The 57245-nt window shown below is 72.6% G+C and carries 49 protein-coding genes and 1 pseudogene (1 of these 50 running past the window's edge); 29 read left to right on the top strand and 21 right to left on the bottom strand.

Features of this window, described 5'->3' with window-relative positions:
* Both ACWF79_RS27115 and ACWF79_RS27110 read right to left on the bottom strand, forming a co-directional pair.
* Positions 1-1969 carry the 5' portion of an ABC transporter permease subunit gene (locus ACWF79_RS27115; protein ID WP_453730773.1) on the bottom strand. It extends 656 nt beyond the left edge of the window, so 1969 of the gene's 2625 nt are visible here — the first part of the coding sequence; it begins with the start codon at positions 1967-1969; its stop codon lies off the left edge, out of view.
* Entirely contained in the window at positions 1957-2370 is a 414-nt protein-coding gene (locus ACWF79_RS27110; protein WP_453730772.1) for a hypothetical protein, read from the bottom strand. The genes ACWF79_RS27115 and ACWF79_RS27110 overlap by 13 nt, the downstream gene beginning before the upstream one ends.
* A gap of 150 nt (positions 2371-2520) precedes the next feature.
* Here ACWF79_RS27110 and ACWF79_RS27105 point away from each other — a divergent pair, with 150 nt between their 5' ends.
* From ACWF79_RS27105 to ACWF79_RS27090, 4 genes are all read left to right on the top strand, one after another.
* Entirely contained in the window at positions 2521-3024 is a 504-nt protein-coding gene (locus ACWF79_RS27105) for a hypothetical protein (RefSeq protein WP_453730771.1), read from the top strand.
* Positions 3002-4291: an ABC transporter substrate-binding protein gene (locus tag ACWF79_RS27100; protein WP_453730770.1), complete on the top strand. Its 1290-nt coding sequence runs from the start codon at positions 3002-3004 to the stop codon at positions 4289-4291. The genes ACWF79_RS27105 and ACWF79_RS27100 overlap by 23 nt, the downstream gene beginning before the upstream one ends.
* A 172-nt stretch (positions 4292-4463) precedes the next feature.
* Positions 4464-5741 (top strand): glycosyltransferase family 4 protein, encoded by a 1278-nt coding sequence (locus tag ACWF79_RS27095; protein ID WP_453730769.1) that lies wholly within the window; start codon positions 4464-4466, stop codon positions 5739-5741.
* 68 nt (positions 5742-5809) lie between these two features.
* A complete protein-coding gene (locus ACWF79_RS27090) occupies positions 5810-6778 on the top strand; it encodes a helix-turn-helix transcriptional regulator (protein ID WP_453730768.1) in 969 nt (322 codons plus the stop codon).
* On the opposite strand, the gene ctaD is transcribed toward ACWF79_RS27090, so the two are convergent.
* On the bottom strand, positions 6735-8429 hold the full coding sequence (ctaD, locus tag ACWF79_RS27085) for an aa3-type cytochrome oxidase subunit I (protein ID WP_453730767.1): 1695 nt from the start codon (positions 8427-8429) through the stop codon (positions 6735-6737). The two genes, ACWF79_RS27090 and ctaD, sit on opposite strands and share 44 nt — an antisense overlap.
* Before the next feature lie 330 nt (positions 8430-8759).
* Between ctaD and ACWF79_RS27080 the strand changes: the two genes are divergently transcribed.
* On the top strand, positions 8760-8963 hold the full coding sequence (locus tag ACWF79_RS27080; RefSeq protein ID WP_453730766.1) for a proteinase inhibitor I78: 204 nt from the start codon (positions 8760-8762) through the stop codon (positions 8961-8963).
* Between the two features lie 80 nt (positions 8964-9043).
* Here ACWF79_RS27080 and ACWF79_RS27075 read toward each other — a convergent pair whose 3' ends face one another.
* Positions 9044-10075 carry a phosphatase PAP2 family protein gene (locus ACWF79_RS27075; RefSeq protein WP_453730765.1) on the bottom strand — a complete coding sequence of 344 codons (1032 nt, stop codon included), beginning with the start codon at positions 10073-10075 and terminating at the stop codon, positions 9044-9046.
* Between the two features lie 407 nt (positions 10076-10482).
* On the opposite strand from ACWF79_RS27075, the gene ACWF79_RS27070 reads away from it, so the two are divergent.
* A complete protein-coding gene (locus ACWF79_RS27070) occupies positions 10483-12135 on the top strand; it encodes an MFS transporter (protein WP_453730764.1) in 1653 nt (550 codons plus the stop codon).
* Positions 12136-12207: 72 nt separating this feature from the next.
* Here the strand turns inward: ACWF79_RS27070 and ACWF79_RS27065 are convergent, their stop codons facing one another.
* Positions 12208-12642 (bottom strand): cell division protein SepF, encoded by a 435-nt coding sequence (locus ACWF79_RS27065; protein ID WP_453730763.1) that lies wholly within the window; start codon positions 12640-12642, stop codon positions 12208-12210.
* A gap of 323 nt (positions 12643-12965) precedes the next feature.
* Between ACWF79_RS27065 and ACWF79_RS27060 the strand changes: the two genes are divergently transcribed.
* From ACWF79_RS27060 to ACWF79_RS27045, 4 genes are all read left to right on the top strand, one after another.
* Entirely contained in the window at positions 12966-14177 is a 1212-nt protein-coding gene (locus ACWF79_RS27060; protein WP_453730762.1) for a DUF5685 family protein, read from the top strand.
* A 118-nt stretch (positions 14178-14295) separates the two neighbouring features.
* Positions 14296-15102 (top strand): DUF1684 domain-containing protein, encoded by an 807-nt coding sequence (locus ACWF79_RS27055; protein WP_453730761.1) that lies wholly within the window; start codon positions 14296-14298, stop codon positions 15100-15102.
* Between the two features lie 208 nt (positions 15103-15310).
* Complete coding sequence (locus ACWF79_RS27050) at positions 15311-16165, top strand: S1 family peptidase (RefSeq protein WP_453730780.1); 855 nt, start codon at positions 15311-15313, stop codon at positions 16163-16165.
* Positions 16166-16335: 170 nt separating this feature from the next.
* Complete coding sequence (locus ACWF79_RS27045) at positions 16336-17226, top strand: S1 family peptidase (RefSeq protein ID WP_453730760.1); 891 nt, start codon at positions 16336-16338, stop codon at positions 17224-17226.
* Between the two features lie 140 nt (positions 17227-17366).
* Here the strand turns inward: ACWF79_RS27045 and ACWF79_RS27040 are convergent, their stop codons facing one another.
* A complete protein-coding gene (locus ACWF79_RS27040) occupies positions 17367-18413 on the bottom strand; it encodes a DUF3533 domain-containing protein (RefSeq protein ID WP_453730759.1) in 1047 nt (348 codons plus the stop codon).
* Positions 18414-18620: 207 nt separating this feature from the next.
* Between ACWF79_RS27040 and ACWF79_RS27035 the strand changes: the two genes are divergently transcribed.
* The 3 genes from ACWF79_RS27035 (at position 18621) to ACWF79_RS27025 (ending at position 24117) form a co-directional block, all read left to right on the top strand.
* On the top strand, positions 18621-22073 hold the full coding sequence (locus ACWF79_RS27035) for a DNA polymerase III subunit alpha (protein WP_453730758.1): 3453 nt from the start codon (positions 18621-18623) through the stop codon (positions 22071-22073).
* Complete coding sequence (locus tag ACWF79_RS27030; RefSeq protein ID WP_453730757.1) at positions 22070-23065, top strand: DNA polymerase Y family protein; 996 nt, start codon at positions 22070-22072, stop codon at positions 23063-23065. The genes ACWF79_RS27035 and ACWF79_RS27030 overlap by 4 nt, the downstream gene beginning before the upstream one ends.
* A 179-nt stretch (positions 23066-23244) precedes the next feature.
* A complete protein-coding gene (locus tag ACWF79_RS27025) occupies positions 23245-24117 on the top strand; it encodes an esterase/lipase family protein (protein ID WP_453730756.1) in 873 nt (290 codons plus the stop codon).
* A gap of 44 nt (positions 24118-24161) precedes the next feature.
* Here the strand turns inward: ACWF79_RS27025 and ACWF79_RS27020 are convergent, their stop codons facing one another.
* Positions 24162-25178 carry a lytic polysaccharide monooxygenase auxiliary activity family 9 protein gene (locus ACWF79_RS27020; RefSeq protein WP_453730755.1) on the bottom strand — a complete coding sequence of 339 codons (1017 nt, stop codon included), beginning with the start codon at positions 25176-25178 and terminating at the stop codon, positions 24162-24164.
* 339 nt (positions 25179-25517) lie between these two features.
* Positions 25518-26186 (bottom strand): response regulator, encoded by a 669-nt coding sequence (locus tag ACWF79_RS27015; protein WP_453730754.1) that lies wholly within the window; start codon positions 26184-26186, stop codon positions 25518-25520.
* A gap of 121 nt (positions 26187-26307) precedes the next feature.
* On the opposite strand from ACWF79_RS27015, the gene ACWF79_RS27010 reads away from it, so the two are divergent.
* The 5 genes from ACWF79_RS27010 to ACWF79_RS26990 all read left to right on the top strand — a co-directional run bounded on the left by ACWF79_RS27010 (position 26308) and on the right by ACWF79_RS26990 (position 30268).
* Positions 26308-27291, top strand: a complete 984-nt coding sequence (locus ACWF79_RS27010) for a Bug family tripartite tricarboxylate transporter substrate binding protein (RefSeq protein WP_453730753.1) — start codon at positions 26308-26310, stop codon at positions 27289-27291.
* The gene (locus tag ACWF79_RS27005; protein ID WP_453730752.1) at positions 27288-27803 is read left to right on the top strand and encodes a tripartite tricarboxylate transporter TctB family protein; all 516 of its coding nucleotides are present in this window, start codon (positions 27288-27290) and stop codon (positions 27801-27803) included. The genes ACWF79_RS27010 and ACWF79_RS27005 overlap by 4 nt, the downstream gene beginning before the upstream one ends.
* Positions 27804-27806: 3 nt before the next feature.
* Positions 27807-29303: a tripartite tricarboxylate transporter permease gene (locus ACWF79_RS27000; RefSeq protein WP_453730751.1), complete on the top strand. Its 1497-nt coding sequence runs from the start codon at positions 27807-27809 to the stop codon at positions 29301-29303.
* Complete coding sequence (locus tag ACWF79_RS26995; RefSeq protein WP_453730750.1) at positions 29300-29743, top strand: GNAT family N-acetyltransferase; 444 nt, start codon at positions 29300-29302, stop codon at positions 29741-29743. The genes ACWF79_RS27000 and ACWF79_RS26995 overlap by 4 nt, the downstream gene beginning before the upstream one ends.
* Positions 29744-29848: 105 nt before the next feature.
* Positions 29849-30268: a DUF6299 family protein gene (locus ACWF79_RS26990; protein WP_453730749.1), complete on the top strand. Its 420-nt coding sequence runs from the start codon at positions 29849-29851 to the stop codon at positions 30266-30268.
* Here the strand turns inward: ACWF79_RS26990 and ACWF79_RS26985 are convergent.
* Both ACWF79_RS26985 and ACWF79_RS26980 read right to left on the bottom strand, forming a co-directional pair.
* On the bottom strand, positions 30255-30812 hold the full coding sequence (locus ACWF79_RS26985) for a DUF402 domain-containing protein (protein ID WP_453730748.1): 558 nt from the start codon (positions 30810-30812) through the stop codon (positions 30255-30257). The genes ACWF79_RS26990 and ACWF79_RS26985 overlap by 14 nt on opposite strands.
* Positions 30793-31710: an N-acetyltransferase family protein gene (locus ACWF79_RS26980; protein WP_453730747.1), complete on the bottom strand. Its 918-nt coding sequence runs from the start codon at positions 31708-31710 to the stop codon at positions 30793-30795. Before ACWF79_RS26980 ends, ACWF79_RS26985 begins: the two co-directional genes overlap by 20 nt.
* A gap of 73 nt (positions 31711-31783) precedes the next feature.
* On the opposite strand from ACWF79_RS26980, the gene ACWF79_RS26975 reads away from it, so the two are divergent.
* A complete protein-coding gene (locus ACWF79_RS26975) occupies positions 31784-32158 on the top strand; it encodes a GntR family transcriptional regulator (RefSeq protein WP_453730746.1) in 375 nt (124 codons plus the stop codon).
* A 125-nt stretch (positions 32159-32283) separates the two neighbouring features.
* Here ACWF79_RS26975 and ACWF79_RS26970 read toward each other — a convergent pair whose 3' ends face one another.
* The 4 genes and pseudogenes from ACWF79_RS26970 to ACWF79_RS26955 all read right to left on the bottom strand — a co-directional run bounded on the left by ACWF79_RS26970 (position 32284) and on the right by ACWF79_RS26955 (position 36349).
* Positions 32284-33486, bottom strand: a complete 1203-nt coding sequence (locus tag ACWF79_RS26970; RefSeq protein WP_453730745.1) for a DUF5925 domain-containing protein — start codon at positions 33484-33486, stop codon at positions 32284-32286.
* Between the two features lie 86 nt (positions 33487-33572).
* Entirely contained in the window at positions 33573-34346 is a 774-nt protein-coding gene (locus ACWF79_RS26965; RefSeq protein WP_453730779.1) for a polysaccharide deacetylase family protein, read from the bottom strand.
* Positions 34347-34543: 197 nt separating this feature from the next.
* A pseudogene (locus ACWF79_RS26960) lies at positions 34544-35489 on the bottom strand (glycosyltransferase family 2 protein); the annotation flags it as partial.
* A 29-nt stretch (positions 35490-35518) separates the two neighbouring features.
* A complete protein-coding gene (locus ACWF79_RS26955) occupies positions 35519-36349 on the bottom strand; it encodes a glycosyltransferase family 2 protein (protein ID WP_453730744.1) in 831 nt (276 codons plus the stop codon).
* Positions 36350-36968: 619 nt separating this feature from the next.
* Here ACWF79_RS26955 and ACWF79_RS26950 point away from each other — a divergent pair.
* Positions 36969-37775 (top strand): SGNH/GDSL hydrolase family protein, encoded by an 807-nt coding sequence (locus ACWF79_RS26950; RefSeq protein ID WP_453730743.1) that lies wholly within the window; start codon positions 36969-36971, stop codon positions 37773-37775.
* Here the strand turns inward: ACWF79_RS26950 and ACWF79_RS26945 are convergent.
* Entirely contained in the window at positions 37759-39360 is a 1602-nt protein-coding gene (locus ACWF79_RS26945) for a serine/threonine-protein kinase (protein ID WP_453730742.1), read from the bottom strand. The two genes, ACWF79_RS26950 and ACWF79_RS26945, sit on opposite strands and share 17 nt — an antisense overlap.
* Positions 39361-39707: 347 nt before the next feature.
* On the opposite strand from ACWF79_RS26945, the gene ACWF79_RS26940 reads away from it, so the two are divergent.
* Positions 39708-39971, top strand: coding sequence for a hypothetical protein (locus tag ACWF79_RS26940; RefSeq protein WP_453730741.1), 264 nt, complete (start codon positions 39708-39710; stop codon positions 39969-39971).
* A 122-nt stretch (positions 39972-40093) separates the two neighbouring features.
* On the opposite strand, the gene ACWF79_RS26935 is transcribed toward ACWF79_RS26940, so the two are convergent.
* From ACWF79_RS26935 to ACWF79_RS26925, 3 genes are all read right to left on the bottom strand, one after another.
* Positions 40094-41290 (bottom strand): CaiB/BaiF CoA transferase family protein, encoded by a 1197-nt coding sequence (locus tag ACWF79_RS26935; protein WP_453730740.1) that lies wholly within the window; start codon positions 41288-41290, stop codon positions 40094-40096.
* A 69-nt stretch (positions 41291-41359) separates the two neighbouring features.
* A complete protein-coding gene (locus tag ACWF79_RS26930) occupies positions 41360-42136 on the bottom strand; it encodes an ABC transporter permease (RefSeq protein ID WP_453730739.1) in 777 nt (258 codons plus the stop codon).
* The gene (locus ACWF79_RS26925) at positions 42133-43071 is read right to left on the bottom strand and encodes an ATP-binding cassette domain-containing protein (RefSeq protein ID WP_453730738.1); all 939 of its coding nucleotides are present in this window, start codon (positions 43069-43071) and stop codon (positions 42133-42135) included. Before ACWF79_RS26925 ends, ACWF79_RS26930 begins: the two co-directional genes overlap by 4 nt.
* A gap of 63 nt (positions 43072-43134) precedes the next feature.
* On the opposite strand from ACWF79_RS26925, the gene ACWF79_RS26920 reads away from it, so the two are divergent.
* Positions 43135-43878 carry a TetR/AcrR family transcriptional regulator gene (locus tag ACWF79_RS26920; protein ID WP_453730737.1) on the top strand — a complete coding sequence of 248 codons (744 nt, stop codon included), beginning with the start codon at positions 43135-43137 and terminating at the stop codon, positions 43876-43878.
* Here ACWF79_RS26920 and ACWF79_RS26915 read toward each other — a convergent pair.
* Genes ACWF79_RS26915 through hmgA form a run of 3 tightly spaced genes read right to left on the bottom strand, consistent with a single transcriptional unit; the run spans position 43860 to position 47238 of the window.
* Positions 43860-45080, bottom strand: a complete 1221-nt coding sequence (locus tag ACWF79_RS26915) for a type ISP restriction/modification enzyme (protein ID WP_453730778.1) — start codon at positions 45078-45080, stop codon at positions 43860-43862. The genes ACWF79_RS26920 and ACWF79_RS26915 overlap by 19 nt on opposite strands.
* 50 nt (positions 45081-45130) lie before the next feature.
* The gene (locus tag ACWF79_RS26910; protein ID WP_453730736.1) at positions 45131-45883 is read right to left on the bottom strand and encodes a GntR family transcriptional regulator; all 753 of its coding nucleotides are present in this window, start codon (positions 45881-45883) and stop codon (positions 45131-45133) included.
* Between the two features lie 29 nt (positions 45884-45912).
* The gene (gene hmgA, locus ACWF79_RS26905) at positions 45913-47238 is read right to left on the bottom strand and encodes a homogentisate 1,2-dioxygenase (RefSeq protein WP_453730735.1); all 1326 of its coding nucleotides are present in this window, start codon (positions 47236-47238) and stop codon (positions 45913-45915) included.
* 142 nt (positions 47239-47380) lie between these two features.
* On the opposite strand from hmgA, the gene ACWF79_RS26900 reads away from it, so the two are divergent.
* The 7 genes from ACWF79_RS26900 (at position 47381) to ACWF79_RS26870 (ending at position 57095) form a co-directional block, all read left to right on the top strand.
* A complete protein-coding gene (locus ACWF79_RS26900; protein WP_453730734.1) occupies positions 47381-49489 on the top strand; it encodes a right-handed parallel beta-helix repeat-containing protein in 2109 nt (702 codons plus the stop codon).
* Entirely contained in the window at positions 49486-50358 is an 873-nt protein-coding gene (locus ACWF79_RS26895) for a hypothetical protein (RefSeq protein ID WP_453730733.1), read from the top strand. The genes ACWF79_RS26900 and ACWF79_RS26895 overlap by 4 nt, the downstream gene beginning before the upstream one ends.
* The gene (locus ACWF79_RS26890; protein ID WP_453730732.1) at positions 50355-51650 is read left to right on the top strand and encodes a hypothetical protein; all 1296 of its coding nucleotides are present in this window, start codon (positions 50355-50357) and stop codon (positions 51648-51650) included. The genes ACWF79_RS26895 and ACWF79_RS26890 overlap by 4 nt, the downstream gene beginning before the upstream one ends.
* 24 nt (positions 51651-51674) lie before the next feature.
* Positions 51675-52403 (top strand): TetR family transcriptional regulator, encoded by a 729-nt coding sequence (locus tag ACWF79_RS26885; RefSeq protein ID WP_453730731.1) that lies wholly within the window; start codon positions 51675-51677, stop codon positions 52401-52403.
* Between the two features lie 81 nt (positions 52404-52484).
* Positions 52485-54692 carry a molybdopterin oxidoreductase family protein gene (locus ACWF79_RS26880; RefSeq protein ID WP_453730730.1) on the top strand — a complete coding sequence of 736 codons (2208 nt, stop codon included), beginning with the start codon at positions 52485-52487 and terminating at the stop codon, positions 54690-54692.
* 160 nt (positions 54693-54852) lie between these two features.
* Positions 54853-56277 carry a CitMHS family transporter gene (locus ACWF79_RS26875; RefSeq protein WP_453730729.1) on the top strand — a complete coding sequence of 475 codons (1425 nt, stop codon included), beginning with the start codon at positions 54853-54855 and terminating at the stop codon, positions 56275-56277.
* A gap of 164 nt (positions 56278-56441) precedes the next feature.
* Entirely contained in the window at positions 56442-57095 is a 654-nt protein-coding gene (locus ACWF79_RS26870) for a hypothetical protein (RefSeq protein WP_453730728.1), read from the top strand.
* The last annotated feature ends 150 nt before the right edge of the window (positions 57096-57245 follow it).

The following is a 57245-nucleotide window of genomic DNA, read 5'->3' as shown; positions in this document are numbered from 1 at the left end:
CGGGTGCGGGTGCGGGTGCGCGTGTGGGGGCCGGTGCCGGTCGGTGGGGGTGCGCCCGGCCTCCGGCCGGGCTGGTGTCCCGACCCTCCCCCGGAGCTTCGCCTGGGGGTACCCCCCTCTCGCTTCGCTCGCCCGTGCGACGAATGAATCCGACTACGGGTCCACCTGCGGGTGGGGCGGCGCCGTCGGCGACTGCGGTGGCGTCTCCGCGGCGGCGCGGGAGCCATGACGTCAAAGGCGGGAGGCGGCCCGTCAGGGTGGCCAGGATGCCGATCGTGGCTGCTGCCACGCCGCCCCTCGTACCCGCGTCCAGGCCGACCAGTAGGGCCGCGGCCGCCAGGGGGGAGAGGAGGCTGTCGGCGCCGAGGACGATGATCGCGGCGAACCAGAGGAGGCCGTGGAGCGGGTCGTAGGCCTCCGGGTCGAAGGCGCGCAGGCCCATGCCCAGGAGCCCGCCGCCCAGGGCCGCCAGGGCCGCGCCCAGGACGAAGGCCAGGACCTTGAGCAGGCTCACCCGTACCCCGGTCGCCTCCGCGCCCGCCTCGTGGTCGCGGAGCGCGGCGAGCGCCCGGCCCGTCCGGCCCCGGCGCAGGGCGGCGACCAGGAAGAGGCAGCCGGCCAGGACCACGAGCTCCAGGGCGTAGTAGCGGCGGTCGTCCGCGAAGCCCGCCGGGCGGCCGAGTTCCAGGCCCGCGGTCGCGTACGGCTGCGCGAAGACGAACCGGCTCACCGCCACCCCCACCGCCAGCGTCACGAGTGCCAGGGCGAGGCCGTGCCGTCGGATCGCCGGCCAACCCGTGATCAGGCCCAGGGGCGCCACCAGGAGGACCGCCAGCGCGAGCGCCGCCAGCTCCGGGACGCCGCCCGCCGCGAGCAGCGCCGTGAACAGCGCCCCCAGACCCGCGTAGGCCGCCTGGCCGAGCGCGATCTGGCCGCCGCGGCCCGTCACCACCACCAACGACAGGAGCACGATCGCGAGCGCCGGCACCTGGACGGAGGTGTGCAGGTCCGTGCCCGCGAAGCCCAGGGGGAGCAGGAAGAGTACGGCGACCGTGAGCCAGACACCCGAGGGAGTCCTCGGGGCGACCGTCGGTGGCGGCAGCGCGTCCCGGCCCCGGCCCCCGACCCCCGGCACCACCAGTGCCGCCACCAGGAGCGCCACCACGAACAGGTTCGCCCCCAGCGCCTGGACCAGCGGACCCGCCCAGCCCTCGGGGTGCAGGCGGGTCAACTGCGCCTGCGCCACGCCCAGGGCCAGGGCCGTCACGACCGCGACCGGCAGGCTCCGCATCCGGGCCACCACCGCGACCGCGATCACCTCGACGACCAGGAGGGGCATCCCGTACGGGTCCAGACGTACGTAGGGCGCCAACAGCACCCCCGTCAGGCCCGCCGTGCACGCGCCGAACGCCCAGCCCGCCGCCGCCACCTGGTCCGCGTCGATCCCGCCCAGCATCGCCAGCGGCCGGTTGTCCACCACCGCCCGCAGCTCCCGCCCGAACCGGGTCCACCGGGTCACCGCGCCCACCGCCACGGCCAGCAGGACCACCGCCGCGAGCTGCGTCCACGGATCGTCGCCCAGCAGCACCGGGGCGTCCGCCCGCGCCCCGGTGCCCCACAGCAGCGCCGCCCCGCCGACCAGCAGCACGAAGACCCCGATGGAGGCCACCAGGGTCTGCGCCGGGTTGGAGCCGAGGAGCGCGAGCGGCCGGAACACCGCCCGGTCGAGGACCAGACCGATCCCGGGCGCGACCACGAGCAGCGTCACCAGGGCGCCCACGGGGAGCGGCCAGCGCCACTCGACCACCAACTGGCGCAGGACGTACGCGCAGACCATCGCGATGGCGCCGTGTGCCAGATTGAGCACCCCGGTGGCCCGGTAGGTGACGATCAGTCCGATGCCGGTGAGCGCGGCGGCGCTGCCGACCGCGAGGCCGGCAAGGGTGAGGTCGTACGTCAGCGAGGCCACGGCTCACACACCGGACAGGGGTCGAGCTCCGCCTCCCCGGCCGGTTCGGCGTCCGCCCGGCCCGCCACCAGCGGGCAGTCGGGGCGGTGGGCCAGTGTGCCGCCCGGCACACGGACCGGGGGGTCGGTGGAGGAGGGCGGGGGAGCGGGCTCCTCCCAGGCCTCGGTCCGGGTGGCCTCCGGGCCGCGCTCCGCCGGGGTCCCGTTCCTCGCCGCGCAGGCCACCAGGACCGCCCCCGCCACGATCAGCGCCGCCCCCGGCACCGTGCAGGAGGCCAGGTAGGGCAGCTGGCGCTCGGCGAAGCGTTCGCCGGAGATCCCGTACCAGCCCAGGACGCAGAGCACCGCTCCTCCGGCGACCGCCGCGAGGCCGCCCCACAGCAGGACCCGGGATGTCGGCACGGGACCTCCCTCGACTCTGCCCCCGACATCCTTTTCGCCCGTGATCGCGCCTCTCTTACGGATTGTCTCTTCCTTGCGCTATGCCCGGAACCGGCTCACCCTGGAATCATCAGGCCGCCCGGCCCCGACGGACACCCGGTGGTGAGCCATATGGTTCTCAAGCGACGTGGTCGACGTTCCCCCCTCGCGGCCCTCGCCGCCGCCTCGGTCCTCGTGCTCGGGCCCGTCCTCGCGGGCTGCGGCGACGACGACGCCGGCGACCCGCTCCCGACGGGTACGCGCCCCGCCGCAACCGAGCCCGCCGACCCCGCCGCCGCCCGGGCCGAGATCACGAAGAACTGGACGGCCTTCTTCGACCCGAAGACCCCGATGGAGGAGCGGGCGAAGCTGCTGGAGAACGGCGAGCAGATGCGGCCGGCACTTGAGGCGCTCCTGCAGAACCAGGCCGCCTCGGCGGCCACGGCGAAGGTCACGCAGATCGAGTTCACCTCGCCGAACGACGCGAACGTGACCTACGACCTGCTGGTCAGCGGAGCCACCGCCGTGCCCGCGTCCAAGGGCACGTCCGTCCTCCAGGAGGACGTCTGGAAGGTCTCCACGAAGACCCTCTGCGGCCTCGCGCAGCTCAGCGGTGCGACCGTTCCGGGGTGTTGAGGCCGCCGCGGCGCTGCTCCTCGCCGCGCTGCTCGCCCTGGCCACGGCGTGCGGCAGCCGGCTCCCGGAGCGCGCGTTCGAGACGCGGCCCACCGCCACTGTCCCCTCCGGCGGTGAGCCGCTCCGCGTCGGCATCATCTCCAGCGCCACCAGCCCCGTCGGCGGCGACGCCCTCACCGGCCCGAGCGAAGGAGCCCGCGCCTGGTTCGACGCCCTCAACGAGCGGGGCGGGATCAACGGCCGCCGGGTCGAGGTCGTCACCTGCGACGACGGCGGCAGCGGCGTCGGCAACAACGCGTGCGTGCACCAGCTGATCGACGAACGGAAGGTGTTCGCGCTGGTCGCCACCACCGCCCTCGACTACGCCGGGGCCCCGCTGGTCTCCCAGGCCGGTGTCCCCGACATCGGGGGCCAGCCGCTCACTCCCGCGTACGAGACCTATCCGCATCTGTACGGGATCTACGGCAGCCTCGCCCCGCGCACCGGAGAGGCGCCCGGCTGGGACGGCGTCCTGTACGGCGGGACCGAGGTCTACCGCTGGTTCAAGCGCGAGCACTCCGCCCGTACCGCGGCCGTCGTCGCCTACAACCAGGCCGCGTCGACGGCGTACGCCCGGCTGATCTCCGAGGGGTTGCGGGCCGAGGGGTACCGGGTCGTCGACGAGCAGGTCGACTTCGCCCTGCCCAACTTCCGCGCCGTCGCGGCCGATCTGCGGGCGCAGGGCGCCGACCTCGTCTTCGACGCCCTGGACACCCACGGCAACGCCCGGCTCTGCGAGGCGATGGAGGCGCTCGGGGTGAAGGTCACCGCCAAGGTGACCAACGTGCAGAACTGGTCCTCGACCGTGCCGCGCGACTACGCCGACTCCCCGTCCTGCCGGGCCTCGCTCTTCGTCACCGGCTCCAGTCGCAACCACGCGGACACCGGGCACCCGGCGGTCCGTGAGTTCCGGGCGGCGATGGGCGACCGGCCGCCGACGCAGTGGCAGTTGGAGGGCTGGGCGGCCGCCATGTGGTTCACCGACGCGGCGCTCTCCTGCGGGGACCGGCTCACGCGCGCGTGCGTCGAGGAGTACGTCAACCGGGACGAGCCGTACACCGCGCGCGGGCTGCTGCTGCCCGTCCGCTTCGAGAAGCTCCCCGAGCCGCCGAAGACCCGGGAGACCTGCCTCTCCGTGGCCCGCTGGCAGGACGGCCGGGGCTGGGTCACGCAGGGCGACATGAACACCGACTGCGCCACCGTCCCCCAACTCGGCTACCGGCCCTGAGGAGAACGGCCGTGAGGAGACCGAGTGTCAGGAGACCGAGTGTCAGGAGACCGAGTGTCAGAAGACCGAGCGTCAGGACACCGGCCGTCAGGACACCGGCCGTCTGCCGGGGAGGCCGAGCCAGTACAGTCGCCCTTCACCGACCAATTGACCAGGGGGAACCGGCAGCCCGATGCGCATCTCCTTTCTGCTCCACAACGCGTACCACATCGGTGGGACGATCCGGACGACGTTCACCCTCGCCCAGGTGCTGGCCGAGCGGCACGAGGTGGAGATCGTCTCCGTCTTCCGGCACCGCGACCAGCCGGTGCTCGGCGTCCCCTCCGGTGTGACCCTGCGTCACCTCGTGGACCTGCGCAAGGACAGCCCCGACTACGACGGCGAACACCCGGACATCTCCCGCCCCGCCCGCGTCTTCCCGCGCGGCGACGGCCGCTGGAAGCAGTACAGCGCGCTCACCGACGCCCGGATCGGCGCGCACCTGGCGTCCGTCGAGGCCGACGTGGTGGTCTCCACCCGGCCCGGACTGGGCGTCCACCTCGCCCGGCAGACCCGGCGCGGCCCGGTCCTCGTCGGCCAGGAGCACCTGACCCTGGACGGCCACACCTACCGGCTGCGGCGCGAGCTCGCCCACCGGTACGCGGTCCTGGACGCCGTCACCACGGTCACCGAGGCCGACGCCCGCTCGTACCGGACCCGGCTGCGGCTGCCGGGCGTGCGGATCGACGCGGTGCCCAACAGCGTCCCCGCGCCCGCCCTTCCGCCCGCCGACCCCGCCTCGAAGATCGTCGTCGCGGCGGGTCGGCTGACCCCGATCAAGCGGTACGACGTGCTGGTGGAGGCCTTCGCCACGGTGGTCGCGGCCCACCCGGACTGGAAGCTGCGGATCTACGGCGAGGGCGACCAGGGCGGCAACACCAGGCCGGCGCTCACGCGGCAGATCGAGCGGCTCGGCCTCGGGGAGAACGTCTTCCTCATGGGCATGGCCAGCCCGATGGAGCCGGAGTGGGCCAAGGGCTCCATCGCCGCCGTCACCTCGCGGCGCGAGTCCTTCGGCATGACCCTCGTCGAGGCGATGCGGTGCGGCCTTCCGGTCGTCTCCACCGACTGCCCGTACGGCCCGCGCGAGATCGTCGAGGACGGCGTCGACGGCCGTCTGGTGCCCGTGGACGACGTCTCGGCCGTGGCCCGGGCCCTGCTCGAACTCATCGAGGACGACGAGCTGCGCGCCAAGACCGCCCGGGCCGCGCTCACCGCCTCCGAACGCTTCGACCCGGCCCGGATCGCCGCCCGCCACGAGGAGATCTGGAGCGAACTCGTCGCCCGGGGCACGAGCGGCCGCACCCACGGCCGGCTGAACGAGGCCCGGCACCGGGCGGTCGGCACCCTGGTCGACGCCGCGTACGAGCTGAAGCGCCGGATCGGGATCCTCGTCCGCCGCTTCCGCTGACCGCCGCCCTCCCGCGGGGCGGTGGTCGAGGACCGTATCTGTCCGCGAGGGCTGGCAGACTCGGCGCCATGCTGGAAACGTCCGCACGGCTGCTGCGCCTTCTCTCGCTGCTCCAGGCCCATCGTGAATGGTCCGGCGCCGACCTCGCCGACCGGCTCGGGGTGACCACCCGGACCGTACGACGGGACGTCGACCGACTGCGCGAACTCGGCTATCCGGTCAACGCCAGCCCTGGCACGGGCGGCGGCTACCAGCTCGGCGCCGGCGCCGAGCTGCCGCCGCTGCTGCTCGACGACGACGAGGCCGTCGCCGTCGCGGTCGGGCTGCGGACGGCCGCCGGGCAGGGCGTCGAGGGCGTCGGAGAGGCCTCCGTACGCGCCCTGGCCAAGCTGGAGCAGGTCCTGCCGGGCCGGCTGCAACGCCGGGTGAGCACCCTCAACGCCTTCACCGTGCCGATGCTGCGCACCCCGGCGACCCAGGTCGACCCGGCCGTCCTGACCGAACTGGCCAACGCCTGCCGGGACAGCGAGCGGCTCCGTTTCGAGTACCGCGACCACGGCGGCACGGCCACCCGCCGCACGGTCGAGCCGCACCGCCTCGTCTGCACCGAACGCCGCTGGTACCTGGTCGCCTGGGACGCGGACCGGGCCGACTGGCGGACGTTCCGGGCCGACCGGATCGACCCGAAACCGCCCCACGGCCCCCGCTTCCCGCCCCGCGAGCCGCCCGCCGAGGACCTCGCCGCCTACGTCGCGAAGGGCATCTCCGGCGCGGCCTACGCGGCCGAGGCGACGATCCGGCTGCACGTCCCGCTCGCCGAGGCGGCGTCGGCCGTGGGCCCGATGGACGGCGTCCTGGAGCCGGACGGGGACGGCGCCTGCCTGCTGCGCGCGGGCGCGGGCAGCCTGGCAGGCATGGTCGTCCATGTGCTGATGCTGGGTTTCGAGTTCGAGGTGGTCGCCCCCAGGGAGCTCGACGACTGGGTCCGGATGCTCAGGGACCGGCTTTCTCGCGCCGTGGACCGCTCGGAGCGGTGAGCCGCATCCGTTCGAAGGTCGCGAACTCCGGGTGGTGCAGATCGAAGGCCGGCGCCTCGGAGCGGATCCTCGGGACCGCGTCGAAGTTGTGGCGGGGCGGCGGGCAGGACGTCGCCCACTCGAGGGAGCGGCCGAACCCCCAGGGGTCGTCCACCTCGACCGTCGGCGCGTAGCGGGCGGTGCGCCAGACGTTGTAGAGGAACGGCAGCGTGGAGGTGCCGAGCAGGAACGAGCCGATGGAGGAGACCGTGTTGAGCGCGGTGAACCCGTCGGCGTCCAGATAGTCGGCGTACCGCCGGGGCATGCCCTCCGCGCCGAGCCAGTGCTGCACCAGGAACGTCATGTGGAAGCCGACGAACAGGGCCCAGAAGTGGACCTTGCCGAGGCGCTCGTCGAGCATCTTGCCGGTGAACTTGGGCCACCAGAAGTAGAAGCCGGCGAAGGTCGCGAAGACGACCGTGCCGAAGACCGTGTAGTGGAAGTGGGCGACGACGAAGTACGAGTCGGTGACGGCGAAGTCCATCGGCGGCGAGGCGAGGACGACGCCGGTCAGCCCGCCGAAGAGGAACGACACCAGGAACCCGACCGCCCAGAGCATGGGCGTCTCGAAGGAGAGCGAGCCCTTGAGCATCGTGCCGGTCCAGTTGAAGAACTTCACCCCGGTCGGCACGGCGATCAGGAACGACAGCAGCGAGAAGAACGGCAGCAACACCGCCCCGGTGACGAACATATGGTGCGCCCACACGACCATCGAGAGCCCGGTGATCGCCATGGTGGCGGCGACCAGGGTGGCGTAGCCGAAGATCGGCTTGCGGGCGAAGACCGGGATGATCTCGCTGATGATGCCGAAGAACGGCAGCGCGATGATGTAGACCTCGGGATGGCCGAAGAACCAGAAGAGGTGCTGCCACAGCAGCGCCCCGCCGTTCCCGGGCTGGAAGACCACCGAGCCGAACCGCCGGTCGGACTCCAGGACGAGCAGCGCGGCGGCCAGGACCGGGAACGCCATCAGCACCAGGATCGCGGTGAACAGGACGTTCCAGGTGAAGATCGGCATCCGGAACATCGTCATCCCCGGCGCCCGCATCCCGACGATCGTCGCCAGGAAGTTCACCGAGGTGAGGATCGTGCCGAAGCCGGAGAGCGCCAGCCCCATGATCCACAGGTCGATGCCGATGCCGGGGGAGCGCTCCAGGCTGTTGAGCGGGGCGTACGCGGTCCAGCCGAAGGCGGCGGGCCCGCTCGGCACGAGCAGCGAGCCGAGCACCATCAGGCCGCCGAAGAGGAACAGCCAGTACGAGAACATGTTCAGCCGCGGGAAGGCGACGTCGGGGGAGCCGATCTGGAGCGGTACCAGCTCGTTGGCGAAGCCGGCGAAGGTGGGCGTCGCGAAGAGCAGCAGCATGATCGTGCCGTGCAGCGTGAACGCCTGGTTGAACTGCTGGTTGTCCAGCAGCTGGATCCCGGGGCGGGCCAGCTCCGCCCGCATCAGCATCGCCATCACGCCGGCGGCCAGGAAGAAGAAGAACGAGGTGACCAGGTAGAGGTGGCCGATCTTCTTGTGGTCGGTCGTGGTGAGCCAGTCGATCAGGACCCGCCCATGCCGTTCCCGAGGTGATTCGACGGCCGCGGTCGCGGTGTCGGTGCCCATCGATGCCTCCGGTGGTCCGATCGTCCGGACATGATGCGCGCCCGGGAGGCGGGGACGCGGGAGGCGGGCCGCCGGGCTGCTCCGGTCGGCCGAACGTGTGCGCGTGATGCGGGGAAATTGTGAATACCGTGAGGTCGTCGCGTACCGCTGAATTCGCCTGACCGGGCGGCGCGACCGAATTCCGGAAGCCTTCGGGGGAACTGCCGGAACGGACCTGCAATTGCCGGAGATTCGGCTGGAAACTGCCCTTACGGGTGACGGTGCTCGTGTCAAACATATGTCGAGAAGCTGTGACACAAGCGTGACCGGTAAGGGACTAACGTGAGCCTCATGACACCCAAGCCGACCTCCCCCGTACCGCCGGAAGACTATGTGGGTCTCGACCGGGAGCACGCCGAACGGCTCGCCCGTGACCACGGCTGGACCGTGGTCCGTTCACTGCCACCGGGCTCGATCGTCACGATGGAGTACCTGGAGGGCCGTATCAACTTCGAGGTGACGGACGGCACCGTCACGCGCTGCTGGCTGGGTTAGGAGCTGGTTCACGAGGAAGGGCCCCGGCGCGGAGCCGGGGCCCTTCCCTGTGCCGTCCGTACGCCCTGGCGGGCCGTGGGTCAGCCGCCGGTGAGCGGCCGCGAGTGCCCCGGGCGGCGGCTGCCGGTCGGGGTGACCGGCGTCCGCTCCGAGCGCGCGCCGTGCCCCGCGTGCCCGGCATGGGCCGTGTGCGCCCGGGGGGTGGTGAGCGGCGGCGCGAGACGGCCGTCCCCGCGCACCGCGGACGAGGCCCGCCCGCTGTGGGCGCCGACGATCTCCCGGACCGGCTCCTCGGCCGCGGCCGGGCGCTGCGGGTACAGCGTGGTGCGCGGCCCGCCCGTCGCCACGGGCAGCGAGGGGACCAGTCGGCGGCGGGCCCGCAGCTGCTCGCGCAGCCGGTCGCGGGCGCTGAGCACGATGGCCTCCGCGCGGCTGATCAGCGGCTCGCACCAGGGCAGCGCCAGCAGGATGAGCAGCCCGGCGGCCCAGCCGAGCAGCACGTCGCTCAGCCAGTGCGTACCGATGTAGACGGTGGTCAGCCCGACGCCGAGCGCGACCACGGCGGAGAGCGCCGAGAGGTAGCGCCTGGCCCGTGGCGTGGTCGCCAGATAGGCCAGGATGCCCCAGGTCACGACCGCGTTGGCGGTGTGGCCGGAAGGGAATATATCGCCACCCGCGAAGAGTTCGGCCGAGCCGATCTGCGTCGCGTAGTGGGGACCGAGGCGGCCGAGTCCGAGCTTGACCGCGCCGACGGTGACATTGAGCAGGAGCAGGGCGGCACCGAGGGTGAGCAGGGGCCGCAGGGTGTGCTGGCGCCAGGAGCGCCAGCCCAGCCAGGCCGCCACCATCACGGCCGTCGGGCCGCGTTGACCGAGGACGACGTAGTAGTCGAGGAAGGCGTGCAGGTCCGGCCACTGCTGATAGGGCCGGAAGAGCATGATCTTCCAGTCGAGGGTCACCAGCCACGTCGAGAGCAGCACGGCCACGACGATGGCGAGATAGAACGCCAGCGTCCCGCCGAAGAGGGCGAGACGCGTGCGGGTCATCCGCGGGACCTCTATCTTCGGCGGTTCCGGCTCCCGGTCCAGCCGGGCAAAGATGTCGGTTCGCACCCAATCGACGTTACAGGGAGTGAGTGTCGACCTTGGTCGATCCGGTGTCTTCGTGATGACGATGTGATGTGGAGTAGGTCTCAGGGCGGGGGTTATTCCTGGCGTCTGTCTGAGAATCCGATGACCTTGTGCCCTATTGGGCGCAGTCGACTTTACGGAAGTCTGTTTGTACGTCACGGAAATTTCCCAAACGGTTGTACGGGCGGAATTCGGCGCGACGCACGGCCCTGGTCGAGTGGCGTACGACACACCCGGCGGTCCGCCGGGGTGAGAGCTGCACCACGCGCTCGTGCCACGAACTCGCGTACGCTGACGGCTCACTCGCCCGTCGATGCCGGGCCGCCCCGAGGACCCGAACCCCGGCCGGCGCCCGCCGAGTGCGAGGGCTTCACCTGGGAGGTACGTACATGCAGCGGACGATCACGGCCGGAGCACGGCTCCGCGCCGCCGGCGGCGGTGCCAACCGCTGGGTCGTCCTCGTCGTCCTCTGCGTCAGCCTGCTGCTGGTCGCGCTGGACGCCACCGTGCTCCACGTCGCCGTCCCCTCCCTCACCGAGGACCTGCGCCCCAGCTCCACCGCGCTGCTCTGGATCGTCGACGCCTACCCGCTGATCTGCGCCGCGCTGCTGATCCTCTTCGGCACGCTCGGCGACCGGGTCGGACGGCGGCGGGTCCTGCTCCTCGGTTACGCGCTCTTCGGCGTCGCCTCGGCCGTCGCCGCCCTCGCCACCGCCCCCGGCGTCCTGATCGGCGCCCGCGCCCTCCTCGGCGTCGGCGGGGCGATGATCATGCCCGCCACCCTCTCGATCCTCCGGGCGGTCTTCCCCGACCGGCGCGAGCGGGCCACCGCCATCGGCATCTGGACGGCCGTCGCCGCGGTCGGCGCCGCCACCGGTCCCGTGCTCGGCGGCTTCCTGGTCGAGCACTACTGGTGGGGCTCGGTCTTCCTGATCAACATCCCGCTGATGGCGCTGATCCTGCCGCTCGGCCGCTGGCTGCTCCCCGAGTCCAAGGGCCGCGACGACGGCCCCTGGGACGTCCTCGGCGCGCTGATGGCCGCGGCCGGTGTGCTCGGCGTGGTCCTCGGGGTGAAGCGGATCGGCGCGGGCGAGAACCTGCTCGCGCCGGCGACCTGCGGCCCGCTGCTCCTCGGCGCGGCGCTGCTCATCCTCTTCGTACGGCGGCAGAAGCGCCGGGCGCACCCGCTGATCGACATGCGGCTGTTCTCCCGGGCCGCCTTCACCACGTCCGTCGGCTGCATCGTCCTCGCCATGCTGGCCCTGGTCGGCCTGGAGCTGATCGCTGTCCAGTACCTCCAGCTCGTCCTGGGGCTCAGCCCTCTGGAGACCGGGCTGCGACTGCTGCCGCTCACCTTCGCCGCCATGGCGGCCGGCGCCACCGGCTCGTACACCCTGCGCCGGATCGGACCGCGCCGCATGGTCGGCTGGGGCTTCGTCCTCACCGCCGCCGCCGTGCTGCTGCTCGTCCTGATGGGCCAGCACGACCGGCCGCTGCTGCTCACCTGTGGCTTCGTGCTGCTCGGCTTCGGGCTGCAGACGACCCTCTTCTCCGCCTACGAGTCGATGCTCAGCGAGGCCCCGCCGGAGAGCGCGGGCGGAGCGGCGGCCATCGGCGAGACCTCGTACCAGCTCGGCGCGGGCATGGGCATCGCGCTGCTCGGCAGTGTGATGAACGCCGCGTACGCCCCCGGCCTCGCCTCCGTCCCCGGGGTGCCGGCCGAGGCGAGCCGGGCTGCCGCGAACTCACTCGGCGAGGCCTACCAGATCGCCGACCACCTCGGCGGCACGGCCGGCGGGGCGCTGTACCACGCGGCCCGGCACGCCTTCGTGGACGGCCTGCACGTCACGCTCTTCGTCAGCGCGGGGCTGCTGCTGGTCGGTGCGCTGATGGCGCTGCGACTGCCCCGCGTCATGGAGTGCACGGTCGATCCGGAGGACCTGGTGCGACCGGTCCCCGAGGAGGCGGCCCCCGAGGAGGTACGGGTGCCGGCCAGCCGGGAGCCGGTCGAGCCCGCCGGTTCCGGCCGCCCGGCGCACTGAGTCGCGCCGGAGGCACCGGCCGGCCTTCGGTGGGCGTACCCCGGCGTCACCGCCGGACGGCGCGCCCACCGCTCAGCTCTGGTTGAAGAAACCGTCCTGCGCACGCCCCGCGGGGTCCCCGCTGATGATCTGCGTGTCGGCCGGGGTCAGCAGGAAGACCCGCGTCGCCACGCGCTCGATGGAGCCACGCAGACCGAAGGCGAGACCGGCGGCGAAGTCCACCACGCGCTTGGCGTCGGAGGGCTCCATGGCCGTGAGGTTCACGATGACCGGGACGCCGTCCCGGAAGAGCTCGCCGATGCCCCGGGCGTCCCGGAACCCGTCCGGGGAGACGGTCGCGATCCGGCGGCCCTGCTCCTGCGCCGAGTCGGACGCCACCCGGACCCGGGGGTCCGTCACCCAGGCGTCGCCGCTGTCGTTACCCTCGGCGTACTCGTCGTCGTAGTAACGCTCGTCGTTGTCCTCGACGAGTCCCAGCCAGGCACTCGCCTTGCGCACCGATCCCATGGACGCCTCCTTTCAGCGCGGTCACTTGTGGTTCCGCATTCCCTATCGTCGTCCATCATGCGGATCCCGCGCCAAGTGGATAGTCGGCGCGCGCGGGTTTCGTGACGGTACTGGTGCAGAAAGTGAGGCCCAGTTTCTGGCGATTCGTCAGGAAACTTGCGGTATGCGGGGCCTGACGGAGGTTCCGGACGGGCTGTGCAACTTAAAATATGAAAGTCGGGCCAGAAGGGTGACCGTCGGAGCGTCCGGGTGAACGGGACGGTCGCTACGATGCCCGGCACACCGCTGCACACGCACATGCGCGCGACTCACGGGGGAGTCTCTTGTTCGGAATCGTCAGGCCCTGCACGCACCGGCTCACCGAGGGCCTCAAGGTCGAGTGGATGGCCCATCTCTGCGGTCTCTGCCTGGCACTTCGGGCCGACCACGGGCAGTTCGCCCGGGTGGTGACGAACTACGACGGGCTCATCGTCTCGGTCCTGACGGAGGCTCAGACCGGGCCGGTGGAGGGCATACGCCGGACCGCGGGCCCCTGCCCGCTGCGCGGGATGCGCACCGCGCCGGTCGCCCAGGGCGAGGGCGCGCGGCTGGCGGCGGCCGTCTCGCTGGTCCTCGCCTCGGCGAAGGTCCGGGACCACGTCGCCGACCGGGACGGGCTGTTGGCCCGCCGCCCGGTCGCCGCGGCGGCCCGCCGGGTCGCCAGGTCCTGGGACCGGGCGGGCGCGCGGACCGGGCGCGCGCTCGGCTTCGACACCGCCGTCCTGGTGGACGCCGTGGACCGGCAGACCGGCATCGAGACGCTCGCGGGCCTCGGCACACCGCTCCTCGCCGTGACCGAACCGACCGAGACGGCGACGGCCGCGGCCTTCGCGCACACCGCCGTCCTCGCGGGCCGGCCGGGCAACGCCGCACCGCTCGCCGAGGCGGGCCGGCTCTTCGGGCGGCTCGCCCACCTGCTGGACGCGGTGGAGGACCGGGAGGCCGACGCCGCGTCGGGCGCCTGGAACCCGCTCACCGCGACCGGCACCTCACTCACCGAGGCCCGCCGGCTCGCGGACGACGCGCTCCACGGGATCCGCCTCGCGCTGCGGGACGCGGAGTTCGTGAACGGCCGACTGGTGCACATGCTGCTCGCGCACGAGCTGAAGGTCTCGGTCGACCGGGCCTTCGGTACGACGAGCTGCGCGCACGGGGTCGGTACCCCCGGTGCGTCCCATCAGCCCGGGCCGTACGCTCCGGGCCCGGCGCCCGGGAACCCGTACGCGCCCGGTGGCCCGGGTGGTCCGGGAATGCCGCCGCCCGAGCCGCCCAACCGGCGTCGGGGCCTGCTGGCCGGCTGTGCGGTCTGGCTGGGCCTGGCGTGTACGTGCCGGCTGTGCTGCGGGCACGAGGACCCGTGGAGCCGGGAGCGCCGCGAAGGGCTCTGCAACGACATAGGCAACTGTTGCGACTGCTGTGACTGCTGCAGCAACTGCTGCGGCGAGGGGGACGGCTGCTGCGGGGACTGCGACTGTGGGTGCGACTGCGGCTGCTGAGGCACCGTGGCCCGGGGCACGGGGGTGACGCGGAACGCGCCCGTCGGTCCTCGCCCTCCTGCGCGACCGAAGCGTCGTACCCCAGGCTTCCCGGGCCCGTATGGAAAGCTGACTCACCATGCGTACGGACAGCACCGGCAGCACCGATCCCGGGCAGGACTGGCAGCACTGGCACGAGCAGCGCACCGCGGCGGTCGCCTCGTCGTACGGTCCGCTCTCCCTCACCGGCACGTACTGGCTCTCCGACTACCCGGAGGGTCGAATTCCGGCCGTTCCGGGGCGGTGGCGGGACGAGGTCGACGAGGTGGTCCTGACGGCCGGCGCCGAGGACGCCATCACGGTCGACGGCGAGCCCCTGATGGGCAGCGTCCGGCTCACGGCCGACCACGCCCCGATCCACGAGTCCCGGGTCGAGTCCGCGGGCCGGCGGCTCGTCGTCATGAGCCGCGAAGGGCTGTGGGCGGTACGGGACTTCGACCCCGAGTCAGCGGCGCGGCGCGCCTTCAAGGGCATCGAGGCCACCCCGTACGACGCGCGTTGGGTGGTGCCCGGCACCTTCCGAGCGTACGAGCGGTCCCGGAGCGTCCGGGTGGAGAACGCGGACGGCAGGGAGCGCGGGCTCGGGCTCTCGGGCGAGCTCTCCTTCGAGCTGCACGGCGCCGAGCACACCCTTCAGGTCGCGGTGGAGGACGACGGCACGCTGTGGGCGGTCTTCGCGGACGCGACCAGTGGCCGTGACAGCTACCGGTTCCGTTTCCTGCGTCCCGCCGCCCCCGCCCCGGACGGATCGGTGACGGTCGACTTCAACCGCGCGCTGCTGCCGCCGTGCGCCTTCGTGGACCACTTCATCTGCCCGTTCCCGCCGCCGGGGAACACGCTCGACACCGCCGTGCCGGCGGGGGAGCGGCGGCTGGTCGAGGGCTGACCTGGTCGTTCTGTCGTCGGACGGCGTGCGAGGGGCGACGGTGGCCGTGCGGCCGCGGACGCCTCTTCCGTATGCGCTCTTGTGCGGGCGGCCACGCGGGGCCACTATCCAAGCCGGTGCATGTCAGGAACACATCACCTGACGGCGCCTCACGGGCCCGCACCCACGGGCCCCTCCGCTTTTCCCATGAGGAGAGTCAGTGAGACAAGTGAGGACCAAGCGCATCCGACTGCTCGCCGTAGCGGCAGGCCTCGCCGCCGCCACCACCCTCGCCCTGCCCGGCGCCCACGCGGCCCCCGTACCCGGGCCGGCCGGCGCCGCCCAGCTCGCCCGCGCCGACGCCGCCGTCCTGAAGGCCGACGTCGGCGGCACGGCCTGGTACGTCGACCAGGCCTCCGGCAAGGTCGTCGTCACCGTCGACTCCACCGTCTCCGACGCCGAGATCGCCACGATCCGCCGGACCGCGGGCGCCGACGCCGGCGCCCTCAAGGTCGAGCACACCCCTGGCGTGTTCACGCCCCTCCTCGGAGCGGGAGACGCCATCTACGGCAGCGGCTACCGCTGCTCGCTCGGCTTCAACGTGCGCAGCGGCAGCACGTACTACTTCCTCACCGCGGGCCACTGCGGCAACGTGGTCAAGACCTGGTACGCCAACTCGGCCCAGTCCACGCTGATCGGCCCCACCACCGGGTCCAGCTTCCCGGGCAACGACTACGCGCTGGTCCGCTACGACAACGCCTCGCTCGCCCACCCGGGCGGCTTCACCGCGGCCGACGCCTACGTCGGCGAGTCCGTCAAGCGCTCCGGCTCCACGACCGGCACCCGCAGCGGCACCGTCACCGGCCTGAACGCCACGGTCCACTACTCCGGCGGCGGCACCGTGCGCGGCATGATCCAGACCAACGTCTGCGCCGAGCCCGGCGACTCCGGCGGTGCGCTCTACGACGGCACCAAGGCCCTCGGCCTCACCTCCGGCGGCAGTGGCAACTGCTCCACCGGTGGCACCACCTTCTACCAGCCGGTTCCCGAGGCACTCGCCAAGTACCGGGTCAGCCTCTACTGATCTCCCAAATCCCTCTGACCGCTCGGTAGTTGAGCGTCCAACGGCCGAAAGGCGCCCTTGCGGCGCCGACCCGGGCGGCCCGAGACTCCCCCACAGCGCCGGCCCCTGGCCGCGCCTCACGGGTCCGACACCCCACGACGGACCCCCGAATCCCCCTGGAGGGACGCGAAGTGAGGATCAAGCGCACCACCCCCACGAGAACCATCCGTCTGCTCGCCGTCGCGACCGGCCTCGCCGCCGCAGCGGCCGTCGCGGTTCCCGCGGCGAACGCGCAGACGACCCAGACGTTCAGCGCGTCGCAGCTCTCCGCCGCGGGCGACGCCGTACTCGCCGCCGACGTGGCCGGTACCGCCTGGCACGTCGACCAGGCCACCAACACCCTGGTGGTCACCGCCGACTCCACCGTGTCCGCGGCGGAGATAGCCGAGATCAAGCGCGAGGCCGGCGCCAACGCCGGGGCGATCCGGGTCGAGCGCACCCCCGGCAAGTTCAACAAGCTGATCTCCGGCGGCGACGCCATCTACTCCAACACCGGGCGCTGCTCCCTCGGTTTCAACGTCCGTGACAGCGCGGGCGCCTACTACTTCCTGACCGCCGGGCACTGCACCGACGGCACGGGCACCTGGTACGCCAACTCCGCCCGCACGACCGTACTCGGCTCCACGTCGGGGTCCAGCTTCCCGAACAACGACTACGGCATCGTCCGGTACACCAACAGCAGCATCACCAAGTCCGGCACGGTCGGCAGCGTGGACATCACCAGCGCCGCGAACGCCACCGTGGGCATGTCCGTGACCCGTCGCGGCTCCACCACCGGCACCCACAGCGGCTCGGTGACCGGCCTCAACGCCACCGTCAACTACGGCGGCGGCGACATCGTGTACGGCATGATCCGCACCAACGTCTGTGCCGAGCCCGGCGACTCCGGCGGCCCGCTCTACTCCGGCAGCCGCGCGATCGGTCTCACCTCCGGTGGCAGCGGCAACTGCTCCAGCGGCGGTACGACCTTCTTCCAGCCGGTGACCGAGGCGCTGAGCGCGTACCGGGTCAGCGTGTACTAGGCGGAGGCCACTCTCCGTAGGACCACGATCTGAACAGATGTCAGGTCCCCCGGCCATGTCGTGGCCGGGGGACCTGACGCGTGGACTCGTGGTGGTGAGAAGCGCGACGGTCCGGCAGCGCGGACCGAGACCGGTTCAGGTCACCCCGCGGCCCCGCCCGCGGCGCCGAGTTCGTCGGCGATCGGCTCGGTGCCCGGCTTGGGCTTGAGCGAGGACATGACCAGCGTGACCGCGGTTCCGACGACCGCCCAGGCGGAGAGCACCAGGAGCGAGGCGGTGACGTCGTTGCCCCTGAAGTACGCGATCGAGCGCGCGGCCCAGGTGCCGGCGCCCGGGGGCAGGGCGGGGCCGATCGCCTGCCAGAACGGGGGCAGCATCGGCAGCGGGAACGCGCCGCCCGCGCTCGGATTGCCGGCCACGACGATCAGCAGGATCGCCAGGCCGATGCCGACGATGCCGAAGACCGACTGAAGGGCGAGTGTGGCGGCGCCGACCGCGAAGACGACCAGGGCGCCCAGGCCCCACAGGGCCACCACGCTGCCGGGCAGGGCGCCCAGGATCGGGCCGACGATGACCGCGCCGCCGAGTCCGCCGAGGATCGCGTAGAGCGCGAGGGCGCCGAGCCGGATGACCGCGCGCTCCCGGTTCGCGGGGCGGGAACCGGCGCTGATGGCGAGGATCGCGGCGCAGATGTAGCCGCCGACGCACCAGCCCACGACCAGGTAGAAGGCGGAGAGGCCGTCGAAGTCCTGGGGCGAGGCGGGGGCGATGTCGACGGTTCTGACGGTGCGTCCGTTGGCCGCCTCGACCTTGGTGAAGAGCGTGTCCAGGGCGGAGGAGAGCACGGTGCCGCCGCCGGAGGCGACGAGCAGGGTGTCGGTGGTCCCCGCCGGGTTCACCAGGAGGGCGCCGTCGATGTCCCGGTTCAGGATCTGCTTCCGGGCCTCGGCCTCGTCCGTGAGGGTCCGGGGGTCGAGCGGTTCGCCGGGGAGTCGCTCCACCTGGCCGACCAGCTGGGCGGAGACCTGTGGGGGCGCGACCACGCCGAAGGGGACGTCCTTCGGCTTCGGGTTGTGGAGCGCCCCCACGTACGAGGCGATGAACAGCAGCTGCAGGGCGAGGACGCCCACGACCAGCAGGGCGGCGCGGGGGGTGACGGCACTCTTCAGTTCGTCGACGAGGCTCATGCCCCCCACGCTCCGGCGAGAGAAGTGATCGCGCAGGCGGGATGGGGCCGAACGGATGAGGCGTGTCGAGCCTCTCGCCCGGGAATCGCTGATGTGTTCGAATCAGGTCGCCGACCAGGGTCGATGAGGGGGTACAGTAATCGAACGAGCGTACGATGAACATATCGGGTGAATCGGCGAAAAGGGGTGGAGTGATGGAGGTGCGACATGACGGGCTTCGCCCATCTGCACGTCGCGTCCGGTTACTCCGTCCGCTACGGCGCCGCCCACCCCGAGCACCTCGTCCGGCGGGCGGCCGAGCGGGGCGTACCGACGCTCGCGCTCACCGACCGGGACACCGTCACCGGCGTCGTCCGGTTCGCCCAGGCCTGCTCCGAGAGCGGTGTCCGGCCGGTCTTCGGCGTCGACCTGGCGGTGGAGGCCCTCGCACCCCCGCCGCCGGCCCAGCGCCGCCGTACCCCCGCACGCGGGGGCGCGCACGTCGTCGAGCCGCCGCTGCGGTTCGTGCTGCTCGCACGGGACAAGGAGGGCTGGGCGCGGCTGTGCCGCATCACCTCGGCCGCCCACGCCGATGCCGTGTCCGGTACGGCGCCGGTGGTGCCGTGGGAGGCGCTGCGCACCTACGGCGGCCCCGGCCTGACCGTGCTGCTCGGACCGCTCTCGGAGCCGGTACGGGCCCTGGCGGCGGGCCGCGAGGACGTCGCGATGAAGCTGCTGGCCCCCTGGCAGGAGATCTTCGGCAGCGGACTCGGGCTGGAAGCCGTGGCGCACCAGCCCTCCGGCACCGGGCCCGGGTCGGTCCGGCTGGCCGCCCGCACGCTGGCCCTCGCCGACCGCACCCGTACCACCGCCGTGCTCTCGAACGCCGTGCGCTACGCCGACCCGGACCAGCACCGGCTCGCCGACGTCCTGGACTCCGCGCGCCTGCTGCGGCCGATCGACCGGCGCCGCCTGGACAGCGGGCAGCGCTGGCTCAAGGACGAGAGAGGGATGACGAACATCGCGCGGCTGATCGCCGAGTGCGCGGGCGCGAACCCCGCGCGAGCCCGCCGGCTGCTGGCCGACACCGCCGCCGCGGCGGCCGCGTGCGCCGTCGACCCCGTCGCCGACCTGGGAATCGGTACGCCCCACTTCCCCGAGCCGGGCGTGCTCGGCGCGGAACCCGGCGCGGACGGCGCCGCCCGGCTGCTGCGCGAGCGGAGCGAGGCGGGCCTCGTCCGGCGCGGCCTGGACCGTGACCGCGCCGCGCTCGACCGCCTCGACGACGAGCTCGCGGTGATCTCGCGGATGGGGTACGACTCGTACTTCCTCGCCGTCGGCCAGGTCGTGGCCGACATCCGGGAGAAGGGCATCCGGGTCGCGGCCCGGGGCTCGGGCGCCGGATCGATGGTCTGCCACGCCCTCGGCATCGCCACGGCCAACCCGCTCGACCACCGCCTGCTGTTCGAACGCTTCCTCAGCGTGCGCCGGAGGTCGCTGCCCGACATCGACATCGACGTGGAGTCCGCCCGCCGCCTGGAGTGCTACGACACGATCTTCGACCGGTTCGGCAAGGAACGCGTCGCGGTCACCGCCATGCCCGAGACCTACCGCGCCCGCCGCGCCCTGCGCGACACCGGCCTCGCCCTCGGCATCGCACCCGCGGACATCGACCGGATCGCCAAGAGCTTCCCGCACCTGCGGGCCTCCGACATCACCGGCGCGCTCGCCGAACTGCCCGAGCTGCGGGGGCTCGCGGCCGAGGCGCACCGGTACGGGCCGCTGTGGGAGCTGGCCGAGGGCCTCGACTCCCTGGTCCACGGCATGGCCATGCACCCCTGCGGCGTGGTCATCAGCGACGCGACGCTCCTGGACCGGCTGCCGGTCCAGCCGACCCCGCAGGGCGACTACCCCATGGCGATGGCGGCGAAGGAGGAGATCGAGGTACTGGGCAACATCAAGCTGGACGTCCTCGGCGTCCGGATGCTCTCCTCGATGACCCACGCGGTCGCCGAGATCGAGCGGGTCACCGGCGACCACATCGACCTCGACGACCCCGCACAGGTGCCGCTCGACGACGTCTTCGCGTTCAAGCTCATCCAGGAGAGCCAGACCCTCGGCCTGTTCCAGCTCGAATCGCCCGGCCAGCAGGACCTGCTCTCCCGGCTCCAGCCCCGCGATCCGCAGGACGTCATCGCCGACATCAGCCTCTTCCGTCCCGGCCCGGTCGCCGGCGGCATGCCCGAGCGGTACATCGCCGCACGGCACGGCGGCACGCCCGCGTACGCCCATCCCGACCTGGAGCCGGTGCTCGCCGACACCTACGGCGTGACCATCTGGCACGAGCAGATCATCGAGACGCTGTCGGTGATGACCGGCTGCGACCGCGCGCTGGCCGAGGTCGCCCGGCGGGCGCTCGGCGACAAGGCCAGGCTGCCCCGGATCCGGGACTGGTTCCACCACCTGGCGAGCGCCCGGGGCTACAGCGCGGAGGTGCGCGAGCAGGTCTGGAAGACGGTCGAGGCCTTCGGCGCCTACGGCTTCTGCCGGGCGCACGCGGTCGCCTTCGCCGTACCGGCGCTGCAGAGCGCCTGGCTCAAGGCGCACCACCCGGCGTTCCTGCTCGCCGGTCTCCTCGAACACGACCCCGGGATGTGGCCCAAGCGGGTGCTCGTCTCCGACGCCCGCCGCCGTGGCGTGCCGATCCTCCAGGTCGACGTCAACGACTCCCGGGTGCGGCACACCGTGGAGAAGGCCGACGGGGACCGGTGGGGCGTACGGCTCGCCCTGTCCGCCGTGCACGGCATCAGCGAGGAGGAGTGCGCGCGGATCGAGCAGGGGCAGCCCTACGGATCGCTGTCGGACTTCTGGCAGCGGGCCCGCCCCAGCCGGCCCGTCGCCGAACGCCTCGCCGAGATCGGCGCCCTGCGCTCCCTCCACGACGGCCGCCTCACCCGACGTGATCTGCTGCTGCAGATCGCCGAACTCCACCGGCAGTCCCGCACCCGGTCCGCGAGCAAGGGCCAACTGCCCCTCGACGCGGGCGCCGTCGGCGGGGCGGAGCCGAGCGGTCTGCCGGAGATGACCGGACGCGAGGCCCTGAGCGCCGAGCTGAACACCCTCGGCATCGACGTCTCCAAGCACCTGATGGAGCACCACCACCGGCTGCTGCGCGAGATCGGCGCGACCGACGCGGCCCACCTGGCCGGGATGCGCGCCGGTCAGCAGGTCCTCGTCGCCGGGGTGCGGGCCTCCACCCAGACCCCGCCGATCGCCAGCGGCAAGCGGATCATCTTCGTCACCCTGGAGGACGGCTCCGGCCTGGTCGACCTGGCCTTCTTCGAGGACTCCCACCCGGCCTGCGCGCACACCGTCTTCCACAGCGGACTGCTGCTCGTGCGCGGCACGGTCCAGGTGCGCGGCACCCGCCGCACCGTCGTCGGCACCATGGCCTGGGACCTGGACGAGATCGCCGCCGCCCGCCGCGACCGGGGCCCCGAGGCCGCGCTCGCCCTGCTCGGTGCCGACCGGCCGCACCCCACGCCTGCCCAGCCGCACCGCGTCCTGGTCAACGGCACGACGGGCGCGCGCCTGCATCCGTACGCCGATCTGCAGCCGGCCGGCAGCCGTTCGGCCGATCTGAAGAAGTTCGGCTACACGAGCCCCGGGAGCGCGGGATGACGGTACGTCAGCGGCACATCGCCCACCTCCATCTGCACCCGGCCCCACCGCACACCGCGTTGAGCGAGGCCCAGTACGGAGACGTAATCAAACTGGTGTCTGGTGTTACGCCGCATGTGCAGGCCGTCCCGCCCCAGGCCGTCCAACTGGACCTGACCTCGGCGCTCCGCTACTTCGGCCTGTCCCCTTACGACGTCGTCCAGTTGGCCAAGCTCCGGCTGAAGGCCCTCTACGACATCGACAGCAGCGCCGGGCTCGCGAGCAACCGCATGCTCGCCGCCATGGCCGCCGACGCCTCCGCGCCCGGCGAGACGACCTGGGTCCGCGCCGACGAGGCCGAGGAATGGCTCTACCCCCGGCCGGTCACCGCGCTGCCCGGAATCGGGCGCGCCACGGCCGACTCGCTCCACCGGTACGGACTGCACACCATCGGCCAGGTGGTCGAGCTGCCTCCGGCGACCTTGCAGCGACTCCTCGGGGCCGGCCCCGCCCGGCTCCTCGCCGAGCGCGCCCGCGGCCACGACCCGCGCCCGGTCACCCCGTCGGAGCCCGCCGCGTACCTGAGCGCCGACCTCGTCCTGGAACGGGACTGCCTCGACCCGGCGCAGCACCACCGGGCGGTCCTGGGGCTCGCCGACCGGATCGGCCAACGCCTGCGCGGCGAGGGCCAGACCGCCGGGCGGCTCACCCTGACCGTGCGGTACGCCGACCGCAGCTCCACCACCCGTACGCGCGCCCTGCCGGAGCCCACCGGCCACTCGCCGGCCCTCGCCGCGACCGCCCTGGGGCTGCTGGCCGCCCTGGGCCTGCAACGGGCCCGCGTCCGGGCGTTCGCGCTCCGCGCCGACGGCCTGCTGCCCGCCGACAGCGCCTACCGTCAGCTCTCCCTGGACCCCGGCGACGCCCGCGCCCGCGCGGCCGAGGCCGCCGCCGACCGGGCGCGCCGCCGTTTCGGCCCGGAGGCCGTCCGCCCGGCCGCGCTGGCCCGCTGACCGCCGCCGTGTAGGCCGTGTTGACGAGAAGTCAGTTTTTACCGCCGCGTAACTTCCCAGTCGAGGCTACTCGTGCGTAGCTTGGCGTGAAGCAGAGCATCCCCACTTGTGGTCCGGGCCGCAGGGCTTACTGCCGTCGTTCGTTCCTGATTTCCCTTGAGCCGCAAGGAGATCGCACGATGCTGCCCTGGAAACACGCGCTCAGAACCCTCTCGGTCCTGCTGCTGACCGCCGCCGCGACCCTCGCCCCCACCGCCTCGGCCCAGGCCGCCCCCGCCCAGGCCGCCGCCTCCAGCCGCGGCTGGAACGACTTCTCCTGCAAGCCCTCGGCCGCCCACCCGCGCCCGGTCGTCCTGGTCCACGGCACCTTCGGGAACTCCGTCGACAACTGGCTGGCTCTCGCCCCCTACCTGGTCAACCGGGGCTACTGCGTCTTCTCGCTCGACTACGGCCAGCTGCCGAACGTGCCCTTCTTCCACGGGCTCGGCCCCGTCGCCAAGTCCGCCGAACAGCTCGACGTCTACGTGGACAAGGTCCTCGCGGCCACCGGCGCCCCCGAGGCAGACCTCGTCGGGCACTCGCAGGGCGGCATGATGCCGCGTCACTACCTGAAGTTCCTCGGCGGGGCCGAGAAGGTCAACGCGCTCGTCGGGATCGCCCCCGACAACCACGGCACGACCCTCCTCGGCCTCACCCAACTGCTGCCGCACTTCCCCGGCGTCGAGGACTTCGTCTCCGAGCACACCCCGGGCCTCGCCGACCAGATCGCCGGCTCCCCGTTCCTCACCCGGCTCAACGAGGGCGGGGACACGGTCCCGGGCGTCACGTACACGGTCATCACGACCAAGTACGACCAGGTCGTCACCCCGTACCGCTCGGGGTTCCTCTCCGGCCCGAACGTCACCAACGTCGTCATCCAGGACAAGTGCGCCCTGGACCTCTCGGAGCACGTGGCGATCGGGACCGTGGACCGGGTGACGTTCCACGAGGTGACCAACGCCCTCGACCCGGCCCACGCGACCCCGACCACCTGCGCCTCCGTGATCGGCTAGCGCCAGGCGCCAGGCGCCAGGCGCCAGGCGCCCGACGCTCGGCGTCAGCGCGCGGCGCGGCGGCCGCTCCGGCGGATCGCCCCGAAGAGCACGGCCGCGCCGAGCGCCAGAACGGCGGCGCCACCCATCGCCAGGTACGAGGTGGTGGCGTCGCCCCCGGTCTCGGCGAGCCGCTCGCCCGGTTCGGCGCCCGCGGCGGCGGGCGCGTTCGGCGCGGCGGAACCGGCGGGCTCCGAGGCGGCCGGCGTCGAGGTCGCGGGCGTCGAGGGCGCGGGCTGGGAGGCCTCCGGCGCCGCGGCCGTCGCCTGCGCGCCGGTCCCGGCGTGCTGGTCGCCGTGCCCGCCGTGCTCCACGGAGGACTGGTCCTTCCCGTCCTCGATCTCCTCGTCGGTCGGCGCGGACGCCGTCGGGGCCGTACCGGCGCTGTCCTTGCCGAACACGACGTCGGAGCAGGTGTAGAACGCCTCGGGGGAGTCGGAGCGCTGCCAGATCGAGTAGATCAGGTGGCGGCCGGACTTGTTCGGGATCGTGCCGTCGAAGACGTAGTCGCCGTTCTCCATCCGGGGGTCGGTCACCGTCGCGAACGGCTTCGCCTCCAGGTCCGACCACTTCAGCGGCTTCGAGGGGTCGTAGCCGTCCTTCGTCACGTACAGCTCGAAGGAACCCCGGTGCGGGGCGGTCCCCTTGTAGCGGAAGGTGTGCTTGCCCGACGCGAGCGTGCTGGCCGGCCAGTCGCCGCGCGCCAGGTCCAGACCCCGGTACTTGTCGTTGCCGGCGCTGCACAGCTTGCCGTCCGCGATCAGGTCGCGGTGCTTCCCGGCGGCGTTGGCGATGTTCACCGCGTTCCAGTCGTAGAACGCCTGCGCCCCGCTCGCCGCGACGGCCGCCTTGCACGCGGCCGACTTCGGGCTCTCCGGCCCCTCCGCGTAACAGGCGGAGACCCGGCTCACCGGATCCGTCATCGACCCGTGCGCCACGGCGGGCGCGGCGGCGAGCCCGGCGAACGCGAGCGGCGCGACACCGAGGACGAGGGCGGCGGACGCGGTACGGCGTGCGGTCATGGTGAACAACTCCTTCGAGGGGGGACCTGCGTGGGGGGTTGCTCAGCAAGCTAGCCGCCGAGAACCGCGAAATCGGCTGTGAGAAGGGGGTGATGGCGATCCTTATGGTCGCTTTAAGGAGCGGCTAAGCGGCCCCTCAGACACCCGCCCGGCCACCTGCCCTCGGTCGGCCCCCGCAGCCCCCGCGGCCCCCTTCGGCCCTCGCAACCCCCTCGGCCCCCGCAGCCCCCGCGGCCCCCTTCGGCCCTCGCAACCCCCTCGGCCCCCGCAGCCCCCTCGGCCCCCTCGGCCCCCATGGCCCCCTCGGCACCCTTGGGCGCCCGCCCCGCCGCGCCGCCGTCAGCTCAGGCGGCGGTAGCGCCGCTCCGGGCGTCCTGTCCCGCCGTAGCGCAGGGTGATCTCCACCCGGCCCGTCTCCGCGAAGTACTCCAGATAGCGCCGCGCGCTGACCCGGGACAGCGCGCCCGCCTCCGCGCACTCCGTCGCCGACAGCCCCTCCGGGTGTGCCCGCAGGATGCCGTCCACCAAGTCCGCCGTCGGGGCGGCAAGGCCCTTGGGGAGTTCGCGCGAGCCCGGCGGGCGGGTTCCGAAGATCTGGTCCACGTCCTCCTGGCGCGCCTCGTCCAGCCCGTCCAGGCGGGTCCGCAGCGAGGCCACGTGCCGCAGCTGCTCCTGCAGCGCGGCCTGGTTGAACGGCTTGATCAGATAGTGCAGCGCCCCCGCCCGCAGCGCCGAGCGGATCATGCCCGCGTCCCGCGCCGCCGTGATGAACAGGGCGTCCACCGCGAGACCGGACCCGCGCAGCTCGCGCAGGACGGAGATCCCGTCCATGTCGGGCAGGTAGATGTCGAGCAGGACGAGATCCGGGCGCAGCCGGTCGGCGAGGCGCAGCGCCTCACCACCGCTGTGCGCGACCCCGACGACGGAGAAACCGTCCACGGTCGACACATAACGGCTGTGCAGCTTCGCGACCATGAAGTCGTCGTCCACCACCAGCACCTTCGTCACGCCGCCACGCTAGGTCGCGACCACAAGGACCACAACGTCCGTTGATTGCGGAAGAGAGACAGGTTCTTAACGCGCGGGCAACATGTGGGCCACTTCACACATCTATCGAGAGGCGGCACACGTGCGTCTGCGCACCCCCCTCGCCCTGCTCGGGGCCGCGCTGCTGGTGTTGGTGGGGCCGCCCCTGCTCTCCGCCGGCAGCGGCTCCGACACCGGCACCCAGATCCCGGGCCTGCGGTTCATGGTCCCCAACACACCCGGCGGCGGCTACGACATCACCGCCCGCACCGCGGCGAAGAACGCCGAGGACGCCGGTCTGACCACCGACATCGAGGTCTTCAACCTGCCCGGCGCCGGCGGCACCGTCGGCCTGACCCGGCTCGTCGGCGAGCACGGCAACGGCAAGGTCGCCATGTCCATGGGCCTCGGCGTCGTCGGCGCGGTCCACACCAACAAGACCCCGAAGACCCTCGCCGACACCACCCCGATCGCCCGGCTCACCATGGAGCCCGACATCGTCGTGGTCGGCAAGAACTCCCCGTACCGGACCATGCGGGACCTGATCACCGCCTGGAAGGCGAACCCCGGCAAGCTGCCCGTCGGCGGTGGTTCCTCGCCCGGCGGACCCGACCACCTCGCCCCGATGCTGATGGCCCGTGCCGCCGGCATCGCGCCGAAGAGCGTCAACTACATCCCCTTCGACGGCGGCGGCGAGCTCCTCGCCTCCATCCTCGGCGACAAGGTCGCCTTCGGCGTCTCGGGCCTCGGCGAGTACCTCGACCAGATCGAGTCCGGCGAGCTGCGCCTGCTCGCGGTCACCGGCCCCGAGCGGGTCCCGGGCCTGGACGCGCCCACCCTGCGCGAGGCCGGGCTCGACACCGAGTTCATCAACTGGCGCGGGATCGTCGCCCCGCCCGGCCTCTCCGACGCCGAGCGCGACAAGCTCGTCGGTCTCGCCACCAAGCTGCACGACTCACCGCAGTGGCGCGAGTCGCTGAAGAAGAACGGCTGGCACGACGCCTTCCTGCCCGGCGAGCAGTTCGGCGCCTTCCTCGCCGCACAGGACAAGCAGGTCGCCTCCGTGCTGAAGGAGCTGGGACTGTGACCACGGCCACCGACAAGCGCTCCTCCTGGCTGCGCGAGCACTCCGAGCTCGGCGTCAGCCTCCTCCTCTTCGTCATCGGCGTCCTCGTCCTCACCGACGCCCTCACCATGACCGTCGACATCGCACAGCGCGGCCCCGTCGGCCCCAGGACCGTCCCGGTCGTCGTCGGCGCCGGTCTGCTCGTCGTCGCCGTCCTCCTCGCCGTCGACGTCCTGCGCGGCGGCCGGGGCGAGTCCGAGGGCGGCGAGGACGTCGACCTCTCCGAACCCAGCGACTGGCGCACGGTCCTGCTCCTCGCCGGGGTCTTCCTCGCCTTCGCCGTCCTCATCGGACCGGTCGGCTTCCCCGTCTCCGGAGCCCTGCTCTTCTGGGGCGCGGCCTACGCCCTCGGCAGCCGCCACCTCCACCGGGACCCGCTGATCGCCGCCGGACTCTCCCTCCTCACCTACGTCGTCTTCAACAACCTGCTCGGAGTACCGCTGCCCGGCGGCCCGCTGATGGGAGTGCTCTGACCCATGGACTCACTGAACTCCCTGATCGACGGCTTCGGTACGGCCCTCACCCCGATGAACCTGCTGTGGGCGGCCATCGGCGTGCTCCTCGGCACCGCCATCGGCGTCCTGCCCGGCATCGGCCCCGCCATGGCGGTCGCCCTGCTGCTCCCGGTGACGTACGGGCTCGAACCGACCGGCGCCTTCATCATGTTCGCCGGCATCTACTACGGAGCGATGTTCGGCGGCTCCACCACCTCGATCCTGCTCAACACCCCCGGCGAGAGCGCGGCCGTCGTCGCCGCCCTGGAGGGCAACCCCATGGCCAAGGCCGGCCGGGGCGCGCAGGCGCTCGCGGCGGCCGCCATCGGCCACTTCGCCGGCGGCATGATCGGCACGCTGCTGCTCGTCGCTCTCGCCCCGACCGTCGCCGCGCTCGCCGTCGACATCGGCGCGCCCGACTACTTCGCCATCATGGTCCTCGCGTTCATCGCGGTGACCTCCGTCCTCGGCTCCTCCCGGATCCGCGGCCTCGCCTCGCTGCTCATCGGCCTCACCCTCGGCCTGGTCGGCCTCGACCAGATGACCGGGCAGCAGCGCCTCACCTTCGGCTCGCTCCAGCTCGCCGACGGGATCGACGTCGTGATCGTCGCGGTCGGCCTCTTCGCCATCGGCGAGGCGCTGTGGGTCGCCGCGCATCTGCGGCGCACGGCGGGCGAGGCCATCCCCGTCGGACGCCCGTGGCTCGGCAAGGACGACGTGAAGCGCACCTGGAAGTCCTGGCTGCGCGGTCCCGTCATCGGCTTCCCGTTCGGCGCGATCCCGGCCGGCGGCGCGGAGATCCCGACCTTCCTCTCGTACGTCACGGAGAAGCGGTTCTCCAAGCACAAGGAGCAGTTCGGCAAGGGCGCCATCGAGGGCGTCGCCGGACCCGAGTCCGCCGCCTCGGCCTCCGCCGCCGGCACGCTCGTCTCGATGCTCACCCTCGGCCTGCCGACGACCGCCGTCGCCGCCGTGATGCTCGCCGCCTTCCAGCAGTACGGCATACAGCCAGGGCCGCTGCTCTTCGAACGCGAACCCGACCTGGTCTGGGGCCTGATCGCCTCGCTCTTCGTCGGCATGGTCCTGCTGCTCGCGCTCAACCTGCCGCTCGCGCCCGTCTGGGCCAAGCTGCTGCGCATCCCGCGCCCGTACCTCTACGCCGGCATCCTCTTCTTCGCCGCCGTCGGCGCGTACGCGGTCGGCGGCGAGGCGCTCGACCTGGTGATCCTGCTGATCATCGGTCTGATCGGCTTCGGCATGCGGCGCTACGGCCTCCCGGTCCTGCCCGCCGTCATCGGTGTCATCCTCGGCCCGGCCGCCGAACAGCAGCTGCGCCGCGCGCTCCAGATCAGCGACGGCTCGCCGGCGGGCCTGGTGAACACCCCGTTCTCGGTGACCGTCTACGCCGTGATCGTCCTTCTGCTGGCCTGGCCCCTGCTGAAGAAGGTGATCATCCGCCGCCGTAACGTGTCGGCATGATCCACGACATCCGCCCCGCGACCCCGTCCGACGTGCCCGCCGTGCGGGCCGTGACCGACGCGGCCTTCACGCACTACATCGACCGGATCGGTCTCGTACCGGCCCCGATGGAGTACGACCACGCCGCGAACGTGGCCGCGGGGAGGGTGTTCGTCGTCGGCGACCCGGTGACCGGCCTCGTCGTGGTGATCCCCGAGGCCGACCACCTCTATCTCGACGAGATCGCCGTCCACCCGGACGCCCAGGGCACCGGCCTCGGCCGGGCGCTCCTCGACTGGGTGGACGCGCGGGCGCGCGGACTCGGCCTGCCCGAGGTACGGCTGCTCACCAACGCGATGATGTGGGAGAACCAGAAGCTGTACGAGCGGTACGGCTACGAGCTCGTCGAGCGCCGCCTGGACGGCCCGTACGATCGTATGCACTACCGCAAGCGGCTGTGAGTGGCGGCCTCAACTCGCCCCCGATAGGGTGAGTTTCGGACAGTTCATGGCGTGATCCGGTATCCCTGGCGGGCGATACACCCCCCCACCCGAAGGGATCACCCCATGCGTCTCCGTCTCGCCCTCGCCCTCGGCTCGCTGCTGGTCGCAGCGGGCGCGGCCACGGCCACCGCCCACACGGGCTCCGTCGACACCCTCTCCGTCGACGCGTACGGAACCGTCGCCTCCGACGGCACGGTCACACTCTCCGGCACGTACCGCTGCCTCGACGACAGCGCGGGCCCGGTCTTCATCAGCAGCACGCTCGTCCAGCAGGACCGTTCGGCCGGCATCGGCGGCACCCGGGCCGTCTGCGACGGCCAGCTCCGCGACTGGTCCAACACGGCCGTCGTGAAGGACCCCGCCTACCGGTCCGGCGCCGCCCGGGTGCAGGCCTCCCTGATGCAGCTCACACCCTCGGGCCCGATGGGCCTGCCGACGCCCGGCTTCCTCGCGGTGGAGGAGGCGGACGTCATCCTCGGCTGACGCCGAGCAGCCGGACCAGCCCCTCGCGGCCGAGGCGTTCGAGCTCGTCGAGGGCCGCGACGGCGCGGGCCGCCGCCTCCGGGTCGGCGGCGGCCAGGCCGCTCGCCGCGAACTCGTCCTCGTCCAGCCGCAGCACCTCGCTGCCGTCCGCCGACACCCACAGATCCAGGTCCAGGTCCTCGACCACGACCTCCAGGCCGTTGACGGCGGCCGGCCGGGTGATGTCGCAGTACCACCCCTTGAGCATCCTGTCCGAGGACCGGACCTCCTTGACCGCGTACCAGCGATCACGCCAGTAGTGCTCCACGAACACGTCGCCCGGCTCGAACCGTACGAAGCCGAAGTCCCGCACACCCTCGGCGGCCCAGGGGGCGCGCACGGTCAGCCGCGAGCCGTCGTCGGCGACGACCTCGGCGGGGTACCGGATCTTCGTCCGCCCCGCCTTCACGAGCACGACCTCGACGTCGCTTCGTGCCTGCCGATCGACGTCCACCTGGTTCTCGACGTCCACGTGGTCCTCGACCTCAACCGAGCGCCCGGACATGGCGCACCTCCGTCGCGCAGATCTCGTAGCCGAACCACCTGTTGATCGCCAGCATCGGCTCGTTGCCGGCATCGTTCCCGGTGAACGCCTCCGTGCAGCCCGCCGCGCGCGCCCGGTGCAGGGAGTCGTTCTTGGCGAGCTTGGCCAGCCCCCGGCCCCGGAACGCCGGGTCGGTGCCGGTCATCCCCGTGCTGTACTTGCCCCGGCCGTCGGTCTGGGCGGCGGTGAACGCGGCGGGACGGCCGTCGACCAGCGCGACCGTGGTCAGTTCGGGGTCGAACAGCGGGTGGTTCCACGTGGTCGCCAGCCAGTGCTCGTAGTCCGTCAGCTCGGCACCGACATCGCCGGGCTCGTCGGCCGTCGTCACGGCGTCCAGCACGAACAGCGGACGGGGGTCGGCGGCGAACGCTGCGGCCGGCCGCAGCTCGACGCCGGTCGGCGGCTCCTGGAGCGGAGGCAGGCCGGCGGTGAGGTCGAGGCGGAGGAAGTGCGCGGAACGCCGGGCCTCGTATCCGTGCCGTTCGGCGAAGGCACGGAACTCGGGGACGTCGAGCACCCAGCTGTAGAGCGTGGAGGCCCCGCTCTCCGCGAGATGCTCCTCGGAGGCCCGCACCAGCAGCGTGCCGGCGCCGAGGCCCCGCTTCTCCGGATGGACGTAGACGTTGACCGAGCCGACTCCGGGCTCGGGCGCGTCGTGCGCGACGCGGACCTGGGCCGTGCCGACGATCTCCCCGTCGACCTCGGCGACCAGGGGGCGCGCGTGGGCGTCGGGATGGGCGTGCGCCCAGTCGAAGGCGACCTGGGTGCCGCTGGCGAGCATGAACGGGAGCGCGGCGCGCCGGACACGGGCGAAGGCCTCGGCGTCCTCAGGACGTACATCTCGGACGATCACAGTCATGGTGCCGCACCGTATGCGGGGGAGTGGCGAGGCCGCCTCCCATTTTCCCCCGGGGCGGGGGCAGAATCGGCGCGTGACATTGCGAATCACTGTGGACACGGCCTCCTCGACCGCCCCGTACGAACAACTCCGCGCCCAGATCGCGGAACGCGCCCGCTCGGGCGCCCTGCCGGTCGGCTACAAGCTTCCGACGGTACGGGGGTTGGCGGAGGACCTCGGACTTGCGGCGAACACGGTCGCCAAGGCGTACAAGTCGCTGGAGTCGGACGGCGTCATCGAGACCCGGGGCCGCCTCGGCACGTTCGTCGCGGCGGCGGGCGACGCGGCGGCCCGCCGGGCGGCGAGCGCGGCGGCGACGTACGCGACGGAGGCCAAGCGCCTGGGCCTGACCCGAGAGGCGGCGTCGGCGGCGATCTCGGACGCCCTGCGCGCGGCGTACGGGGGCTGATCCCCGCCGGGACACGGGACGCGGCGGGGGATCCCCCTGGGGCCAGGTCGCAATACGGCACCGGAGTTGACCCTCTGGCGCCAAGCCGCGGGCACGGCCCCGGGGGTTGCCCCTCGGGGCCCTCGCTACAGGTAGAGCCCCGCCTCCGGCGCACGGGACTCCGGGATGCCCGCGGGCGACGTGCCGCGCCGCAGCGCGAACAGCTCCGCCAGCGTCGCGCCCTCACGCCCCACGCCCTCCTCCGTACCCAGCCACCCCACGGCCTCGGACCGTGTCAGCGCGCCCACCTCGATGCGGGCCAGACACCGGCCGGGGCGGACAACGGCGGGATGGAGCCGCTCCAGGTCCTCGTTGGTGGTGACGCCGACGAGGACGTTGCGGCCCTGACCGAGCAGCCCGTCCGTGAGGTTCAGGAGCCGGGACAGCGCCTGGCCCGCCGTGTGCTTCGCCTCGCCGCGGATCAGCTCGTCGCAGTCCTCCAGGAGCAGCAGGCGCCACCGACCCTTCGCCGTGCCCTCGTCCTCGCCGATCGCGATGTCCATCAGATAGCCGACGTCGTTGAAGAGCCGCTCCGGGTCCAGGACGCAGTCCACCTGGCACCAGTCCCGCCAGGAGCGGGCGAGGGTGCGCAGCGCGGAGGTCTTGCCGGTCCCCGGCGGCCCGTGGAGCAGCAGCAAGCGGCCTGCGATGTCGTCCGGGGTGACCTTCATCAGCCGGTCCATCGCATCGGCCACCGGCGCCGTGTAGTTGGGCCGGACCTCCTCCCACGTCCCGGCGCTGATCTGCCGGGTCGTACGGTGCGGGCCGCGCCGGGGCGACACGTACCAGAAGCCCATCGTGACGTTCTCGGGCTGCGGCTCGGGCTCGTCCTTCGCGCCGTCCGTCGCCTCCTTGAGGATCCTCTCGGCGAGCTCGGGCTCCGTCGCGGTGACGGTGACGTCCGCGCCGCGGTTCCAGCGGGAGACGAGCAGCGTCCAGCCCTCGCCCTCCGCGAGCAGGGCGGCCCGGTCGTCGTCCTTGGCGGCACGCAGCACCGTCGCTCCGGCGGGAAGCAGCGTCGCCGCGGGCTTCACCCGGTCCAGGGTCGTGCTCTGCGCGTGCGGCTGCTCGCCGGTCGTGAAGCGGCCCAGGAAGAGCGCGTCGATGACGTCGGAGGGCGAGTCGCTGTCGTCGACGTTGAGCCGGATGGGCAGCGCCCGCTGCGGCTCGGACGCGGACGGGGTGGAGACGGACGGCTCGGACTCGGACCGCTCGGACGCGGACCGCTCGGACGCGGACGGTGCGGAAGGCTCGGACAGGATGGACTCCTCGGCCGGTGTGGCAGACATGGCGGCCATGATCCGGCAACGAGGCACAGCGCGCACGGTGTTTTGACCGGCAGGATCCGGGGGCCCACCGCCGGGCCCCCGGATCCTCAGAGCCCGGTCCGCCCGGCTGCCCGTACCGCGCCCCGTGTGCGGCGCACGAGCGCGTACCCCTTGGTCAGCACGCGGTCCTTCGCGAAGGACCGTCCGATCGCGTGGCCCTCGACCAGGCGGGCGAAGTCCTCGATGCCGGTGGAGCGGCGTACGGTCAGTCGTTCCAGGGCGTACGGTCCCTGGCGGCGACGCGCCGTGGTGTTGCCCACCGCGAGGGCCTGGGCGTAGCCGGCCGCCCGGACCGTCCGGCGGACGCGGCGGTCGGAGTAGCCGTACGGGTAGGCGAAGGAGACCGGCGCCCGGCCCAGCTCGTCGCGGACGATCTCCTTGCAGCGCAGGGTCTCGTACCAGAGCCGCCGGTCGTCGACCTGGTCGAGTGGCGGGTGGCTGTGGCTGTGGCCGCCGATCTCCGCACCGGCGGCGGCCAGTTCGCGCACCTGGTCCCAGTCGAGCATGGTGTCCAGGGCCCCGCCCTCGTCGTACGCGCCGCGCAGCCAGCCCGTGGAGACGAACACCGTCGACGCGAAGCCGTGCTGGGCGAGGACGGGCAGCGCGTGCCGGTGCACGCCCTCGTAGCCGTCGTCGAAGGTGATCAGGACCGGGCGCGCGGGCAGCGGCCCGCCCGTGCGCCAGGCCTCGGTCAGCTGCGCCGTGGTCAGCGGGGTGAGCCCGCGGTCGGCCACGACCGCCATCTGCGCGGCGAACGCCTCCGGGGAGACGGACAGCCGGTGCGCGGCCGGAGCGGGCTCGTGGTCCACGGCGTGGTACATCAGGATCGGCACGGGCTGGTTCACACGACCACCTCCAAAGCACCCGCCGCCTCGGGAGCGCCCGCCACCTTCGAAGCGCCCGCCACCTCCGGGCCGCCCGACGCCTTCGAAGCGCCCGACGCCTTCGGAGCCGACCACCTCCGAAGCACCCGCCGCCTCGGGAGCGCCCGCCCCCTCCGGAGGGGGCGCCGTGTTCGGGATCGGGCCCGAGGAGAAGGTCGCCCCGCCCCCGCGTGCCCGCACCGCTGCACGTACGTAGCCCCCCGTGGCGAGCACCACGCCCGCCACGATCGCGCCCGCCCGGCCCGCGCCGCCCGGTCGCCCGAGCAGCGCGTCCCTCAGTCCGCGCACCACACCGGCGGGCAACACCCGTGTGGTGTAGCGGCGTTCGGCCTGCAGGCCCCTGCTCGCGCCGACGCTCCTGGACACGAGGGCCTTCGAGAGCCCCTCGGCGTACGTCCGGGTACGGAAGTAGCCGAAGCGCTCGCGCGCGGCCGGGACCTTGTGGTGGATGACGGCCCGGTCGTCGATCAACAGGACCGCGTCGGGGAGGGCTTGGGAGAGCCGGATGCAGAGCTCGGTCTCCTCGCAGCCGAGCGGCCTGCGGTCGCCGTCCCGCCCGATGCCGGTGGCGAAGCCGCCCACGGCGTCGAAGGCCGTGCGGCGGAAGGACGCGTTGCCGCCCAGGACGTTCCGCACCCGGACGCGTCCGGCCGGGAGGCCGCGGTACGTGCAGCCGACGACCCAGTCGAACTCCTCGGGGAACCAGTCCGGCCGCCGGCCCGAGGACCAGGCGGGCACGGTCCGGCCGCCCACCGCCATGACGTGCGGGTCGTCGTAGCCCGCGGCGAAGTACCGCAGCCAGTCCCGCTCGGCCACGGCGTCGTCGTCGAGGAAGGCCACGAACTCGCCCCGCGCCGCGGCGATCCCGGTGTTACGTCCCGAGGACAGGCCGCGGGGGCCCGCGTTGGCGAGCACCCGCACCTCCTCCTCGTCCCCGAACCGCCCCACCAGCCGCGCGAGGAGCCGCTCGTTGTGGTCGACCACGAGCAGGATCTCCCGGGCCGGACGCGACTGGTTCCGTACGGAGTCGACCGCCGCGAGAATGTCCTCCCAGCGTTCCTCCGTGTAGACGCAGATCACGACGGAGAACTGACGGAGCTGACGGCCGTTCAAGAAACCTCCCTCCGAGGGACATTGACCGAGAACGCGGTCGGCCGACGGCGGGCCGCGCGTCTCACGCCCTTCTCCTTGAGGATGACCTTGAGCACCCGCAGGCCGTCGCGCACGGCGTTGAGGTTGCTGACGCCGTGGATGCGCAGGTACTCGTGGCTGGGCACCTCCTGGACCTTGAGGCCGGCCTTGACGACCCGGATGTTGATCAGGGTCTCGATCTCGAAGCCGGTGCAGTCCAGGGTGATCTCGTCGAGGCAGTGCCGCCAGAAGGCGTTGTAGCCGTAGCAGAGGTCGGTGTAGCGGGCGCCGAACTTGCGGTTGACCAGGGCGCACAGCGCCCAGTTGCCGAGCCGGCGGATCGGCGTCATGTCGTCCGTGCCGCCACCGTTGGCGAAGCGCGAGCCCTTGGCGAAGTCCGCGCCGCCGACGAGGGCGGAGACGTAGGAGACGATCTCCTGGCCGTCGGCCGAGCCGTCCGCGTCGACCATCACGATGATGTCGCCGGTGCAGGCGGCGAAGCCGCTGATGAGTGCGTCGCCCTTGCCCTTGCCGATCTGCTTGACGACCTTGATGTCGGGCCGGAGTTCCCGGGCCACGTGAACGGTGTTGTCGGTGGAGTTCCCGTCGACCAGAACGACTTCGTGGATCCAGTCTGGCAGGGACTTGAAGACGTACGGAAGATTTTCCGCTTCGTTCATCGCGGGGATGACCACGCTCACCGGCGGTGTGATGGCCAAATGCGAGGTGATCGCCTTGTATTGGGCTGCTATTCGGCTCTGGTCGACCGCTTCGTGGCCGGTGACGGCCGGGCGCAGGAACGAGCTCATGAGTGTGTTTCCCTCTCGTCCGGTGGACCGCCCACCCCCGGGCGGTCCGATGGTCTGTCCGGTGACGAAAGGGGGGTCCCCACCCGGTCCGACCAGCGACGATCGCCGTACGGCACGGGTGGGTCGGCATCTCAGTCAGCGCGGCACGCGAGCCGGCGCACGCAGACGCGCACGCCGAACTCAGCACCCCCCTACCGCGCCCCGCCCCGAGACCGTCGCGTCGCTTGAGCCCTCCCCTGAGCTGTAGCGCGACGGGTCGACGCGGGTGAGATGTACGACGGTATTGATGAATGCGACTGTATGGCAAGCCCTGAATCCGATGCTCCCGTTTCCGGTAATGGGAAAATCTTCGTCGGTCGGATACGGAAGCGCCTCGATCGGTTTTTCTCAATCCGCTTTTCTGGTGGTGTTGTTGGGGTCGGACGGAACTCCTGCGCATTGTTGTGCGAATTCAATTCGATACGCGATCCACCGGATGGCTTGATCTCGACGGTCCCTGGGGGCCTCTGACGGGGCGTCGGCAAGATCTCGCCAAATCTTCTTGGCATGGACACTTCCAGCAGGGCCGTGGCAGCTGCTACTACCTAGTAACGCAGAGATCCTGCTACAGGGAGGTTCCATGAAACTGTCCCGATTCGCGGCATTCTCGTCCTCACTCCTGCTCGGCGCCGTCCTCGCCCTCACCGGGGCGGGAGCCGCACAGGCCGCTGAAACAGCCGCTCTCGACTACGTGGCGCTGGGTGACTCGTACTCCTCCGGCGTCGGAGCCGGGAGTTACGACAGCGCCAGCGGCGACTGCAAGCGCTCCACGAAGGCCTTCCCCGTCCTCTGGAAGAACGCGAACTCACCCTCGTCGTTCGCGTTCACGGCATGCTCGGGCGCCCGAACGGGTGATGTTACGGGCGGTCAGCTCGGACCTCTCTCCGCCGCCACCGACCTGGTGTCCATCACCGTCGGGGGCAATGACGCCGGCTTCGCCGACGTCATGACCACCTGCGTCCTCCAGTCGGAGGCCGCCTGCATCGACCGTGTTAATCAAGCCAAGGCCTACGTCGACAGCACCCTGCCCGGGAAGCTCGACGCGGTGTATTCGGCCATCAGATCCAAGGCTCCGAACGCCCGGGTCGTCGTCCTCGGTTACCCGCGCTTCTACAAGATCGGCGGCAGCTGCACCGCCGGACTGAGCGAGAACGAACGGCGCGCGATCAACGGCGGAGCGGACCACCTCAACACCGCCACCGCCAAGCGCGCCGCCGACCACGGCTACACCTTCTCCAGCGTGGTCCCCGCCTTCACCGGACACGAGATCTGCTCCGGTTCGGCCTGGCTGCACAGCGTCAACTGGCTCAACATCGGTGAGTCGTACCACCCTACCGCCTCCGGACAGTCCGGTGGCTACCTGCCCAGCTTCAGGGCTGTGGCGTAGGCGTCGCGGAGCCGCTCGGGGAGGTGGCCCCGCTCGTCGGGGTCGCCTTCTCGCACGTCACGGAGAAGTCCACCCAGGGGGAGTTCTTCTCCGCCGGAGCGCGCACCTCCATCCTGATCCGGTCGTGCAGGGTGTCGTCCACCCGGTGCGTCGACTCGGTGTGCTCGACGGTCTTCTCCCGCGGGCCGCCCGCCGGGAACTCCAGCGTCCGCCAGCCCGCCTCCGCCGAGGTCCTCCCGCTCTCGGTCACCCAGCGGTACTCCACCGAGGCGGGCGTCCGCCCCACCGTGAGCGTGGCCGCGAAGGCGGGTGCCCGCTCCGCGGGTGGCGGACAGGAGCCGCTGTAGCGGTCGCGCACGGCCCGCACGTGCACCAGGACCGTCGGCGCCGGCGGCGCGGTGGTGGCGCTCGTGGTGGCGGTCGGCGTCGGGCTGGTCGTGGTGGGCGCGACGGTCGTCGGACCGGTCGCCGAGGGCGCGGTGGCCGTCGGCGTACTCGTCACCGGACCACCCCCGGTGCCCCGACCGCCCTCGTTGCGTAGCAGGGCGTACGTCAGACCGCCCGCGGCGAGCAGCAGAAGCACCACCCCGATCACGAGGACGGCCACCGCGCGCCCGGAGCGTTCCTCGGGAGCCGGCTCCTGCGGCCGCGGTGGCATCGGGAGCGGAAGGGGCGGTGTCGCACCGGACGTCGGTGCCGGGGTAGCGGTCGGTTCGTCGTCCGAGGGCCGGCGGCTCGCTCCGTACGGCTCCGAGCGCAGCGGCCCCGACCGGGGCGCACCGCCCGCACCCACCAGTCTCAACTGCCGTTCGGCTTCATGGGCTTGGAGCCGGTCGCTCGGATTCTTCTGCAACAGGCCCTCGATGACGGGGGCGAGCGCCCCCGCGCGGCGCGGCGGTGGCAGCTCCTCGTCGACGACGGCGCGCAGCGTGGTCAGGGGCGTGTCCTGACGGAACGGCGAACTGCCCTCCACGGCCGCGTAGAGCAGGACCCCGAGCGACCACAGGTCCGAGGCAGGGCCGGGAGTGCGGCCCAACGCCCGCTCAGGGGCCAGGAATTCGGGCGAGCCGATCAGCTCGCCCGTCATCGTCAGCGGGGACGTCCCCTCCACCGCCGCGATCCCGAAGTCGGTCAGCACGATCCGGCCGTCGTTGGCGAGCAGGACGTTGCCCGGCTTCACGTCCCGGTGCAGCACCCCCGCCTCGTGCGCGGCGCGCAGCGCGGCGAGGACCTCTGCGCCGATGTGCGCGGCGCGCTGCGGGGGCATCGGCCCCTCCGCGTCGAGGACGTCGGAGAGCGTCAGTCCGTGGATCAGCTCCATCACGATCCAGGGGCGGCCGTCCTCGGTGGCCACGTCGTAGACCGTCACCACGTTCCGGTGCGCGATCCGGGCGGCCGCCCAGGCCTCCCGCTCCAGCCGGGCGTACAGCCGCTGCTCGTCGGCGCCGCCGAGACCGGCCGGGGCGCGGACCTCCTTCACGGCCACGTCGCGGCCGAGGACCTCGTCCCTGGCCCGCCAGACGGTGCCCATGCCGCCCTGCCCGAGGACGTCCAGAAGCCGGTACCGCCCCGCGATCACGGTCATGGCGCGTCCCCATCCGTCGTCGGCCCCGGTCGGCCCGGGTGGAGCATTTCTGCCCCCCGGCCACGGACTTCGAACACCGCGTCAGGAACGCGAAGTGATCTTGGTGGTGGAGATCACACTCCGTCAGGTGACGACAGGTGAGGCCCCCTGCGTGCAGGATGGTTCGTGACGGTTCGGCAGGTGTTCGAGACCTGTCCAACTCACCCTGGAATCAGATGGATTCGGACAGTAGTCGTCAACCCCCGTACGAGTGCGGTGAATCCTGCCGTCGGGATACACGAGTGTCAGCGCGGAGCGATAGGGTTAACCTGCCCGGGCCGGGTGCCCTCGTTAGGGTGGGGAGTGTCATGGAACAGATAGCAATGCGCAGCAGGCCGCGAGTGCCTGCCATCACATGCGGGAGCAGCGCGACCAGTTCGCGGCTCGACCGTCATCTCGCGGTGCTCGGCGGCCCCGTCGTGCCTCAGCGTGAGGCGGCCGAGGCGACGCTGCTGATGCGCGAGCTGACCTCGCGCGACGCCACGCAGACCCACCGCAGCAGGAGCGCCCGCGTCTCGCTCTTCGCTCCTCTCCGCCGCCTCCGCCGCAGCCTCTTCGGCAGCAGGGGTTGATGCCGGGCGCCGGTCGTGCGGGTGTGGGCACACGCCTCGGACGCCCAGGGAGACCCCTGGGCGCGGCGGGTGGGCACACCCCGGACGACGGCGGGCGCCCACCCCGCTCACCCCGAAGGCCGTCAGGCCACGACACCGTCCGCCCGTAGCGCCTTCAGCTCCTCCGGGTGAACGCCCAGCTCCGCGAGCACGACGTCCGTGTCGTCCCCCAGCCCCGGCACACGCCCCATCGGGGCCTCCGGCCCGTCGGGAAACGTGACCGGCGGCAGCAGAGACCGCAACGGCCCCACCGGCGATTCCATCTCCCGCCACCGCTCCCGCGCCGCCAGCTGTGGATGGTCCGCCAGGTCCGCCACCGTGTTCAACCGCGCGCACGCGATGCCCGCCGCGTCCAGCCGCGCCAGCGCCTCCGCCGCCGTCAGCGGCGCCAGGGCCCCCGCCACCACCGCGTCCGTCGCCGCGCGGCCGGCCACCCGGGCCGTGTTCGTCGCGAAGGCCGGATCGTCCGCCAGATCCGGCCGTTCCAGTACGTGTTCCGCCAGCCGCCGCCACTCGCGGTCGTTCTGGACCGACAGCAGCACCATGCTCCCGTCGGCCGTCGGATAGGCGTCGTACGGAGCGATGACGGCGTGCGCGAGCCCCGTGCGCGCCGGGGCCGTGCCTCCGTGCATCCCATGGTGCAGCGGATGCCCCATCCACTCGGCCAGCGAGTCGAGCAGCGACACCTCCACCGGCCCGCCCCGCCCGGTCGTCCCGCGCCGTACGAGCGCGGCGAGGACACCCGCGTACGCGTACATCCCCGCCGCGATGTCCGCCGCCGGGATCCCCGACTTCACCGGCTGCTCCGCCGTCCCGGTGACCGACACGAGCCCCGCCTCGCACTGCACGAGCATGTCGTAGGCCCGCTTGTGGGCGTAGGGTCCGCCCGGCCCGTACCCCGAGACGTCGACCGCGATCAGCCGGGGATGAGCGGCGCACAGGGGGGCCGCGTCCAGGCCGAGCCGGGCCGCCGCCCCCTGCGCCAGGTTCTGTACGAAGACGTCCGCGCCCGCCACCAGCCGGTGGACCAGGTCGAGACCGCGTGCGTCCTTGAGGTCGACGGCCACCGACTCCTTGCCCCGGTTGCACCACACGAAGTGCGAGGCGAGCCCCCGGGCCGCCGTGTCGTAACCCCGCGCGAAGTCACCGCCGTCGGGGCGCTCGATCTTGATGACCCGAGCGCCCAGATCGGCGAGCTGGCGCGTGGCGAAGGGGGCGGCGACGGCCTGTTCGACCGCGACGACCGTGATCCCCTCCAGGGGGAGTGGCTGAGTGCTCATGACAGCCCTGCCTACCCCTTCCCCGCCGCGCTGTCACCGTCGCCCTCGTCACGCGGGCCCGCGCGGCGCTCACCGCCGGGCGTACCGCCGCACCGCCAGAGGCGCGAAGACGGCGATCAGTGCCAGTGACCAGAGCAGCGAGCCGGCGACCGGATGGGCCACCGGCCAGGCGGCGTCCGACGGGACGGGCGCGTTGCCGAAGAGGTCCCGTACCGCCGTCGTGACCGCCGAGATCGGGTTCCACTCGGCGACCGTCCGCAGCAGGCCCGCCATGTTGTCGGTCGGGATGTACGCGTTCGAGAGCAGCGGCAGCATGAACGTGGCGCTGCCCAGCTGACCGGCCGCCTCCTCGCTCTGCGAGGCGAGGCCCAGCAGGATCCCCACCCACGTCGCCGCGAAGCGGAAGAGAAGGAGCAGCCCGAACGCCCCCAGCGCCTCCAGTGCGGTCCCTTCGATCCGCCAGCCCATGGCGAGCCCGACCAGGATCATCGGGACCATGCCGACCGCGCTGGTCAGCAGATCGGCGAGGGCCTGACCGAGCGGTACGGCCGCCCGGCTGACCGGCATCGTCCGGAAGCGGTCCATGACGCCGCGGTGCGCGTCCTGGGCGGCCTGGAACATGCCGGTCATCAGCCCGCCCGCCGCCGTCGCCACGAGCAGGCCCGGCACCAGGTACGCCCGGTACTCGGTGCCCGGCATGGCGAGCGCGCTGCCGAAGACGTACCCGAAGAAGAGGAGGAAGACGAGGGGCATCGTCTGGGTCATGACGGTGATCGACGGGGCGCGGCGGACCTTCAGCAGATGCCGGCCGAGGGCGGCGGCCCCGTCGTGGACGAGCGCGCTCATGCGACGCGTTCCTTCCGGTCGGTGAGGCGGAGGAACACCTCGTCGAGGGTGGGCGGACGCAGGGACGCGTCGAGGAGGGAAACCCCGGCCGCGTCGATCTCGCGGACGATCCGGGGGAGGGTGAGCGTGGTGTCCGTGGTGACCGCGCCGACCGTGCGGCGCTCGGGGTCCAGGGCCGGGGCCGAGCCGGTCAGCTGGTCGAGCACGGCGGCCGCCGCGAGAAGGTGCCCGGAATCGGCGACCACGACCTCCGCCCAGCTCCCGATCAGCGCCTTGAGCTCGGCGGGAGTGCCGCGATGGGCCACCCGGCCCTCGTCGATCAGCACGACGTCGTCGGCGAGCTGATCGGCCTCCTCCAGGTACTGCGTGGTCAGCAGCACGGTCGTGCCCCGGGACGCCAACCCCCGTACGGCGTCCCAGATCCCGTTCCGGCTGTGCGGGTCGAGCCCTGTCGTCGGCTCGTCGAGGAAGAGGACCTCCGGCGGTACGAGCAGGCTCGCCGCGAGGTCGAGCCGGCGCCGCATCCCGCCCGAGTACGTGCGGGCGGGCCGCCCGGCCGCCTCCGTGAGCCCGAACTGCTCGAGGAGCTCGTCCGCGCGGGCGCGCGGGGCCCGCAGCAGCCGCGCGAAGAGCCGGAGGTTCTCGGCGCCCGAGAGGTCGCCGTCGACCGAGGCGTACTGGCCGGTGACCGCCATCCGTTTCCGCACCCCCGCCGGGTCGCGCACCACGTCGCACCCGGCGACCCGCGCGCTGCCCGCGTCCGGGGCGACCAGCGTGGTCAGGACGCGTACGGCCGTCGTCTTGCCCGCCCCGTTGGGGCCGAGGACACCGCAGACGGTGCCCTCCGGGACCGCCAGATCGAGGCCGCTCAGGGCGGGGACGTCGCCGTAACGCTTCCGCAGACCCTCACTAAGTACAGCGTACGTAGTAGTCATGGCTCGACCCTACCCCACTACGTACGCTGTACGTAACTAGGATGGTGGGCGAGGTGATGATCCATGGCGGGCCGAGCGGCCGAACCGGAAGTGATCTGGGCGCGCCCCGAGCGCATGGGCCGTGGCCCGAAACCGGCGTACAGCAGGGCCGACATCGTGGCCGCCGCCGTCCGCATCGCCGACGCCGACGGCATCGACGCGCTCTCGATGCGGCGGATCGCGGCCGACGTCGGCTGCGGCACCATGTCGCTCTACAACTACGTGCCCCGCAAGGAGGATCTGTACGAGCTGATGGTCGACGCCGTCAGCGGTGAGTACGAGCTCCCCGACCCCCCGAGCGGGGACTGGCGCACGGACATGCTCCAGGTGGGCCGGCAGGCGCGGGGCATCCTGCACCGGCACCCGTGGGTCATCCGGTTGATGACGACCGGTTACGCCTTCGGCCCCAACGCCCTGCGCTTCCTCGAAGGCTGCCTCGCCTGCCTGGACGGTCTCGACCTGCCCGGCGGCGCCAAGATGGAGCTGATCGCGACGGTCAACGGCACCGTGATGACGATCGTCACCAACGAACTGGCCCTCGCCGAGCGGGCCCGCGGACTGCCCTGGTCCGAGGAGCAGGAGCAGGCCGTGCGCGGCGCTTATCTGGCGGGGCGGCTCGCGGGCGGCGACTACCCGCGGCTGGCCGCCGTCTTCGGGGAGTCGGGGGTCGAGCGCCTCGACCCGGAGGAGATCTTCGACCGGACGCTGGGGCGCGCGCTCGACTCGTTCGTCCCGGCGGGAGCGCAGGGTCAGAGCAGCGCGAACTGACCCTCCGGGCCCTCCTCCTGATGGTCCAGTACGGAGGCGGGGCGGCGGGCCGCTTCCGGTACGGGCAGGACGCCCGCCTCGCGCAGCGCGGCCCGGGTGAGCCGCGTACCCGAGGTCACCGCCTCCCGCTCCCCGTCCCGCTCGGCGAGCAGCGCGAGCACGGTGATGAGCTCCAGGAGTTCGGAGGTCCACTCCTGCGGCCAGGCCGCCGGGCCGATCGCCTCCAGAGCGCCGGGCCCGGGAGGCTCGGCGGGCGCGGTCCGGTGCGTGAACCACTGCTCCAGCATCCGCACGCCGCCCACGTGGAAGTCCCAGGCCTCGGCCGGGACGGGCGAGATCCTGCCCTCGTCGAGGGTCAGGGTCTCCTCTCCGGGCTCGTACGCGAGCGTCGTCGGCCGGGCCGGGATCGGTGCCCGGACGTAGGGGCGCCGGCCGCCGGGCAGCCGCGGCCGCTCGCCGCCCCGGGCGCCCCGCAGCTGGACGTCCATGAGCCTGCCACCCAGCTCCACGCCCGTCGCCCAGACCTCGGGGTCCGCCGGGAGCGGGACGCGGCAGCCCTGCGGGGAAGGGTGGGCGGCGGCCATGGCCCAGGCCAGGACGTCGGGGGCGGTGACCTCACGCCCGTACCGCTCACTCAGCCAGGGGAGCAGACCGGGTGCGAGGTTCGGCTCCTCGCCGCCGGGGCGGCGGAACAGCGGACGGATCCGGCCCGGTCGGCCGGCGGGGGAGCGCCCGGCGGGCAGCGCCGCCGTCACCAGGAGCGCGGGGCCTGCCGCCGCCGGCACGTACCCCTGCTCGACGGCGAACAGCTGATGCTCGTCGGCGACCCGCCACAGCTCGGGGCGCGCGGTGTCGATCAGCCGGTGGTCGGGGAGCAGCCACTGCTCGTCGAAGGGGCCGTGGGCGAACCGCACCGGCTCCGGGCACGGACCCGTCTCGCGGGCGAACCGGACCGTGCCGGTCCGCTGCCCGGGCAGCGCGGCCACCGAACTCGACGGCGTACGCGCCCGGCTGGGCCGGAACAGCTCCTCGCGCTCCTCCGCGTCGGCGGCGACCAGCCGGTTCCAGCGCTCGCGCAGGGTGCGGACGTCCGGCGCGACGATCCAGGACCGGCCGAGCCGCAACGGCGCGACGGACCACGGCATCAGCTCGTCCAGGAGGGGCGCGTCGTCCACGGGTACGTCTTCGGTCACGCCCCGGATGCTAGCGAGCGGGCTCGGTGCGCCTCCACCGGTCGGGGCGCTGCCCGCCGTCAGTGCGAGGCCTCGACCGTCACCGTGAAGGAGAAGCGGTCGCCCCGGTACCTGATCCGGGCCACGTCCACCACCCGGCCGGCCTCGTCGTACGTGACGCCGGTGTAGTGCAGGATCGGCGAGAGCAGCGGCACCTGGAGGAGGGCCGCCGTCTCCGGGTCGGCGAGCCGGGCCTCGACCGTGTCCGTGATCCGGCTGATCCGGACCCCCACCACGTCCCGCAGCACCTTCGTCATCGGCCACCGCTCCAGATCGGCCGGGTCGAGACCGGCCGCCACCTCCGGGTGCACCGCGTTCTCCGCCCAGTTGGTGGGCTCGCCGCTCTCCCCGTCGCGCCGCAGCCGCTTGTACGCGACCACCTCCGTGACATCGGGGAAGTACTCCGCCAGCTCGCCCGGCACCGGCTCGGTGCCGTGGCCGAGGACGGTGGTCCGCTCGCCGGACTGCTGCGCCACGATCGCGTCGATCGAACCGAGCAGCCGGCGCGGGGAGGAGCGCCGGGCGCCCGGCTCGATGAAGGTGCCGCGCCGCCGGTGCCGGCTGATCAGACCCTCCTCCTCCAGCTCCTTCAGGGCCTGGCGCATCGTCAGCACGCTCACGCCGTAGTGCGCGGCGAGCTGTTCCTCGGTGGGCAGCCGCAGCGAGGCGTCGGGCGTGCGGCCGAGTATGGAGGCGCGCAGCGACTGCGAGACCTGATACCAGAGCGGGAGCTTGCGGTTCAGGACCAGCGAGTCGGGAGCGAAGGCGGTCACGGCGTTCTCCGTACGACGACAACGGGACTCTACGGCCGGAAGTGGCGCTCCAGACCCTGCCATACGTCGTCGTAGCCGCCCTGCAGGTGGTCGGCGCCGGCCGCCTGGGCGGTGGCCGTCACCGGCCAGCGGGTCTCGAACATGAAGGCAAGACCGTCGTCGATCTTCTGCGGCTTCAGCTCGGCGGCGCTCGCCTTGTCGAAGGTCTCCCGGTCCGGGCCGTGCGCGGACATCATGTTGTGCAGGGAGCCGCCGCCCGGGACGAAGCCCTCGGCCTTCGCGTCGTACGCGCCCTCGATGAGGCCCATGTACTCGCTCATCACGTTGCGGTGGAAGTACGGCGGCCGGAAGGTGTCCTCGCCCACCAGCCAGCGCGGGGCGAAGACCACGAAGTCGACGCCCGCGAGGCCGGGGGTGTCGGTCGGCGAGGTGAGGACCGTGAAGATCGACGGGTCCGGGTGGTCGTACGAGATCGTCCCGATGACGTTGAAACGGCGCAGGTCGTAGACGTACGGGGTGTGGTTGCCGTGCCAGGCGACCACGTCGAGCGGGGAGTGGTCGTACGTCGCCGACCAGAGGTTGCCGCAGAACTTGTTGACGACCTCGACCGGGCCCTCGACGTCCTCGTACGCGGCGACGGGCGCCCGGAAGTCGCGGGCGTTGGCCAGGCCGTTGGCGCCGATCGGGCCGAGGTCGGGGAGCTGGAAGGGCGCCCCGTAGTTCTCGCAGACGTAGCCGCGGGCGGTGGCGTCGAGGAGTTCGACGCGGAAGCGGACACCTCGGGGGATGAGCGCGATCTCGCCGGGGTGGACGGCGAGCAGGCCCAGCTCCGTACGGACGAGGAGGTCGCCGCGCTCGGGGACGATCAGCAGCTCGCCGTCGGCGTCGCTGAAGACGCGCTCCATGGAGGCGTTCGCGTGGTAAAGGTGCACGGCCATGCCCGTGCGCTGGGTCGCGTCGCCGTTGCCTCCGAGCGTCCAGAGGCCGGCCAGCCAGTCCGTGCCCGGCGCCGGGTCGGGGAGCGGGTTCCAGCGCAGCCGGTTGGGGTCGGGGACGGTCTCGGTGAAGGGCGCGGAGCGGACGGTGCCGTTGTCGGTCCGGGTGAACGGTGGATGCGCGGCCGAGGGGCGGATCCGGTAGAGCCAGGAGCGGTGGTTGTGGGCGCGCGGCTCGGTGAACGCGCTGCCGCTCAGCTGCTCCGCGTAGAGGCCGAGGGGTGCGCGCTGCGGCGCGTTGCGGCCGTGCGGCAGGGCGCCGGGGAGCGCCTCCGAGCTGTGCTCGTTGCCGAACCCGGTGCTGTACGTCAGCGCCTCGGCCGTCTTTCGAGCCGTTTCTCTGGCCTGCTCCGTGGTCATCGCCCGCTCCTGTCTGAGCCCGCAAAAGGAATCCTATGGATGACCGTAGGATTCCGCGACCGCCCGCGTCAACGGGTCCCTCTTCGACGTGGTGCGTGCACGAGGGGTTCCAAAAGATGAACATTGCTCTACTCTCACGCGCATGTCGTGGACCCGCAGGCTCCTTGTCGCGCTCTCGGTCGTTCTCGCGGCGCTCGCCGCCGCCCTCGTCACCGCCCCCGGGGCCCAGGCCCACGAGGAGCGGCCCGTCACCTTCCCCGACGGATCCGGCAGCGTGCCGACGCTCCGTACGGGGGAGCCCGATCTCCTGGTCTGCAAGACGGACCGGACCGACTTCAATCGCCGTGTCTCCGCCTTCCCGGCCGAGCTGAAGGCCCGGAACCTGGCCCTCTTCGACCGCTGCGCGCGCACCGGCTTCCGCCATCTCCAGGAGGCCGTCGACGCCGTCGACCGACCCGGGATGACCATCGCGGTCCTGCCCGGCCTGTACGAGGAGGAGCCCTCGCAGCCCGCCCCGACCGGCGCCTGCGCCGCACTGAAGGCCCCCAGGTCGGCGCTCGGCTACCAGATCCTGTCGTACGAGCAGCAGAAGCAGTGCCCGCACAACCAGAACCTGGTCGCCATCCTCGGCAAGAAGAACCTCCAGATCGAGGGCACCGGCGCCTCCCGCCTGGACGTCGTCTTCGACGCGAAGTACACCAAGCTCAACGCCCTGCGCGCGGACGGCTCCGACGGCGTCTACTTCCGCAACTTCACCGCGCAGCGCACCACGTTCAACTCGCTGTACGTCCTCGCGGCCGACGGCTTCGTCATCGACGACGTGCTCACCCGGTGGAACGACGAGTACGGATTCCTCACCTTCGCCTCCGACCACGGCCTCTACAAGAACTGCGAGTCGTACGGCAACGGCGACTCCGGCATCTACCCGGGCTCGGCCTCCGACATCAACGACGGCCGCGGCTACGACGTCCCGCGCTACTCGATCGAGATCACCGGCTGCCGCAGCCACCACAACATGGTCGGCTACTCCGGTACGGCCGGGGATTCCGTGTGGGTCCACGACAACGAGTTCGACCACAACATGGGCGGCGCCTCCATGGACTCCGCCTTCCCCGGCCACCCCGGACTCCCGCAGAACCACGCCCGCTTCGAGCGGAACCTGATCCACGACAACAACCAGAACTACTACCGCCACGTCGCCGACGGCACGTGCGCCAAGCCCCCGGTCGAGCGCGGCTACGAACAGGGCGTCGTCTGCCCGCAGATCTCCATGCCGCCGGGCACCGGCATCATCACGGCGGGCGGCAATTGGAACCTGTACGAGAACAACTGGGTGTACGGGCACCAGCGCGCCGCCTTCTTCCTGAGCGCCGTCCCCGCCTTCATCCGGGGCGAGTCGGCCTGGGGCAAGCAGACGGACACCTCCCACCACAACCGCTACGCCGGCAACCACCTGGGCGTCGACCGCTCCGGCGCCTCCCGGCCCAACCGCACCGACGTGTGGTGGGACGGACAGGGCGGCGGCAACTGCTGGCAGGCCGAGGGCCGGCCGTCCGGGGCGTCGAACCCGGGCGCCCTGCCGGAGTGCGGGACGCGGCGCGGCGAGGTCGCCGGGGACACCGACCGGCTCGTCGGCGAACCGGCCAAGCTCGCCCACCTCCTCGTGTGCGCCGACTACAGCGTCCAGGCGCGGCGGCTGCCCGCCGGCTGCGACTGGTACGGCGCGCGGGGGATCCAGCGCGTGGAGACCCAGCTCGCCCTGGGGACCGCCGTCGTCCTCGCCCTCGTGGGCGGCGCCCTGTGGTGGCGCAGGCTCCGCGGCCACCGGCTCGCGGGCCTCGCGACACTCGTCGGTCTCGTGGGCCTGGCCCTGGACGTGGCCGGCTCCACCCTCGGCCTGGCCGCCGGCCCGCTCCCGGCCGTGGCTCTCCTCCTGATCGGCGCCTGGTGGACCGCCCTGGGCCTGGCCCTGCGCCCGACCCGCCCCGTCTTCGCCTGGACCACGCTCGCACTCGGCGCCCTCACCCTGCTCGACGCCTTCGACAAGGCCGTCCTGATGATCCCCTGGATTCCCCTCAGCCCCGCCTGGCTGCGCGGTCTCCTCGCGGTGGTGTGGGTCCTGTGGGCGGTGGTGGCCGCGGGCCGCCGCGCCACCCCCGACGCGTCCGGCGACCACGAACCCGCCCCGAACCCCGCCCCGGCACCGGCCACGGCGGCGGCGCGCGAGACGAACGACGGGGGCGCGTCGTGAGGCGCCGACCGGACCGGGCCCTCCGCCCCCCGGCCCTCCGTCCCGCGCCCCGCCGGGTCGCCGCGCTCGCCGCGGTGCTGCTCGCCGTCGCCCTGGCCGTCGAGGGGTGCGGCGGGCGGCCCACGACCCACCACAAGCCGGGCACCAGCCACCAGGAGGCCACCGGCGGCAGCGGCACCCTGCTCACGGCGACGGACGGGTCCGGTCACCGGCTTCGGGAGGTACCGGCCAGGGGCGCGCCCTCCGTCCGGGCCGAGGCGCGGCCCGACACCGAGGGCGGCTGGAACATCCACCTCACCGTGGAGAGGTTCCGCTTCACCCCCGAGAGCGTCGGCGGCGGGGCCATCCCCGGGCGGGGCCACGCCCGGCTGCTGGTCGACGGCAAGGAGGCCGGCCGGGCCTACGGCCCCTGGCACCATGTCCCGCCCGGCGCCCGCTCCGTCACCGTCCGGCTCCACGCCGACGACCACACCGTCTGGGCGGTCGCGGGCAAGCCGGTCGAGACCACCGTCCCCCTCGGCACGACCGGACCCGCCACCACGGCTCCCACGACCAAGGCCCCCACGACCAAGGCCCCCACGACCACCGCCCCCACGGCCACGGCCCCCGGCCGGACCGTCGAGATCACCGTCACCGGCAGGTCCGTCCAACCACCCCCTTCCCGCATCGAGTTGAAGAAGGGCGAGCAGCTCACCCTCCGCGTCACCGCCGACCGCGCCGACACCCTCCACATCCACGGCTACGACCGCGAACTGCCCCTGGCTCCCGGCGAGCCCGGCACCCTCACCTTCACCGCCGACCGCACCGGTCTCTTCGAGGTCGAGACCCACGGCTCGGGGCTCCTCCTGGCCCAGCTCGTCGTCCGGTGACCGCCCCCGCGCACCCGCCGGCCCTCGTGCATCACCTCGCCCACGGCATCGGCTCCCAGCACGACCTCCCGCTCTCGCCCTTCTACGCCTACGCGGGAGCCTTCGCCGCGCTCTTCGTCTCCTTCCTGGCCCTCGGCCTGCTCTGGTCCACCTCCCGGTTCCGTGGCGACCGGGCGGGCCGCCCGCTGCCCGCCGCCGTCCAGCGCCTCGCCGACGCCCCGGCCACCCGCACCGCGCTGCGCCTCGTCGGCGTGGCCGCCGCCACGACCGTCCTGCTCCACCTCCTCGTCGGTCCCGACGACCCCGACCGCAACCCCGCCCCCGGCGCCGTCTACGTCCTGCTCTGGGTGGGGCTCGTCCCCGCCTCCCTTCTTCTCGGGCCCGTCTGGCGCCTCCTCAACCCCCTGCGCGCCCTCCACGCGCTGCTCCCCGCGCCCCGTCGCCCCCGCCCGCTGCCCGCCGGCCTCGGCATCCGCCCTGCCGCCGCGGGGCTCCTCCTCTTCGCCTGGCTCGAACTCGCCGCCCCCGACCCGGCGTCCACCCCCACCCTCCTGACCTTCCTCGCCGTCCTCACGGCCACCGGCCTCCTCGGCGCCGCCCGGTACGGCCCCAACTGGTTCGCCCACGCCGACCCCTTCGAGGTCTACTCCGCCCTCCTCGCCCGGCTCTCCCCGCTCGGCCGCCGGGCCGACGGCCGCCTCGTCGTGCGCTCCCCCTTCCACGGCCTCGACTCCACCCCGCAGGCCCCCGGCCTCGTCGCCACCGTCTGCGTCCTCCTCGGCTCCACCGCCTACGACGGCTTCTCCGACAACCCCCGCTGGATCACCACCCTCCAGACCTTCCCCCTCGGTCCGACCGCCACCGCCACCGTCGGCCTCCTCGCCGCCGTCGCCCTCGTGGCCGCCCTCTACGGCCTCTGCGCGGGCACCCTGCGTCTGATGTCCCGTGAACTCACCACCCCTCTCACCTCCTTCGCCCACTCCCTCCTGCCCATCGCCCTCGGCTACCTCGTCGCCCACTACTTCACACTCTTCGTCACCGAAGGACCACGTACCGTCATGATGGCAGGGGGCACTGACAACGCCCCCGCGCCCGCCCCGCCCCTGGCCCCCGGCGCCCTCGCCACCCTCCAGGTCACCGCCATCGTCACCGGCCACGTGCTCGGCGTCGTCGCCGCCCACGACCGCGCCGTGCGCCTCTTCCCGCCCGCCCGGGCCGTGGCCGGCCAACTGCCCCTGTTCGCGCTGATGATCGCGTACACCCTCGGCGGCATCGGCCTGCTCATCGCCTGACCCGATCAGGAACGGAGCGGCATCATGGACCCCGTGCCCCAGCCTTCTCTCCGCCGCACCCCCGTCCAGCAGCGCAGCGCCGAGCGCCTCGCCCGGATCCTCGACGCCTGCGCCGAACTCCTCGACGAGACCGGCTACGAGCAGCTGAGCACCCGCGCGGTCGCCGTGCGCGCGGGCGTCCCCATCGGCTCCGTCTACCGCTTCTTCGGCAACAAGCGCGCGATGGCCGACGCCCTCGCCCACCGCAACCTCGACCGCTATGCCGAGCGGATCTCCGCCCGCTTCGCCGTGACCGGTCGGGTGGACGCGTACAGCGCGATCGACGGTGTCCTGGACGAGTACATCGCGATGAAGCGCACCGTCCCGGGCTTCGCGCTCGTCGACTTCGGCGTCCCGGCGCCCACCGCCGGCGAGGCGGCCGCAGACGAGGGCTCCGCCGGCGAAGGCTCCGCAGGCGAGGGCTCCACCGGCGAGGACTCCGGGGGCTCCTCGGGCGGGGGGACCGGCGCCGGTTCCCCGGGCGGCGTCGGAGGCGACGCCAACCACCTCGTCGCCGACCGCCTCTGCGGGCTCCTCGCCGCCCATCTGGGCCGCACCGCCGACGAGGCCCTGCGCCGCAAGGTCCTGGTCGGTGTCGAAGCCGCCGACGCGCTGCTCCAACTCGCCTTCCGCACCGCCCCGGCCGGCGACCCCGCGCTCATCGCCGAGACGCGGGAACTCCTCTACGCCTATCTCGCGCCCTCGCTGAGCTGACGGACCCCTCCCCACCGTCCGTACCGGTCGGTATGCTCGCTGGTGCCCGCGCGCCACCGCCGCCCGCTCCAGGGAGTCGCCATGTCCACCGCCCTGCGCATCTGTCCCCTCTGCGAAGCCACCTGCGGGCTGACCCTGACCCTCGACGGCAACCGGGTCACCGGCGCGCGCGGCGACCGTGACGACGTCTTCAGCCAGGGCTTCATCTGCCCCAAGGGCGCCTCCTTCGGCGAGGTCGACGCCGACCCCGACCGGCTCACCGGGCCCCTCGTCCGCAAGGACGGCAGGCTTCAGGAAGCCACCTGGGAGGAGGCGTTCGACACCGTCGCCGCCCGGATCCGGCCCCTGATCGAGGAATACGGGCCGAACGCCGTGGGTATCGTCCTCGGCAACCCGAACGTCCACACCATGGCCGGCGCCCTCTACCCGCCCCTGCTGATCGGCGCCCTGCGGACCCGGAGCCTGTTCACCGCGTCCACGCTCGACCAGATGCCCAAGCACGTCTCCAGCGGACTGCTCTTCGGCGACCCCTTCGCCATCCCCGTCCCGGACCTGGACCGCACCGACCACCTCCTGATGCTCGGCGCCAATCCGCTGGAATCCAACGGAAGTCTCTGCACCGCCCCCGACTTCCCGGGCAAGCTCAAGGCGCTGCGCAAGCGCGGCGGCACCCTCACCGTCGTCGACCCGCGCCGCACGCGCACCGCCCGGCTCGCCGACCGCCACCTCGCCCTCCGCCCCGGCACCGACGCCCTCTTCCTCGCCGCGCTCGTCCACACCCTCTTCGCGGAGGACCTCACCGCCCCCGGTCCGCTCGCCGAGCACGTCCAGGGCATCGAGGACGTACGGGAAGCGGTACGGGAGTTCACGCCCGAGGCCGTCGCCGCCGCCTGCGACCTGGACGCCGCCACCATCCGCACCGTCGCCCGTGAGCTCGCCGCCGCGCCCACGGCCGCCGTGTACGGCCGGATGGGCAGCTCCACCGTCGCGTACGGGACCCTCGCCAACTGGCTCGTCGACGTCCTCAACGTCCTCACCGGCAACCTCGACCGCCCCGGTGGCGCGCTCTTCCCGCTCTCCGCGACCGCCCCGGCACCCCGACCGGCCGGCCCGGGCAAGGGTTTCGCGCTCGGCCGCTGGGCCAGCAGGGTCTCCGGCCATCCCGAGGCCAAGGGTGAGCTCCCGATGGCCGCGCTCGCCGAGGAGATCGAGACGGAGGAGCGCGTGGCGGGGGAGGGGCGGATCCGAGCCGTGATCACCCTCGCCGCCAACCCCGTCCTCTCGGCCCCCGACGGGCTCCGCCTCGACCGGGCGCTCGGCAGCCTCGACTTCATGGTCGCCGTCGACCCGTACCTCAACGAGACCACCCGCCATGCCGACGTCGTCCTGCCCCCGCCGCCGCCCTCCCGCAGCACCCATTTCGACTTCGCCTTCAACGGCTTCGCCGTCCGCAACCAGGTCCGCTTCACCCCGCCCGCCGTCCCCCTGGAGGAGGGGCGCATGGACGAGTGCGAGATCCACGCCCGGCTGATCCTCGCCGTCTCCGGGATGCAGGGCGCGTCGCCGTCCGCCGTGGACGACCTCGCCATCGACACCACCCTCGCCAAGGCCGTCACCCAGCCGCACTCGCCCGTCCACGGGGCCGACCCCCGGGCCGTCGCCGCCGCGCTGAGCGGCACCACGGGGGCGGAGCGGCGCCTCGACCTGATGCTCCGCCTCGGCCCGTACGACCTCACCCTCGACGACCTGCGCCGGGCGCCGCACGGCATCGACCTCGGGCCCCTCAAGCCCCGGCTCCCCGGGCTCCTCAAGACCCGCAGTGGACGCGTCGAGCTGCTGCCCGCCCCGATCGCGGCCGACCTGCCCCGGCTGCGCGCCGCCCTCGACGCCGCACCGGGCGGCCTCGTCCTCGTCGGCCGCCGCCATCTGCGGTCCAACAACAGCTGGCTGCACAACGCGCCGTCCCTCAACAGCGGTTCGAACCGGTGCACCCTCCAGGTCCACCCGGCCGACGCCGACCGCCTCGGCCTCGCCGACGGCAAACCCGCCCGGATCGCGGCGGAAGGCGGGGCGCTGGAGGTCGAGGTGGAGGTCACCGACGCCGTACGGAGCGGGGTGGTGAGCCTGCCGCACGGCTGGGGGCACGACCGGCCGGGCACGCGTCTCGCGGTCGCCGCAGCCCGCCCCGGCGTCAATGTCAACCAGCTCCTCGACGGCTCCCGCCTCGACCCGCTCTCCGGCACCGCCGTCCTCAACGGATTCCCCGTGGAGCTGGCACCCCTGCCGTAGTCACCGCGTTGGCCCCTGCTCTGACCTGGGTCTTTTGCTCGTATTGCTCACGCGTCAACATCTTGTTAACGGCAGAAGAGGGCCCCTAACGTCATCCGGACCGCCGCACCGGCGGGAGCCGCCCCGGTGTGAGTTCAAGGGTGAACGTGAGGTGTCCTCCATGCTGACCGTCCTCGGCTTCGCCATGATCGCGACCTTCCTGGTCCTGATCATGACGAAGAAGATGTCGCCGATCGCGGCGCTCGTGCTGATCCCCGCGCTGTTCTGTGTCGCCGTCGGGCAGGGGGCGGAGCTCGGCGACTACGTCATCGACGGCGTGGAGAAGCTTGCTCCCACAGCAGCGATGCTCATGTTCGCCATCGTCTACTTCGGCGTGATGATCGACGTAGGCCTCTTCGACCCGATCGTCCGGGGCATCCTGCGCTTCTGCAAGGCCGACCCGGTGCGCGTGGTGGTCGGTACGGCGGTGCTCGCCGCGATCGTCTCGCTCGACGGCGACGGCTCCACCACGTTCATGATCACCGTCTCGGCGATGTATCCGCTCTACAAGCGGCTCGGGATGAGCCTTGTCGTCATGACCGGCGTCGCCGCCACCGCCAACGGCGTGATGAACACCCTCCCTTGGGGCGGCCCGACCGCTCGCGCCGCGACCGCGCTCAAGGTGGACGCGTCCGACATCTTCGTCCCGATGATCCCGGCGCTCGGGGTGGGGCTGCTCTTCGTCTTCGCCCTCGCGTACGTCCTCGGCCGCCGCGAGCGCAAGCGCATCGGTTACCTCACCCTGGACGAGGTCCTGGAGCCGCAGAGCGAGACCGTGCTGGTCGGGGCCGGTGGCGGTACGGGCGGGGCGAAGGCGTCCGGCCCCGGCGCCCCGACGACCGGCTCGGCCGCCGCCGCTGCCGGTTCCGGCTCCGGTGCGGCCGCCGAGGAGGCGCGCGAGGGCTTCCAGGGTCTCGACCCGGACCGGCCGACGCTCCGGCCCAAGCTGTACTGGTTCAACGCCGGCCTCACCGTCGCGCTGCTCACCGCGATGATCCTCGAACTGCTGCCGATCCCGGTGCTCTTCCTCCTCGGCGCCGCCCTCGCACTGACCGTCAACTACCCGAGGATGGCCGACCAGAAGGCGCGGATCGCCGCCCACGCCGAGAACGTCCTCAACGTGGCCGGCATGGTCTTCGCCGCCGCCGTCTTCACCGGTGTCCTCACCGGTACGGGCATGGTCAAGCACATGGCCGACTGGCTCGTGGGCGCGATCCCGGCGGGCATGGGCCCGTACATGGCGCTGGTCACCGGTCTGCTGAGCCTCCCGCTCACGTACTTCATGTCGAACGACGGCTTCTACTTCGGCGTCCTGCCGGTCCTCGCCGAGGCGGGCGCGGCGCACGGCGTGTCGCCGCTGGAGATCGCGCGTGCCTCGATCGTCGGCCAGGCGCTCCACATGTCCAGCCCGCTGGTCCCGGCCGTGTACGTGCTGGTGGGGATGGCGAAGGTCGAGTTCGGCGACCACACGAGGTTCACGGTGAAGTGGGCCGCGCTCACCTCGCTGGTGGTGCTGGCGGCGGGGATCCTCTTCGGGATCGTCTGAGGCTTCGCAGCCGCACCCCGGTCGCACCGTGCGGCCGGGGTGCGGCTGTTCGGGGGATTCAGGATCCGGTCGGCGTTGCGTGCGCGCTGCGTGACGATTTGTAACTGATAGTCAGATTATCGGCTGATCTGTCCGACATTCGTCATGACTGGAGGAACCCCCGCATGACCGCTCTGGCTGTCCGTCCCCTGCTCTCCACGGCAGTGGCCGCCCTCGCGCTCGGTGGCGTCGCGCTCGCCGGCGCCCCCGCCGCCTTCGCCGCCCCGGGCGACAACGGCGACATCAAGATCCACCATGGCGGTACGAGGAACGATGTGCCGCCCCGCACGGACGAGAACGACCCGCGCAACGAACCCAAGGTGTGCAAGTTCTACATCGCCGCCTTCAACTTCGACAGCGTGGAGAACGTCATCTGGACGATCTCGCCCCAACCTCCGAAGGACGGCTCCTCCACGACGGGCGAGCTCGATCTGTCGGTGAAGCATTACACCGAGGACATCAAGCTGATGGACGGCATGTACAAGGTCGAGTGGACCTGGCCGGGCCAGATGGGCGCCAAGAAGAGCAAGGTCTTCCAGGTCGACTGCCCGAACGGCAACGGCGGCAACGGCAACGGCGGGAACGGCGGCCACGGCAAGCCGCCTCACCACAAGCCCCCGCACGGCCCGGTCGGAGCCGGTGGCGGCGGCAGTGCCGAACTGGCGAGCGAGGACAGCTCCGGCTTCGGGGTCGGAGCCGCCGTCGTCGCCGGCCTCGCGGGCACGGCCGGTCTGATCCTCGTCCGCCGGGCGCGCCGCCGCACCGATGGCGCCGCGTAGGTACCGCACCACGCGCAGGCAGCGGCGCCTTCGCCGGCTCGCCCGGACGGTGGTGGTGACCCTGTCCCTGGTCGTCGGCGGCATCTGGTGGGCCCAGGACGAGGAGCCGTCCGGCCCGCCGATCGCCGCCGCCCCGGACGCGTACGGGGC

Source organism: Streptomyces sp. NPDC054975 (assembly GCF_053609105.1).
The sequence above is the reverse complement of the archived record's forward strand: the minus strand, read 5'-3'. Positions and strand labels throughout refer to the sequence as shown.

Excerpts from the sequence above, each read along its gene's own strand:
- ACWF79_RS27105 (WP_453730771.1), top strand. The coding sequence starts at position 2,521 with ATGGTTCTCAAGCGACGTGGTCGACGTTCCCCCCTCGCGGCCCTCGCC.
- ACWF79_RS27095 (WP_453730769.1), top strand. The coding sequence starts at position 4,464 with ATGCGCATCTCCTTTCTGCTCCACAACGCGTACCACATCGGTGGGACG.
- ACWF79_RS27090 (WP_453730768.1), top strand. The coding sequence starts at position 5,810 with ATGCTGGAAACGTCCGCACGGCTGCTGCGCCTTCTCTCGCTGCTCCAG.
- ctaD (WP_453730767.1), bottom strand. The coding sequence starts at position 8,429 with ATGGGCACCGACACCGCGACCGCGGCCGTCGAATCACCTCGGGAACGG.
- ACWF79_RS27080 (WP_453730766.1), top strand. The coding sequence starts at position 8,760 with ATGACACCCAAGCCGACCTCCCCCGTACCGCCGGAAGACTATGTGGGT.
- ACWF79_RS27070 (WP_453730764.1), top strand. The coding sequence starts at position 10,483 with ATGCAGCGGACGATCACGGCCGGAGCACGGCTCCGCGCCGCCGGCGGC.
- ACWF79_RS27065 (WP_453730763.1), bottom strand. The coding sequence starts at position 12,642 with ATGGGATCGGTGCGCAAGGCGAGTGCCTGGCTGGGACTCGTCGAGGAC.
- ACWF79_RS27055 (WP_453730761.1), top strand. The coding sequence starts at position 14,296 with ATGCGTACGGACAGCACCGGCAGCACCGATCCCGGGCAGGACTGGCAG.
- ACWF79_RS27040 (WP_453730759.1), bottom strand. The coding sequence starts at position 18,413 with ATGAGCCTCGTCGACGAACTGAAGAGTGCCGTCACCCCCCGCGCCGCC.
- ACWF79_RS27035 (WP_453730758.1), top strand. The coding sequence starts at position 18,621 with ATGACGGGCTTCGCCCATCTGCACGTCGCGTCCGGTTACTCCGTCCGC.
- ACWF79_RS27030 (WP_453730757.1), top strand. The coding sequence starts at position 22,070 with ATGACGGTACGTCAGCGGCACATCGCCCACCTCCATCTGCACCCGGCC.
- ACWF79_RS27025 (WP_453730756.1), top strand. The coding sequence starts at position 23,245 with ATGCTGCCCTGGAAACACGCGCTCAGAACCCTCTCGGTCCTGCTGCTG.
- ACWF79_RS27020 (WP_453730755.1), bottom strand. The coding sequence starts at position 25,178 with ATGACCGCACGCCGTACCGCGTCCGCCGCCCTCGTCCTCGGTGTCGCG.
- ACWF79_RS27000 (WP_453730751.1), top strand. The coding sequence starts at position 27,807 with ATGGACTCACTGAACTCCCTGATCGACGGCTTCGGTACGGCCCTCACC.
- ACWF79_RS26995 (WP_453730750.1), top strand. The coding sequence starts at position 29,300 with ATGATCCACGACATCCGCCCCGCGACCCCGTCCGACGTGCCCGCCGTG.
- ACWF79_RS26990 (WP_453730749.1), top strand. The coding sequence starts at position 29,849 with ATGCGTCTCCGTCTCGCCCTCGCCCTCGGCTCGCTGCTGGTCGCAGCG.
- ACWF79_RS26985 (WP_453730748.1), bottom strand. The coding sequence starts at position 30,812 with ATGTCCGGGCGCTCGGTTGAGGTCGAGGACCACGTGGACGTCGAGAAC.
- ACWF79_RS26980 (WP_453730747.1), bottom strand. The coding sequence starts at position 31,710 with ATGACTGTGATCGTCCGAGATGTACGTCCTGAGGACGCCGAGGCCTTC.
- ACWF79_RS26970 (WP_453730745.1), bottom strand. The coding sequence starts at position 33,486 with ATGTCTGCCACACCGGCCGAGGAGTCCATCCTGTCCGAGCCTTCCGCA.
- ACWF79_RS26965 (WP_453730779.1), bottom strand. The coding sequence starts at position 34,346 with ATGTACCACGCCGTGGACCACGAGCCCGCTCCGGCCGCGCACCGGCTG.
- ACWF79_RS26955 (WP_453730744.1), bottom strand. The coding sequence starts at position 36,349 with ATGAGCTCGTTCCTGCGCCCGGCCGTCACCGGCCACGAAGCGGTCGAC.
- ACWF79_RS26950 (WP_453730743.1), top strand. The coding sequence starts at position 36,969 with ATGAAACTGTCCCGATTCGCGGCATTCTCGTCCTCACTCCTGCTCGGC.
- ACWF79_RS26945 (WP_453730742.1), bottom strand. The coding sequence starts at position 39,360 with ATGACCGTGATCGCGGGGCGGTACCGGCTTCTGGACGTCCTCGGGCAG.
- ACWF79_RS26940 (WP_453730741.1), top strand. The coding sequence starts at position 39,708 with ATGGAACAGATAGCAATGCGCAGCAGGCCGCGAGTGCCTGCCATCACA.
- ACWF79_RS26935 (WP_453730740.1), bottom strand. The coding sequence starts at position 41,290 with ATGAGCACTCAGCCACTCCCCCTGGAGGGGATCACGGTCGTCGCGGTC.
- ACWF79_RS26930 (WP_453730739.1), bottom strand. The coding sequence starts at position 42,136 with ATGAGCGCGCTCGTCCACGACGGGGCCGCCGCCCTCGGCCGGCATCTG.
- ACWF79_RS26925 (WP_453730738.1), bottom strand. The coding sequence starts at position 43,071 with ATGACTACTACGTACGCTGTACTTAGTGAGGGTCTGCGGAAGCGTTAC.
- ACWF79_RS26920 (WP_453730737.1), top strand. The coding sequence starts at position 43,135 with ATGGCGGGCCGAGCGGCCGAACCGGAAGTGATCTGGGCGCGCCCCGAG.
- hmgA (WP_453730735.1), bottom strand. The coding sequence starts at position 47,238 with ATGACCACGGAGCAGGCCAGAGAAACGGCTCGAAAGACGGCCGAGGCG.
- ACWF79_RS26900 (WP_453730734.1), top strand. The coding sequence starts at position 47,381 with ATGTCGTGGACCCGCAGGCTCCTTGTCGCGCTCTCGGTCGTTCTCGCG.
- ACWF79_RS26885 (WP_453730731.1), top strand. The coding sequence starts at position 51,675 with ATGGACCCCGTGCCCCAGCCTTCTCTCCGCCGCACCCCCGTCCAGCAG.
- ACWF79_RS26880 (WP_453730730.1), top strand. The coding sequence starts at position 52,485 with ATGTCCACCGCCCTGCGCATCTGTCCCCTCTGCGAAGCCACCTGCGGG.
- ACWF79_RS26875 (WP_453730729.1), top strand. The coding sequence starts at position 54,853 with ATGCTGACCGTCCTCGGCTTCGCCATGATCGCGACCTTCCTGGTCCTG.
- ACWF79_RS26870 (WP_453730728.1), top strand. The coding sequence starts at position 56,442 with ATGACCGCTCTGGCTGTCCGTCCCCTGCTCTCCACGGCAGTGGCCGCC.